Raw genomic sequence first — 54,800 nt, forward strand, 5'->3', positions numbered from 1 at the left:
CATGGGGGAAAAAGCGGCGGTGGTGCGGGGCTGACACCGTTCGGCGAAACCTTGCTGGCTGCCTGCCGGCGGATGGATGGGGAGAGCCGCAAGGCATTGGCGGCGGATCTGGATTGGCTTGAAAGCATGCAATCCACCGATTTCATCGCCGGGGACGGCAAGGCCAAGGACGAAGGCTGAGATTGGGGCGCAGTCCTCAGGCCTGGGCCTGACGAAACAGAGCTTCGGACGCGATCGATACCGTCTTGAACAGCAGATGCACCGGCTTTCCAGGCTGCAGCTCCAACTGGCGCAGGGAGCGCCGGGTGACTTCCGCAACCACTGTGAGACCATTGCAGTCAACGGTGAGCGTGGCGCTCGCGCCAGTTGCTTCCCCCACCTGCCGGATACGACCAGAGAGCCGATTGAGGGCGGAGAGCCCGCTAACCGGCTCTATGGAGACGACGATGTCGGACACCGGCACAAAGAGCCGGACGCGGCTGCCAAACCTCAAAGGGGCGCTGCGCAGGAACAGCGGCCCGGCGGCCGAGAGGGCTTCGGTGAGGCCATCCTCTTCGTGGTGAGCGGCAATCACCGCCTCGATGAAATTCCCTGCAGGAAGCTCGCCGGAGGCTCGCGGCACGGTTGCCAGCGCCTGGTCAGGTCGACCAACGGGCGTTACCCTGCCCTTGTCGAAGGTCACGACCGCTGTCGCGAGCCTTGCCACTTCCTCGACGGAATGACTGACATAAAGGATCGGCACACCGAATTCGTCACGGATGCGTTCGATATAGGGCAGGATCTGCGCCTTCAGGCTTGTGTCCAGCGCTGACAGCGGCTCGTCCATCAGCAGAAGCTTGGGGCTGGCCATCAGCGCACGACCGAGCGCCACGCGCTGTTTTTCGCCGCCGGAAAGGTGGGCCGGTCGACGGGCGAGAAGGTCGGCGATGCCAAGGAGTGCGGCGATGCGATCGAGATCCTCGCGGCGCTCGGCTTGCGGCAGCAGACGTTCGCCGTAACGCAGGTTCTGCAGCACGGTCAGATGCGGGAAGAGCCGGCCTTCCTGGAAAACGTAACCGATGCGGCGGCGATGGGGCGGCAGGAAGATGGACCCGTCGCTCCAGGTTTCGCCATGGAAGACGATGCGTCCCTCCTGCGGGCGGATCAGTCCCGCCACGATATTGATCAGCGTCGTCTTGCCGGAGCCGGAGGCACCGAAGAAGGCCGTCAAGCCCTCGCCCAGTGTCAGATCGGTCTCCAGCCTGAAGTCTCCCTGGCGGTGGCGAATGGCAAGTTCCAGCATCAGGCGGCTCCGACGCGGGCGGCGATGCGGCGCGACAGGAACTCGGACGCGATGAGCGCGCCGAGCGACAGCACGATGGAGATCAGGGTCAGGCGCATGGCCGCGACGTCACCACCGGGCACCTGGGTATAGGTGTAGATGGCCGAGGCGAGTGTCTGGGTTTCGCCGGGAATGTTCGAGACGAAGGTAATCGTCGCGCCGAACTCGCCCATGGATTTGGCAAAGGCGAGAATGGCTCCGGCGGCGATACCGGGCAGGACGAGAGGCAGGGTGACGGTGCAGAAGACGTAAGGCGGCGGCGCGCCAAGCGTTGCGGCGGCCGCTTCCAGCCTTCGGTCGACGGCGTCGAGCGACAGGCGGATCGACCGGACCAGCAGCGGAAAGCCCATGACGGCGGCGGCAAGGGCGGCCCCCGTCCAGCGGAAGGAGAAGACCAAGCCGAAAGCCTGCTCAAGGAAGGCACCGACTGTCCCCTTGCGGCCGAAGGTGATCAGCAGCAGATAACCGGTCACAACCGGCGGCAGGATCAGCGGCAGATGGACGAGGCCGTTGAGCAGCGCCTTGCCGCAGAACTGCTTGCGCGAGAGCAACCAGGCGACGAGCAGCCCCAAGGGCAGAGAGAAGACCACGGCAAAGGCCGCGACCTTCAGGCTCAGGAGCATCGCGGTCCATTCTTCGGCCGTCAGGGTCAAAAGGGGCATCCCGGATGCTGGATCAATTGCGGTCGGTCCGTCTGGCTTCAGTTGGTCTTGGCAAGCACCGTAAAGCCGGCGGCGGTGAAGATGGCATGGGCCTTGGCGCCCTGCAAGTAAGCGAGGAAGGCCGCAGCCTCGGGGTTGCTGCCATCCGTGGTCAGGGCTGCCGGATAGACGATCGCCGGATGGCTCGCTTCCGGGAAACGATCGAGAATTTTCACGCCCGGATCGACCTTGGCATCCGTCTCGTAAACGATGCCGAGCGGGGCTTCGCCGCGCGAAACAAGCAGAAGGGCCGCACGGACATTCTCGGCCTGGGCGACCTTGTCCTTGACACTTTCCCAGACGCCGAGCTTTTCCAGGGCTGCCTTGCCATAGGTGCCGGCGGGCACGGCATCGACATTGGCCATGGCGAGGCGCCCATCGCCCAGAAGCGTTTCCAGCGGGAAATTGTCGCCGATGGTCGTGGTTACCGCCGAATCCTTCGGTGCAACAAGCACGATACGGTTGCCGAGCAGGTTGATGCGGGTGTCGGGTTTGATCTTGCCGGCCTTTTCGAGGTGATCCATCCACTTGAGATCGGCCGAAATGAACACATCAGCCGGCGCGCCCTCCTCGATCTGCTTGGCGAGCGCCGAGCTTCCGGCAAAGGAGAGCCGCACCTCGTTGCCGGTTTCGGCCTTCCAGTCGGCGGCGATCTTCTCGGCGCTTTCCTTGAGGCTCGCGGCGGCAAAGACCGTTACCGGCTCAGCGGCGGTTGCCATGCCCAGATTCGGCCCGGAAAGGCTTGTTGACGCAAAGACCAGGAGGGCGAGAGCGGCGGATTTCAGCAGGGTGCGCATGGCAGGCTCCATTTCGATATATTCCTTCGGATATATCGATAGCCAAAAAGAAACCCGCCTTCAAGATGCGAGGCGGGCTTCTCCGACGCTTCAGGCCTTCAATTGTGCAATGCTGAGCAGCAGGTCTGCGGAGATCGTGCCGTTTCCGCCAGCGAGGACGCTGACAGGCGACGAATCGAAATTCGCGTTTGCCGAGTCGTACATGGCTGTGTAGCGCTCGATCAGGCGCTGCAGTTTCTTCGGGTCCTGCAGATCCGCCAGATCGAGTTTGGATTTGATCACCTTCGCCTGGGATTCGACCTTCATCTTGGTGAATTCTTCCGAGAAGCCGAAGGTCGTGCGGAAGACTTCCGCAAGCGCCGTGTCGGCAACGATGTCGTAGGCACTGGTGATTGTGGGAGCCGTGCGCTGGAAATAGAGGGCGAGACGCACCGCCTCGCTGCTCTGGCCTTCATTCTCTTCCAGCGTCTGGCGCATGAAGAGATTGATGGTTTCAAGCGTTTCGCCGCGCTGCTGGACGGTTCCCAGGGTTTTCCTTGTCAGTTTGCCGTCACCATCGAAGTTGAAGGATCCGACCAGCTCTGCCCATTTCTTGTCCGCCTGCTGATTGACGAAGCTCTTGCGGTCGCCGAGGTCGGAGGCAAAGGCCTTCTTGAGGAAGTCGTCCGTGACCTTCTTCGGATCGAAGCCATAGGCGCCCAGGACGACATCGATGATACGGCGGTCCGCCAGGAGGTCCTGCACGGTCTCCACGCCCTGGATCTTGTCCTGATAGTAAGCCGCTTCCTTGCCGGCAGCCTCCTTGGCAGCCTTCAGCTGGTTGCCTTCCAGGAAACGCGCCTTGTTGACGATATATTCCTTGGAGATCAAAGTGGCTGCAAAGGCGCTGTGGGCCTGCAACGGGTCGTCGACATTTCCCTTGCTGTCGAAATTGAAGAGCTTGGACATTGCGATCAAGCGCTCGTCGCGGGACTTGTTGGCAAAACTTGCGGGATCGGTGAAGTCGCTGGTCAACGCCTTGCGCAGATCCGCATTGCTGAACTCGCCGGCTTCGATGCCGAAGGCCCGCTGCAGGAGCAGCTTCATCGACGCATTGTTCAGCAGCTCATCGACTTTGGTGACCTTGGCCATGCCGGACTTGTAGGCACTGGTCAGAGCGTTCTTCTTCGTCTGATCGACATCATCATAAAAGGTGGCAAAACCAGCATTGGTCGAGGCGAGCTGAGTGCTGCCCTGGGCCGGCTGGCCGGCCTTCACATCACCATTGGTGTCGAAGTTGAACTTCTGCGCGACAGCCACCCACGCGTCGCCGCCTGTGGAGGCGAAGTTGCCGTCTACAGACAGATCGCTGGTGACGATATTCTTGAAGACGGTCGAGGTGACCGTGCCCTCAAGCTGGAAAGCCGTCTTCACATAATTGAACAGGCGGCTGTCTGAGGTGATATCAGCGACCGAGGTGACGCTTGCAATCTTCGAGGTGTAGTAGGCCTTCTCGCGCTCAAGGTAATAATTGCTCACATAGGTCTGCTCTTCGTCGATATAGAGCGCGACCGTGTTTTCTTTCTGCGCGGCGGTCTGGGCCGTCGCGGCCGACAGGCTGCCGTCGGCGTTGAAGTTGAAGGCAGACGCCATTCTGAGGAAGCCGGCGGCGTCCTTGCCCTTGTTGGCCACCAGCTGGTTGACATAGCTGTCCGGGTCGCTGACGTCGCTGGTCAGCACCTTGAGGATGTGCTCCTTGCTGTAATAAGGACCATCGATGCCATAGGCACTCAAGGCATAGTTGAGCAGCCGGGAATTCCCCATCAGGCCCTGCGCGCTCGAAATCGTGTCGATTTGCTTTTCGTAATATTTGGTTTCCGTCTCAAGCTTGTCGCTCTCGGCGGCCAGAGCCTGGTCGTAACGCGCGAGCAGCTTCGTCTGCTGGGCATCCGTCTGACCATCTGCCTTTGGCGCGGTAAACTGGAAGGCGGCGGCAAAATTGCGATAACGGTCGTCGCTCAGCTTGTTGGCAAAACTCTTCTCATCGTTGAGGTCACTCTCGAGAACCTTCTTCATGAAGGCCTTGGCATAGGTCATCTCTTCGAGACCATGGGCCTTCATCGCATAGGAATAAAGCTGATAGTCGTCGAGAAACTCGTCGACCGTTTTGACCTTGCCGATGTTGTCTTTGAAATGCTGGGTCTGACGCGTGACCGTACTGTCTGCGGCAACCCGGTCGAGGCTTCCCTTCAGGTCACGCGTGACCAGATTGTAGCTGAGATAGGTGGATACCATGGGGCATTCCTCGACGGACACATAGAGAGCGCAAATCGCATTATGCGCGCCAATCCTTGCCTGTAGCTTTATAGATTCCTGAAGAAGCGCATCGAAATGCAGAATTCGCAGATCGCGCGCATGGCGGCATCCCGGCCGTCCTCCCCGTCTTCTGTCCCTGGCTGAAACAGCACGGCCGAAAGTTCACTTTTTCGAAACCCTGCCCGATATGACAAAACTAACCATTTGAGACCGCAAGGTTTTTTTTACCGCGATTTTTAAGCTGTCTCTCAGGAGGCGCGGCTATCTTGGCGTCATAGAGGACGCAAAGTCCCGAACAGACGAGCACATGACGCGCTCTCGGGTAAAACAAGGGTAGCATGAAGATGACGAACACCGTTTTGAAGCCTGCATGGGCCGGCGCCACCTTGCGACTGGATCCCTCGCGGTTCCCCCAGCAGGTCACCTACGCTCTGCGCGGAGCCTCTGGAGACGTGACGATCACCATCGACGAACGCGGCGCCGTGCTGCGCAAGATCCTGGCCGGCAGCGGACTTCCACTCTCCTTCGCCCTGCCCGCCCGCGCCTTCAAGGGCGTGGCGGCACGTGCCATCGACCATGGTGACGGCGAAGTCACCGTGACGCTGGAGCTGCATCACGACGATCCGGAACTGTGCATCCCGCTCTTGGTCGCACACGACCTCTGCGACATCGCCGCCGACTGGCGTGGATGGGCAGACGCCTTCCGCATTCCGATGCTGATGGTCGAAGCCGACGGCATTGCCCGGCCGCTGGAAGAACATATTGGTGAAGTGCGCGCCAAGGACACGCAGCCGCGCCGCCGCCATTCCTATTTCGCCGAGCGTCGTCCGCGCTTCCTCGTGCGCCGCACGACCGGCAAGCTGGGTGTAACGATGAAGATTTCCGGAAAGGAAATCATCGCCCGCAACTGATCCTGTCCCGACCTGGGACAAACAGAGGCCCGGATGGCAACATCCGGGCCTCTTGCATTTCAGGGTTTTACCCGATGAAGCGTGCCATCGGGGGACAGATCGGACACCACCGGAAATCCGCCTTCAACTCCCTAAGGCAAAGGGCAGCGCCAGGATGAGGCCGGAAAAGATGATGAGGCCGACGCGGTTGTTGGATTTGAACAGCTTGAGGCACTGCGCGCCGTCATCAATGTTGAGCACCTTGATCTGCCAGCCAAGCAGAGCGCCCGCCGCCAAGAGACCCAGCAGAGCCGGCCAGGCCGCCCCCGCCACGATGAAGGCGATGAGCAGGAGCAGAAGCGTCAGGCCGTAGAGACCGACCAGCCAGATCTTGGTGTCGTCGCCAAACAGGCGCGCGGTGGAACGCACACCGACCAGCGCGTCGTCTTCCTTGTCTTGGTGGGCATAGATGGTGTCGTAGCCGATGGTCCAGGCCACAGCCCCCGCATAGACGAGGATCGCGGCGAGCGACAGATTGCCGTGAAGCCCTGCCCAGCCCATCAGCCCGCCCCACGAAAAGGCAAGCCCGAGGAAGAATTGCGGCCAATCGGTGAAGCGCTTGGCGAAGGGATAGATCGCGACAATGGCGAGCGACAGGATGCCGAGCACGATCGAAAAGGTGTTGAAGCAGAGCAGCACGACGAGGCCGACCAGCGCCTGCAGCACCATGAAGATCTTGGCATTTTTCCGCGAGATCCGACCTGACGGCAGCGGCCGCGAACGGGTGCGGGCCACCTTGTCGTCGATTTCGTGGTCGACGAGGTCGTTATAGGTGCAGCCGGCGCCGCGCATGGCGACCGAACCGACAAAAAAGAGCACCAAGTGGAAGACGAACAGGCCAACGTTCAACCGGCCTTCTGCAGCGAGCGCATTGGCAGCCAGAGCCGAGGACCAGAAACACGGCCACATCAGAAGCTGCCAGCCGATCGGGCGATCCCAGCGCGCAAGCTGGGCATGCGGCCAGAGCCATCGCGGCAACACGCGATAGACGAAATTGTCGGAGGGCGCGTCGACGACGCGGTCGATATCGGGATTGGCTGTGCTCATATCGCTTTTGATAGAGCATGGGCGGGGCCAAGAAAACTCTCCCCTGCCCTCCTCCTCTCAAAATCGACTGCGGCCTTTCGTCAGTCGAAGCTGACGCCGAACTTGTAGCTGGCGGAAACGCCGAACATCAGCTGGTTGCGGCTGCCTTCTTCCTTCACGAGGCTCGAATCGGCAGCGGGGCCGGCAAGGCGCTTATATTCGGTAAAGGCGCTCATCGAGAGCTTGTCGGTGGCATCCCAGGTGATGGCGCCACCCGCGCCGTAAGAGGTGATGCCCCCTTCCGGATTGTACTGACTCAGCCCCGAGGCCGCCGATTCCGTGGCGTCCACGCCGTAATAGGCCTGGGTGTAGCCGCTCGTGGCATAGCTCAGGCGCGGGCCGGCGGAGACGCGCAGGCCCGGTGCGACATCGGTGAAGGCATCCAGCGCGACGTCGGCCACGAGACCATCATGGCTGCGGAAGCCCTGGCGCAGTTCGGCGCGGGCACGCAGGTAGTCGGTGACATAGAGATCGGCAAATCCGCCGAGTTCACCACCCCATTTGATCTCGGAAAGGCCCGTCAGGGCGCTGTCTGTGCCGGCATCGCGACCGGGGAGGAACTTGCCGACCACACCGGCGCGCAGCACATCGGTGTCGTAGATCGCGAAGCTCGGATTGTCGTTGCGGGACGAGAAACGGGGTGCGCCACCGCGTCCGACCGAGATGATCGGCTGAAAGAAGAGCTTGCGATTCTTCGAGCCTTCGAAGGTGGGCGCGGAAATGCCGGCGCCGCCGAGCGTCACATACCAGTTGCCGGAGAAGAAGCCATCGGCCCATGCCGGCGGCGCGACGAGCGCGACAGACGCGGCAAGAAGAGAGGCGAAACGCGCCTTTTGCATGATGACCCCCAGAGTTACGCAGAACAACAGACCGGCAGGGCGCAGGCCTTGCTTTCGTTCAATATCGCGGAAATCCGTTACGACACCTTTAACCACGACGACCAGCACGCCGCACAGACCATCAGCGCTCCCGACATTTCGATCGACCAAGCTGCTGAAGCGCCTCAAAAAAACGACCACGGGCCGAGATGAGTGCACGATGCCGGGATTTCCCGTCACGAGCGCGAGTTTATCCTTGACCTCTCCGATTGCTGCGCCTTTGCTGCAAAGCAACGAAAAGAAGGAGCTCCCGATGGCCGTCGATACATCTGCCCGCACCCCCACCTTCACCTATGTCGATGGCGACTGGTTTTCCGGCAATCCGCCGCTGATCGGGCCGGTTTCGCACGCGATGTGGCTGGGCTCGACGGTGTTTGACGGAGCGCGCTGGTTCGACGGTATCGCCCCCGATCTCGACCTGCATTGCGAGCGGGTCAACCGCTCGGCCGAGAACATGGGCATGAAGGCCACGATGGAGGCGAAGGAGATCGAGCGGCTGGCCTGGGAAGGCGTCCAGAAATTCGACGGCAAGACGGCCATCTACATCAAGCCGATGTATTGGGCCGAGCACGGTCAGATGGGCTCGGTCGTCGCTGCCGATCCGGACTCGACGCGGTTTGCACTCTGCCTGTTCGAAGCGCCGATGCACACGGCGAAGCCCTCCTCGCTCACCGTTTCGCCGTTCCGTCGGCCGACACCGGAATGCGCCATGACGGACGCCAAGACCGGCAGCCTCTATCCCAATTCCGGTCGCATGATCATCGATGCCCGCAAACGCGGCTTCGACAATGCGCTGGTGCGCGACATGAATGGAAACGTCGTGGAGACGGCGTCTTCCAACGTCTTCATGGTCAAGGACGGCGTGGTCTTGACGCCCGCCGCCAACCGCACCTTCCTTGCCGGCATCACCCGCGCCCGCATCATCGGGCTTCTGCGTCAGGCCGGCTTCGACGTGCGCGAGGCGACGCTGTCGGTCGAGGACTTCATGAATGCCGACGAGATCTTCCAGACCGGAAACTACTCGAAGGTGGTGCCGGTGACGCGGCTGGACGATGTGCAGCTGCAGGAGGGGCCGGTGACGCGCAAGGCGCTCGACCTCTATATGGACTGGGCGAAATCCAGCCATGGAACGGATGGCTGATCGGTTCAGAAACTCTTGGTCGAGAGCGGCTCCGTGCGGTCCTTCAGCCGGACGAAGCGGAAGCCGCGCGCCCTGAGATCGAGGATGCCCTTGACCACGCCTTCGCCGGCCTCGTGGGTCGGCTGGTTGATGTGCGAGATGATCACGTCGCCATCCTTGGCACGGTGATACTGGCGCTCAACACCTGAAGCCCCCAGAAGCGAGCCGCTGTCGCCGTTGATGGAATAGCCGGCCACCCGATAGCCGAGCGACTGGATCTGAGCAATCGCGCTCGGCGTATACTTGGCTGTCGCACCGCGAAACCAGACCGGACGCTCGCCACCGGCGGCCACGATCGCCTCAGCCCCGCCCTCGACCTCGGCCGCGACAGCCTCGGGAGAACCGGCCGTCTTGATGCCGAAGACGGTCATCGGCACGTCGATGGCAGGCACATGGTTTTCGCCGTGATCCTCGATCTCGAACAGATCGGGATTGGCGCGCATGACGGCGAAGGCGGCGGCGTTGTGTTTCAGCCAGCGGGCGGTGACGAAGATGGTCGAGGGGATGCGGTTGTCGATCAGCGTGTCGAGGATGCGGTCGTCGACCTTGCCCATGCAGGCATCGAAAGTGAGGGCAACGGCCGGCCCCTCCTCTTTTACCTGGGCGATCGTCAATTTGGGCTCGGTCAGGCGCGGCTTGGATGCAGCGGTCGAAGGCTTGGCCGGGGTCGGGGCTGCCGCACCGATCGATGCCGCGCAGAAGAGAGCGAGGCTCGAAAACCTCAAGGTGGTCACAATCGTCATTCTCGTCTGCCTGTTGTCTGTCCTGCCGTCTGCAGCAAGCTGCACGGAACACTCGGCTTGAAGTCCCGCCGGGGCGGCTTTATCTCTGAACCACACAGGCAGGCAATCTGCCTCGACATGATAAAGCGAGAAAACCTTGTCCGTTTTTAGAAACCTGCCCGCAGCCCCCACCGTCGCCAAGAAGCCCGTCTCCGATACCCGCCACGGGATTGTCAGGACGGACGATTATGCCTGGCTGCGCGCCGACAACTGGCAGCAGATGTTCAAGGACACCTCGATCCTCGACCCGGAGATCCGGACCTATCTGGAAGCCGAGAACGCCTATATGGACGCCGCGATGGGCGATACCAAGGCGCTGCAGGCACAGCTCTTTGCCGAGATGAAGGGACGCATCAAGGAAGACGATTCGTCGATCCCGATGAAGGATGGGCCTTTCGCCTATGGATCGGCCTTCGTCACTGGCGGCGAGCAGCCGCGTTACTTCCGCATCCCCCGCGACGGCGATCCGAAGAACGAGGGTCTGCGCGATTTGCTGCTCGATGGCGACAAGGAAGCGAAGGGCAAGGACTATTTCCGCCTGTCCGGCATCGACCACACCACCGATCATGCCTTCGGTATCTGGGGGTATGACGACAAGGGCTCGGAATATTTCACCCTTCGCGTGCGTGATCTCGCCACCAAGCAGGATCTCGATGACGTGCTCGAAAACACCGCCGGTGGTGGGGTCTGGGCGCCCGACGGCAAGAGCTTCTTCTACACGCTGCAGGACGAAAACCACCGCCCGTCCAAGGTGTTTCACCATATCGTCGGCAAGCCGCAGTCTTCGGATCGACTCGTCTATGAGGAGAAGGATCCGGGCTTCTTCATGGGTGTCGGCGGATCGCTGCTGGACGATGTCATCTATATCGACATCCACGATCACGAGACCTCGGAATACCGCCTGCTCTCGACCAAGGACCTGACCGCCGAGCCAGTCCTGGTCGCCGAGCGCGAAGAGGGCGTCGAATATTCGATGACCGAGGGCGGCGACGTCTTCTTCATCCTGACCAATGCCGATGGTGCCAAGGATTTCAAGATCGTCGAGGCACCGGTTTCGGCTCCGGGCAAGGCGAACTGGAAGGAACTCGTGCCGCACGAGCCGGGCCGGCTGATTCTCAACCACATGGCCTTTGCCCGCCATCTCGTCTGGCTGGAGCGCCGCGAGGGCCTGCCTGTGATCATGATCCGCGATCGCAAGAGCGGCGAGGAGCATTCGATCGCCTTTGCCGAGGAAGCCTATTCGCTGGGACTGCAGGGGGCGGCCGAATACGACACCGACGTCATCCGCTTCTCCTATTCGTCGATGACGACGCCCTCCCAGCTCTTCGACTACAATATGGCGACGCGCGAGCGCACGCTGCTCAAGACCCAGGAAGTGCCGTCGGGCCATAACCCTGAGGACTATGTCACCCGCCGGGTCTTTACCGAAGCGCATGATGGCGAGAAGGTGCCTGTCACCCTGCTCTACCGCCGTGACACGAAACTCGATGGCTCCGCCCCCTGCCTGCTCTACGGCTACGGCGCCTATGGCATCACCATCCCCGCAGGCTTCAACACCAATTGCCTGTCGCTCGCCGATCGCGGCTTCGTCTATGCCATCGCCCATATTCGTGGCGGCAAGGACAAGGGTTTCTCCTGGTACGAAGACGGCAAGATGGAAAAGAAGGTCAACACCTTCAAGGACTTCATCTCGGCCGCCGACCACCTGGTGAAGGAGAAGTTCACCTCATTCGACCGGATCATCGCAGAAGGCGGCTCGGCCGGCGGCATGCTGATGGGCGCGATTGCCAACATGGCACCGGAAAAATTCGCCGGCATCATCGCGGCCGTACCCTTCGTCGACGTGCTCAACACCATGCTCGACGACACCCTGCCCCTCACCCCGCCGGAATGGCCGGAATGGGGCAATCCGATCGAATCGGAAGAGGAATATCGCTGGATCGCGGCCTATAGCCCTTACGACAATGTCGAGACGAAGCCCTACCCGCCGATCATTGCTCTCTCAGGCCTGACCGATCCGCGCGTCACCTATTGGGAACCGACCAAGTGGATCGCAAAGCTGCGGGATACGGCACCGGAGGCTGGCCCCTTCCTGCTCAAGACCAACATGGCGGCCGGCCATGGCGGCAAGTCGGGACGTTTCCAGCGGTTGGAAGAGATCGCGTTTGAATATGCCTATGCGATCAAGGTGGCGGGGAAGATGTAACTCAGGCTTTCGCCTGCCGTAAATATGGGCTCGTTTCCACTGCCTCGTCGGCAGGGAAACGGGCCTTTTTTCATCGTGATTCGGCCCGCGTACTTTCACGGCGTCCGTTTCGCAAGGGCCAAATCTTATAGATCGAGACGTGACGCAAGCTTCGCGCAAGATTGAAAGGTTAACAAAAGGTTAATTCTTCAACCGAGGTCTCCGCCATGAGGATCGAGAGCGGTCTCAGCAGCAACTCCTATCAAAGCCGCTACGTGCCGGGCGCGGCCGTGGCCGACGATGCGTCCAACGAGGCCGCATCCACGACCTCCGGGCGTGCCACCGGTGGCGCGAGCACGTTTTCGAGCACGCTCCTGTCCAACCAGCTCGCGTCGGCACTCTGGACCGTCGAAGGGTCCCGGAAACCGTCCATTCAGCTCAGCGGCTCAAGCAACAATCGGGACGATCTTGGCGAAAGCGCCCGGCTGCAGATGGTCGAGGCTGCTTACCGCGAATACGAAGTGCCGACGGTTTACGACGAATTCTAAGCTTACGATGCGGAGAAAAAGGTCGGCCGGCATGATGCCGCGCCGGCCTTTTTTTGTGCTCCAATGGCAGGTTCAGTGATGGGCATGACCTGGGTGAGGATGCGCATGATGGTCATGCGCATCGCCGCGGTCGGCATGGGAGTGGCCGAGATTTTCTGCCGGCGCGCAGCAGCTCGTCCCCAGCGTGACCGGCTCACCCTCTTTCCACTCTGCATAGCTCTGCGACAGGATCTGGACGGATGAATAGAGGAAGAGGCCGGCCATGACGCCCGCCACGGTGAGGTCCGGCCAGGCGGTCGCCGTGCCCCAGACACCAAGAGCTGCGATCATGACGATGATATTGCCGATCGCATCATTGCGCGAGCAGAGCCAGACCGAGCGGACATTGGCGTCGCCGTCCTTATAATTCATCAGAAGCAGGACACTTGCGAGGTTGGCTGCGAGCGCCATGAAGCCGATGACGCCCATGATCGGCGCTTCCGGCACGCCCTGGTAAAACACGCGGTAGAGCGTCGAGCCGAAGACCCAGAGGCCCATCAGGAAGAGACTTCCGCCCTTCGTGGCCGCCGCGAGGCTGCGGGTCTTTAAGGACGCGCCGATGACGGCGAGCGAGATGCCATAGGTGACGGCATCGGCGAAGAAATCCAGCGCATCGGCCTGCAGCGCCTGGGAGCGGGCGAGCTGGCCGGCGGTCATTTCGACGAAAAACATCGCCGCATTGATGGCGATCACCATCCACAGACGCCGTTTGTAGGTGTCCGACATGCCGTCGAAAGGGGCATGGTCATGGCCGCAGGAAGCACTCATTCGTCAAATTCCTTCACGTCTTGATCTGGTCACCCAGCCGTCTTACGATCTCTAGTGACTAGAGGTTCAAGAGGAAATTTCACGATGTATGCGATCGGTGACCTGTCGCGGCGGACCGGAGTGAAGGTGCCCACCATTCGCTATTACGAGCAGATGGGGCTGATTTCCGCGCCCGACCGGACCGAAGGAAATCAAAGGCGTTACGAAAGGGCGGACCTCGAACGGCTGACCTTCATCCGCCATGCGCGCGACCTCGGCTTTCCGATCGAGGCTATCCGCGAGCTTTTGACACTGAGCCGGCATCCGGAGGAGCCCTGCGGGGCTGCAGACCGGATCGCCCGGGAGCAGCTGGACGAGGTTCGCGAGAAGATCGCCAGGCTCAAGAAGCTGGAGGAGGAATTGTCGCGGATCGTCTCGCATGGCGGAGAGCACACGATCGGCGAATGCTATGTAATCCAGGCCTTGGCTGACCACAGCCTGTGCGGCCACGAACACTGAAGGTAGGGTGCATCATGCCGGTGATCCGACAGAACGAGGCGCCGCTCGAAACCTGGAGCGGCACCGGCATCAATGCCGAACTCGGGCCCTATTCCGCCCGTCTTCTCTCCGAGGCCGGCGGCCTGACGCAGTTCGGCGCCATGGTGGAGACGCTCCCGCCGGGTTCCTTCTCCTCGCACAAGCACTGGCACGAGCAGGAGGACGAGTTCGTCTATGTGTTCTCAGGCCGCGTGACGCTGAACGAGGGCGAGACGCTGACGGAGATGCTGCCAGGCGATGCCGCCACCTTCAAGGCGGGCGTTGCCGTCGGGCACCGGTTGGAGAACCGATCGGATCAGCCGGCCACCTATCTCGTCGTCGGGACGCGCTCGCCGGATGATGTGGTGCATTATACGGACAAGGATCTGCTCTTGACCAAGGTGGGGTTTGAGAAGCGGCTGACGACGAAGGCGGGCGTGAAGGTCGAGCGGTAGCCGTATGATCAGGCTGCCGATTTTATCTCGAATTCGAAGTGAATACGGTCATACGGGAAGATCACTCCCCCCTCCTCCGCCTTGTCGATGACGCCGCTTTTCAACAGGGTTTCGAGATCGGCATGAACGGCTTTGAAATCTCGCCCTACCCGACGTGCCACCTCACGCATCGGCATCGCCCCCTGCCCCGTCATTGCCGTCACGATCTCCAACCGCTTGGGGGTCAACACCTTGTGCATCGTCTCCCACGAGGGAAAGCTGAGGCTAAACTCACCACCCGTGACATCCCCCGCTTTCGCTGCCTTCAGGAGATCAGCGACGGTCGCCATTGTCTGGTCGAGGCTCTCGATCTTCACCTTCAGGGTTGTCATCCAACCATCCTTTCACATCGCTCAGAAAATCTTCGGTCAGAGCGTCTATGCCGGTGAATGCATAGGCCGCCTCAGTTGATCCGAGGTGTCTATGGTCTCCCTTACCGGCCTCGTTATCATAGCGCAGAACGCATTCGCCGTTCGCGATCAATGCCAGGCTGTATTTGAAGGCGTGTTGGCTTCCACGAACCGATGCCGGCACCTGCCAAATCACGATCTCAACGAAGACGTCGGATCGTACAAAGCTGCGCAGCCTGCGGATCAATGTCGCCTTCGCCATCGCCTCCTCACAGCAATTGATGGACTATAGTCCATCAGGAGCAACAGGAAAAGATCACCCGTTGACAATCGATTAAAACGGGCGCATCTAACCCGCCATGATCGATATCCGCGCAACCATCTCCTGCACGTATTTTTGGGCCTACCGGTAACCGGCGGCCTGACAGATCACTTTGTCAACAGGCCGCCGTCAGGCGGCCTTGTTGTTTTCCAGACGACTTTCCCCTGACGGCGCAGAATAAGCAGAAGGGAAAGTAGCATGACCGAAGACACCGACATCACCCTGCCCCGTCCGCCCGTGATCGCCATCCGTCACGCGAAACCGCGCGACCTGCCGGACCTCAATGCCATGATCGCCGCACTGGCCCTGCACCACGGCGATGCATCCGCCATGACGCCGGAAAAGCTGGAACGCGACCTGTTCGGTCCCATGCCTTGGATACAGGCTCTGGTCGCCGATGACGGTCAGGGCCTGATCGGCTATGCCATTCTGGTGCCGCTCTACAGGGCGCAGGAAGGCAAGCGCGGCATGGATCTGCACCACCTCTTCGTGCGCGACGGCCAGCGTGGCAATGGCATCGGCCAGCATCTGGTCGACCGGGCCCGTGAGATTGCCCGCCAGGCTGGATGCGACTTCCTGTCGGTCTCGGCCGCCACCGGCAATGTCGCTGCGCACCGCTTCTACGAAAACATGGATTTCGTACCGCGCCCGGTGACCGGCATGCGCTACCTGCACGCGTTGAACTAATCGCTCTTTCGCACTCGGGACGGAGACTGGACATGACACGCATTGCCATTGCCCTGCAGAACGACTTCGCAGACTGGGAGCCCGCGCTTCTGATGGCTGCGGCCCGCTATTATCTTGATTGCGATGTCGTGACCGCCTCGCCGGACGGCGCACCCGTCGTCTCGATGGGCGGACTGAAGGTCACGCCGGATATCGGCTATGACGCAATCAGTGCAGATGCCTTCGACGCGCTCGTCATTCCCGGCGGCTATGCCTGGGAGAAGGGCGTGGCTTACGACTTCACGGACATGGCAACAGCATTCCGCGACCAGGGCAAGGTGCTGGGCGGCATCTGTGCGGCGGCCAGCGCGCTCGCCGCAACCGGCGTGCTCAATACTGTCGCCCATACCGGCAATGCGCTCGCCTCGCACCAGCGATACCCGACCTATCTGGGTGCGGCTCATTATGTCGACCAGGCGCCTGCCGTTCGTGACGGCGGTATTGTCACGGCTGCAGGATCGTCGCCGGATACGTTTGCCATCGAAGTGCTGAAGGCGCTCGACCTCTACGGGCCCGAGGCCGAAGCCGAGCTTTCCAGCTTTGCGGCCGAGCATCGCGGCTGACCGCGATCCCGCCAACCGTCGCATGACATGTCAGTGGCGGACCGGCGGATTTTCCGACCATTTCTGCAAGGTCGTCTTGATCAGGATGAGCGCTGCCTGCTGGGCATGGTCGCGCTCGCGCGGATCGACGATGGCCGACAACCGCTTTTCGAAGGCGCGGACCGTCTGGTCCACCCATTGATGCAGGGCGGGATCGGGATAATTGTCGAGCAGCGAGCGTAGCGCACTCTCCATCCGCCGGCGTTCAATGCTCATGGCCCCTCCGAAGGCATTTCGAGGTGGGCAGGATGCAGGATGAGCCTTGCGCGATGCTGGCGAAAGTGAAGGCGGTGCTTATTGCACCGCCGGCACGGCCTTCAGATAGGCGGCGATCGCCTCGCGTTCGGAGGCCGGAAGCTGGGCCATGTTCTTCTGCACCTCGACCATGGTGCCGCCGACGCTGTCGAAGTCGGGCGTGAAGCCGGATTCCAGATAGGTCGCGATGTCGCCTGCGCTCCAGGAGCCGATGCTCTTTGAGCCGGGCGTGATGTTCGGGATCGTCCCCTCGCCTTCCGGGTTCGGTCCACCTGCCAACCATTGGCCGGCCTTGAAGCCACCCAGCGCATCGCGCGGGGTGTGGCATTCGCCGCAATGGCCGGGACCTTCGACCAGATACTGGCCGCGCTTCACCATGTCGGAGGCATCGGCCAGTTCGACACGGGGGGCTGCGGTGAAATAGAGGAATTTCCAGCCCCCAAGGGCAATGCGCTGGTTGAACGGGAAGCCGAGTTCATGCGCCGGCGCCACCTTGTCGCTTGCCGGCAAGGTCTTCAAGAATCCGTAGAGGTCGTTGACGTCCTTCGGGGTCATCCGCGCGTAGGAGCCGTAGGGAAACGACGGATAGAGATGTTCGCCGTCCCGGCCGACGCCGCGGGTCATGGCATCGCCGAACTCAGCCAGCGTCCAGGCACCGATGCCGACATTGGGGTCGCTGGAAATGTTCGGTGCATGGAAGGTACCGAAATCGCTTTTGATCGGGGCGCCCCCTGACAGAACCAGACGTTCATCGCCTGTTGCACCGGCCGGCGCGTGACAGCTCGTGCAGCCACCGGCAAAGAAGACGTCGCGGCCATGGGCGATATCGGGATCCCCGAGGTCGGCCCAGATGGACGGATCCTGCCTTTGAGGCGCGGTGATCCAGAGAAATGCGCCGAAGCCGGCAACACCCAGGATGGCGAGCCCGCCCAGACCTTTGAGCCATGTCGATGCCATCAGGCTCTCCTTGCGAATGGATGGGCTTTCGATGAAGCCCTGATGAGAGGCGGGCGCCCGAAAGAGCGCCCGACCAGGAGGGTCAGTTCTTCTTCAGGCGGTAGCTCTGGTGACAGTCACCGCAGGTGGCACCGACGGCTTCAAGTGCTGCCCCGACTGCGGCCTGATCTGCCGGCATCGCGGCAAGCTGTGCTTCGGCCACGGTCGCCAGCTTGGCTGCCTTCGCCTTGAAGTCGTCCATGTTCTCCCAGATCTTCGGGCTCGCTTCCGTATCGAGGCCGGTTTCGCTGCCTGCAGGGAAATGATCGGGGAAGGTCTTGCCGACTTCGACCAGCGTCGTCAGCGCAGCTTTCACGGCTTCGGCGTCATAGGGCTTCTCACCCTTCGCGATGCCGGCCAGCGTGCCGGCCGAACCGCCGGCCTTCTTCATCAGTTCCTGGCGCACCGTCTGGGGTTCCCCCGCCGCAATCGCAGCGGTGGTGCCAAGACAGATCGCCACAATGGCGGACAGGACGGTGTTCATCTTCATGAGGCTGCTCTCCCTGGAGGTCGGCCGGCATACCGGGCGATCATTGGATTGACGTAACGGATGATGTTTGCCGCGTGGGAGGCAGAGACAAAAATCACAATGGAGTGAGCCGGGCATTCCGGCGCAACATTCTGGTAAACCTGACAAATCGCTGACAGAACGATGTCAGAGCGATGACTGAATCGCCGATTTCACCGCAGGTTGTCGAGCGCTTCAAGGTTCACGTCAGAGACAGGATCCGGCTCGGTTCCCGGCCAAATCCCTCAATCTCGATCCGATCGTCAAACAAAGACAATACGGCGAATGCACTCGTCTCCGGCGTATCGACCATGCCGCAGAAATTGACGAAATGGGTATTGCCCAGCCTGGCATAGTTGCCGGCGTGCTGGTGACCGCAGAGATAGGCGACGGAGGCCGGCGATGTGGCGACCAGATCGGCCAGCCGTTCGCCATCCCACAGATTGTGGTCGGATGGCGGATGGATGGGGTAATGGCCGAGCAGCAGGACAGGCTCGCAGGCTTCCTCGGCATCGGTCAGGCGAGCGCGGATCCAATCCTCCTGCGTCTGACTGATGCCCGCATTCCAGGTCTGAGCATTGGCGGCACCTTCAGCCTTCAGCGCGGCAAGGCGCGCTTCCGCCTCGACATGACGCGGATCCCCCTTCGGGCTGGAGAAAAGCGAGATCTCATTGCCTTCCGTCACCAGCAGGCGAACGCCGTTCAGCCTGTGCTGGTAATAGGGGGCCGGCATTCCAAGCGTCGCATGGATGTCATGCAGCCTGTCCGCCGAGACGAGGAAGTCGTGATTGCCCGGCAGCAGAATGCGCGGATGACGGCTGCGCTCCAGAATGCCGAGGACGGTGGAGAAATTCTCGAAGTCCCGGTCAATGAGATCACCGAGCACGATGATGGCGTCGAGCGGCAGAGGCTCGAAATGCGTGATGGCCTGTTCAAGCCTCGCCGGGACCTCTCGAAAATACCGGTTGAGGTCGGTATCCGGATCGCGGTCGGCATATTGCGGATCGGCGATGATGCCGAGACGCAGGCGTGGTTCTTGATGCCGCATGACGTTGCCCCTGATCGCACCGGAGACGTTCCGGCGCATGTCTGAGGCCGTCTAGATCGCGGCCATGACGACCAGATGACGGAAGCCGATCAACAGGCCCCTAGTCGGGCAGATTGGGCTGCGGCCTTGCCTGCGGCAAGATCCCGCCGAAGAGCGTCATGCCGATCAGAGTGAGCGGCACGGCAAGCATGGCACCGACAGCACCCCAGAGCCACGTCCAGAAAACAATCGCCACGAACAGCATGAAGGTATTCATCTCCAGGCGGCGGCCCATGGCCGCGGGAAGGAGAAGGTTTTCCAGCAGACCGTCGACGGCGAAAAAGACGATCGCCGGGAGAAGCCCGATCAGAAGGGACTCGTGCGCCAGTACGCCGCCGACCATCATCGCGATGGTGACGGAGGCGATGCCGAGAAACGGGATAAAGCTCAGCAGGAATGCGCCAACGGCCCAGAGCAACGGACTGCCGAGGCCACCGACCCAGGCAATGATGCCGGCGACCGCGCCGAAGAGGGCATACACCACCACGGCGGTCGCAAAATAATGACCGAGGGCAGCCTCCACCTCGTTCAACAGGTGGATGGCTTTCAGGCGCCGGTCCCGGTGGGAAAAGGCCCGGATCAGCGCCCGGCGCATCGTCAGCCGCGAGGCGAGGAAGAGCAGCAGGGCCACCACGAAGATGAAGATCTGCAACAGGGCCGGCGTCACGCCGGTTGCAAGCGTCGACAGAATTGTCCCGGAATTCTGCAGCATGGCCTCAGGGGAAACAGGGCTGCTGGACAGGGCCTCGATCGGGCGACGCAGCCAGGACACGCCTTCGAGGTAGTCGATGGCCCGTTCCACCATCTTCGGCCCGTTCTCGATCAGCATGTTGATCGGACCGGCAATGGTGAAGACGAGCAGGCCCAAGACCCCGAGAAAGAGCGTCGATAGAATGACCGCCGTCAACATCGGCGGAATGCCCAACTTGCCCATGCGATCTGCCGCAAGACCGAGGATCAGGCCAACCACAATCGCCATCGTGAGCGGGATCAACACGAAGGAGGCGAGATGCAGCGAGATCAGGGCGAAAATGGCGAAGAGCCCGATTACCGACCAGGAGACGGTATAATCGAGACCCGTCTTTTGAAAACGCACACGCCGCTGGGCCGGCCGCTTCGGTTGCACCTGGAGATTCACGGGCCGCTCCTTCTGGCTGGAGCGACTGGCTGTTCTGGTTCTGGCATGGCGATGGACCCCGTCGTGACCTAGAGCATGTCCGGCGAAAACGGAGTCGCCTTCAATGCTCTATGTCTTTGTTTTCACGCAATTCCGGACGCAAAACCGCTTCGCACTTTGCCGAAATTGCTCTCGCACAACGCCGATGGAACAGTTTCCGTTCCGAAAGCGCTTGGCCGCCCGGCGCGGGTGGCGCCAGACCAGATGGATCAGGCGTTGCCGGGCACGAGGGTGATGCCGATGCCCCAGGGATCGAGCAGGCGGTAGCCTTCGTCCAAACGGTCGACCCTAATCTCCTGGGCATCCAGCGTGGCGAGAATGCCCGCCAGCATCTGCTGGTCGTTGAAAACGAGGGCGTAGTCGTTCAGCCCGGTCATGGCGCCGGTGCGGGCGGTCGCATTGCGGCTGTTCCAGACATTGGCGGCGATGTGGTGGTGATAGGCACCGGAGGCGAAGAAGCTGGCGCCCGGATAACTCGCCATCTTCTTCAGGCCGAGAATGCCTTCGTAGAAACGATCCGCCTCTGGCACATTGCCGACCTGGAGATGGATGTGGCCTATCGCGGCATTGGGTGCCAGGCCGGCCCAAGCGGTTTTCGGCGCCGCCTCATAAAGTGCCTGCAGGTCGAGCCGATTCGTTGCCATTTCCACCGTCCCATCCGCATGGTAGCGCCATTCGTCCGGGCTGCGGTCCCGATAGACTTCGATGCCATTGCCTTCGGGGTCGGTGAGATAGATCGCTTCGCTGACCAGATGGTCGCTCGCGCCATCGAATTGCACACCAAGATGGGCGGCATGGGCCAGCCAATGGGCCAGTTCCTCGCGGTTCGGCATCAGGAAGGCATTGTGAAAGAGACCGGCGGCATTGCGCGGTGCGCGGGCGGCATCACCCCTTGTGGTGAGCGTCAGGAGCGGCTTGCCGCCGGCGCCAAGCACGACACCACTGGCGCTGTCTTCCAGCCGCTCAAGACCCAGGACCTGCTGATAATAGCGGGTGAGCAGATCGAGATCGGCGGCAACGAGATGGGCCTGGCCGACATGCACGGGGCGGCTGAGGGCGAAGCTTTCGGCATTGGATTCGATGGCGGCGTTCATGGCAAATCTCCTGACGGCAGTGGTCTGCCTTTCCAGCAATATGGATCAGGGATTTCGTTCACAGTAGATGCCGTTTCGTCGAAAGCTCGTTCGACAATTGTTGACGACAAGCCGGCGTATCCACCTTTGATCCTGATCAATGCACCCGATGCATGGCGGCCGCATGATCTCCCCATAACGAGGAAACACCCCTCCGGGGGGCAAAAACATGGAGAGCCAGATGTACAAGAAGATCGTCGTACCCGTCGATCCCGCCGCGCTCGACAAAGGGGAGAAGATCCTGGCCAAGGCCAGTTCGCTGCTGGATGCCGGCGGCGAAATCATTCTGCTCAGTGTCGTCGAGGACCTTCCCGGCTATCTCGCCATCGACGTGCCGGTGGACATCATCGAGGGTGCAATCCAGGACGCCAAGGGCAAGTTGGTCGGGCTGAAGGAAAAGGCGGCGGTCACGGCACGGGTGGAAATCCGCTCCGGTGCGCCTGCCCGCGAAATCCTCGCCTCGGCCGAGGAGCATGGCGCCGATCTCGTCATCGTCGGTTCGCACGTGCCCGACCTCTCCAACTATTTCATCGGCGCCACTGCGGATCGCGTGGTGCGTCACTCGAAGATTTCGGTTCTGGTCGATCGTTGAGGGAGGATGTCATGGAACAACCGGTACAGGCGATGGACACGGCCCATTTCGAACGCATCCTGACGGCCCGAAAGGCTGAAATCGAAAACCGCCTGGCGAAGATCGATACGGATCTTGGTCGTCTCAAAAGCGCTGATAGCGCGGAGCGGGCCGTCGAACGCGAAAACGACGAGGTGCTGGAGGAATTCGGTCAGGTGGGCGAAGGCGAGCTGCGCGGCATCGACGCCGCGCTCGACCGGATCCATGCCGGAACCTTCGGAACCTGCGTCAAATGCGGCGAGCCGATTGCCATCGAGCGGCTGAACGCGGTGCCGCACACACCCTTCTGCCAGGCCTGCGCGGCGGCGCATTGAAGCCTTTGCCTACGAGGGGCAATGGGACGGGTCGGAGCGCAGGCGCCGGCCCGTCTTTTTTCGTGAGGCCTTAAGCGACCGAGCTGCGCTCACTTCTTGCGCATGGCTTCGGCCAATGCCGCGCCGAGGCCGCCCATGGCGGGCTGTTCCGGCTTTGGCGGACGGGCGTTCGAATGTTTCATCGCGCTCGCATTTCCACGTGCATCGCCGCGCATGGAGGGCTGCTGCGCCTCACCGCCATCCTTGCGCATGGTGAGCGCGATGCGCTTGCGCTTGACGTCGACCTCGACGACGCGAACCTTCACGACATCGCCGGCTTTCACCACCTCATGCGGATCCTTGACGAAACGATCGGCGAGCTGGGAGACGTGGACGAGGCCATCCTGGTGCACGCCGATATCGACGAAGGCGCCGAAGGCGGCGACATTGGTCACGGTCCCTTCCAGCGTCATGCCGATCTTGAGGTCGGTGATCTCGTCAACACCTTCGGCAAAGGTCGCCGTCTTGAAGGACGGGCGCGGGTCGCGGCCGGGCTTTTCCAGCTCCGACAGAATGTCCTTGACCGTCGGCAGGCCGAATTGCTCGTCGATGAAGCGCTTCGGATCGAGGCTTTTCAGCGTCGCACTGTCGCCCATCAGGGAGCGCAGGTCGCGGCCACAGGCGGCGACGATCTTCTTCGCCACGCCGTAAGCTTCCGGGTGCACCGAGGAGGCGTCGAGCGGCTCCTTGCCGTTGGGGATGCGCAGGAAGCCGGCGCATTGTTCAAAGGTGCGGGCACCGAGGCGCGGAACTTTCAGCAAGTCCTTGCGGCTGCCGAAGGGACCGGTTTCGTCGCGATGGGCGACGATCGCTTCCGCCGTCGTCTTGCCGAGGCCGGAGACGCGGGCGAGCAGCGGGGCAGAGGCCGTGTTCACATCGACGCCGACGGCATTCACCGCGTCCTCGACGACGGCATCCAGCGAGCGTCCGAGACGGCCCTGATCGACGTCATGCTGATACTGGCCAACGCCGATCGACTTCGGCTCGATCTTGACGAGTTCGGCGAGAGGATCCTGCAGACGCCGCGCAATCGAGACGGCACCGCGCAAGGAGACGTCGAGATTGGGGAATTCCTTGGCGGCGGTTTCAGACGCCGAATAGACGGAGGCGCCTGCTTCAGACACGATGACCTTGGTCGGCTTCGGTGCGGTCGACGGGAACTGGGCGAGCATGTCGGCCACCAGCTTTTCCGTCTCACGGCTGCCGGTGCCATTGCCGATAGAGATCAGCTCGACATTGTGCTTGCGGATCAGCGAGGCGAGTTCGGCCTGGGTGCCACGGATGTCGTTCTTCGGCGGGAAGGGATAGACGGTCGTCGTTTCCACCACCTTGCCGGTGCCATCGACCACCGCAACCTTGACGCCGGTGCGGATGCCCGGGTCGAGGCCCATCGTCGGACGGGAACCGGCGGGGGCTGCGAGCAGCAGGTCCTTGAGGTTGCGGGCGAAGACATGGATGGCTTCTTCCTCGGCCCGCTCGCGCAGTTCGCGCATCAGGTCGAGCGAGAGCGACACGGAGAGCTTGACGCGCCAGGTCCAGCCGGCGACCTCCAACAGCCACTGGTCGGCGGGGCCCTTGGCCGCGACCTGATAGGCTGACGCGATCATGCGCTGGCTGGTCTTGACCGGGGCCGTGTCGTCGCGGTCGACTTCGATGGAGAGCGACAGGAACTCCTCGTTCCAGCCGCGCAGCATGGCGAGTGCGCGGTGGCCGGGGACAGTTGCCCAGCGTTCGAAATGGTCGAAATAGTCGGCAAATTTGGCGCCGGCCTCGGCCTTGCCGTCGACGAGCTTCGAATAGAGGATCGCGCGATCCTTCATGTCGTTGCGCAGGCGGCCGATGAGATCGGCATTTTCGGAGATCTGCTCGGCGATGATGTCACGCGCGCCTTCGAGCGCTGCCTTCACGTCGAGGACTTCCTCGGTGATGTAGGCTGCAGCCAGCTTCTGCGGATCGCTGGTGCGGTCAGCAAGGATGGCGTCGGCCAGCGGCTGAAGCCCCTTTTCGCGAGCGATCTCGGCGCGGGTGCGGCGCTTCGGCTTGTAGGGCAGATAGAGGTCTTCGAGCTCGGCCTTCGTCGTGACCTGGGCTATCTTGCGGGCGAGATCGTCGGTCATCTTGCCCTGACCGTCGATGCTTTCGAAGATCGACTTGCGGCGGGCGGCAAGCTCACGCAGATAAATCAGCCGTTCGGCGAGATTGCGCAGCTGCGTATCGTCGAGGCCGCCGGTCACTTCCTTGCGGTAGCGGGCGATGAAGGGGACGGTCGCGCCTTCATCGAGGAGACCGACGGCCGATATGACCTGGTCGGGCCTTGCATTGATCTCGGTGGCGATAAGGGCGGCAATGCTCTTGATGTCGTCGGCCATGGGTCATCCGTCTTGTCGTTTGGACGCGGACCATAGCGGGCGATTGCGGCAAGGCAACGTTTACCGAGGGCGACTCACAGGAAAGCAGCCTAGCTCGCATTCGGAGCAATGCCGACAGCCCGAAAACGCCCAGTGCTTTCTTGAAGTGCGACGAGCCGCATGATCAGGTTTTTCTGCGGGTAGCATCCGACAATTTTCCGGGGGCGGCTGCTCACATCCTTGGCTACGGTAATGACAACACGGAAGAGACCATCACAGTTGTCTCGCGCGATCTTCAGATGTGCAAGCCGCTCCTTATTGCTGTGAGAGGACTGCCAAGTCTCCGGCGGCCAGTCGAGGGTGTCATAAATCGGTGGATCCGATGAACGATCAAGGCGATCTTCCCATATCGTGAGTACAACGGTCTTTCCGTCGGCACTTACCGCAGACCAACTCCATCGCGGATTCTTCCTGACGACGCCAAATTCCGCAAACGCCTCCGTCAAAGTCCATTTCTTCATCTTGCCCTCCAAGAGAACACGCGATGGGCGCATGATGACATCATACAACCATATAAACCGCAGCGTAAGAGGCCTCTGCACCTTGACCTTTCTCCCCTTCCCCCTTAACCGCCGGGCATTCCCTTGTGGCACTGGAGGCTGGTGATGAAGGTTTTGTTGATCGGGTCGGGTGGACGCGAACATGCGCTGGCCTGGAAGATCGCCCAGTCGCCTGATCTCACCAAGCTCTATGCAGCCCCCGGCAATCCAGGCATTGCGGAGGAAGCGGAACTCGTCTCGCTCGATACAGACGATCATTCGGCCGTGATTGCCTTCTGCAAGCACAAGGACATCGACTTCGTCGTGGTCGGCCCGGAAGCGCCGCTGGTGGCCGGCATCGCCGACAAGCTGCGCGAGGCCGGCATTGCCGTCTTCGGGCCGTCGGCGGCGGCCGCCCAGCTTGAAGGCTCCAAGGGCTTCACCAAGGATGTCTGCGCCCGGTTCAACATTCCGACCGGTGCCTATCAGCGCTTCAACAATGCGCCGAAGGCCAAAGCCTATGTGCGTGAACAGGGCGCGCCGATTGTCATCAAGGCCGATGGCCTTGCCGCCGGCAAGGGCGTCACGGTCGCGATGACACTGGACGAGGCGCTGGCTGCGATCGATGACTGCTTCGAGGGTGCGTTTGGCGCGGCCGGTGCGGAAGTCGTGGTCGAGGCTTTCCTTGATGGCGAAGAAGCGAGCTTCTTCTGCCTTTCCGACGGCAAATCGCTTCTGCCGCTTGCGACGGCGCAGGATCACAAGCGCGTCGGCGACGGCGATACAGGGCCGAACACCGGCGGCATGGGCGCCTATTCGCCGGCACCTGTCATGACCCCCGATATGGTCGAGCGGACGATGAAGGAGATCATCGAGCCGACCATGCGCGGCATGGCCGAGATGGGCCATCCCTTCCAGGGCGTGTTCTTCGCCGGGCTGATGATCACGGCCAAGGGGCCGGAACTGATCGAATACAATGTCCGCTTCGGCGATCCGGAATGCCAGGTGCTGATGATGCGGCTGAAGAGCGATCTCCTGGCCATCCTCTACGCCTCTGCCACCGGCACGCTGGATCAGGTGACGGCGGAGTGGAGCGAGGACCCGGCATTGACCGTGGTGCTGGCCTCCAAGGGGTATCCCGGCGCCTATGACAAGGCGACGCCGATCGCTGCCCTGCCGAATGCAGGCGATGGCGCAAAGGTCTTTCATGCGGGCACGGCGCTGAAGGACGGGCAGCTGGTCGCGACCGGTGGGCGCGTGCTGAACGCGACGGCGCGCGGGGCGACCGTCGTGGAAGCGCAGGCCGAAGCCTACCGCCTCGTCGATGCGGTGCATTGGGAGAATGGCTTTTGCCGACGTGACATCGGCTGGCGGGCGATTGCGCGCGAAAAGCGCTAAAAATCAGGGCATCTCGGGCGAAAACCCGCCTTTTCGTTCAAATTTTACCAAAGCTCCTGACCGGATCGAAAGAAAGCTGCGCTACCGTCTTCCCAACAATCGGGGATAAGACATCATGCGCCGCTTCGTTCTGACATCCATGATCCTTGCTGCATCCGCCGCTCAATCGCCGGCCTTTGCTTCCTCCATCGATTTCGCCAGCAAATTTACGGCTGACGGATCGAGCGTGGTGCAGATGACCTGCGCGCACTGCCCGCCTCTGGGTCCGCAGATATCAAAAAGACAGTATGTCGTTCCAAACGTCGCGCCAGGGGCCCAGTCCGCCGAGATCGTGGACGTGGACGGCCAGAAGAAGCTGAAGCGCGTCGAAAGCTGGCTGGGCGGCTCGCCCGTCGTGTTCATGACCTCGGCCGAGGGCTGGGCCACCAAGGGTTCGACCATCGTCGCCAGTGCACCTGTATCCGACGGGGTCGATCTGGACGCCACGACGGCCGCCGTTGCCCAGGTGTCCGTTCCGGCCGGCCCCGCGCCGATCAACCAGGCCAGCTTCGAGCTTCGGTTGAAGTGATCCCCTTCCCGCAGCGCCTTACGATCCGGGCTCTGCGGCACATCGTGGTGACACACGGATGTAGCGCCCGGCCCAGTCCCGGGCGTTATGTCGTTTACCCTCATTTTTCACGGGTAACTTATCAAGGCCGAATATTCGCAGCTACTTAAAGCGATATCAACTTTTGGAACAGAGGTTAGGGCGGAGATATTCCGACGGCCATGATGGCTGATGCGCTCTCCATTCCCGCCATCACCCGACCAGTTCGGTTCGACGAAAGCTTGTCCGGCCATGAAAAATTTCCGCATCTCCCTCCAACTTTTCGTGCTGATTGGCGGTCTGATGGCGGCCTTCGCCACCGCCACCTATTTCGAAGTGCGCTCGGCGACGGCAACCATCTATCAACAGCGCTACGAACTGCTGCGGACCCAGGTGGAATCGGCCCTGTCGATCCTCAAGGATTTCAACGATCGTGCCGTCGCAGGCGAATTTTCGGTCGATGAAGCGAAGACGCGGGCCTATGCGCTGCTCAACAAGATGAAGTTCGAGCCGGACGGCTATTTCTTCGGCTATGACTATGACGTGGTCATGGTCTTCCACCCGACCTCGAAGGATGTGGGCAAGAGCAACAAGGGCAAGCCGGATGCAAACGGCTTTGCCTATCGCGACGAGCTGGTGCGCCTCGGCCAGACCGGCGGCGGTTTCGTCGAGTTCATCGGCCCGAAGCCGGGCAAGGATCCGGAAGACCGCAGCTACCCCAAGGCTTCCTACGGCAAGGCCTTCGAGCCCTGGAAGATCGTGATCATCACCGGTCTCTACACCGACGACCTGAAGGCTGAAGTCCGCGCCGGCATCATCAAGACCGTCAGCCTCTCGGCCGGCATCTTCCTCCTGGCGCTTCTGGCCGCCTATCTGGTGGTGCGCGGCATCACGCGCCCGCTCAATGCCATCCATGATGCGCTGGAAGCGGTTGCCGACGAGAATGTCACCATTGCCATTCCGCATACCGACATGGGCAACGAAGTGGGCATGATGGCCAAGGCGACGCAGAGCCTGCAGGAGAAGATCCGCGAACGCCATGCACTGGCTGCCCGCCAGGAAGAGCAGAAGCGCGAATTGGACAACGAACGCAGCCAGAATGCCGAAGCACAGGTCGCCGAAGCACGCCAACAGGCGCATGTGGTTTCCACCATCGGTCAGTCGCTGGAAAAGCTGGCCGATGGCGACCTGACCGTCCGCTGCGCCGATCTCGGACCGAAATATGCAGCCCTGCGTGACAATTTCAACGATGCGCTGGCCCGTCTCGAAGAAGCCATGGCCCGCGTCAACCTCAAGGGCAACGACATCGCCGTTTCCAAGGAAGAGATCCGCCGCGCCTCCGGCGAGCTTGCCACCCGCACGGAACGCCAGGCCGCCAATCTCGAAGAGACATCCGCCGCGCTCGACGAGCTCACGGTTGCCGTGCGCCAGACGGCCGACGGTGCACGTGAGGCGGCAAACCGCGTGGGTTCGGTCAGCGCCGAAGCCCGCCAGAGCGACGAGATCGTGACCCGCGCCATCAATGCGATGAGCGGTATCGAGCAGTCGTCGGCAGAGATCACCAAGATCATCGGCGTGATCGACGAAATCGCCTTCCAGACGAACCTTCTGGCGCTGAACGCGGGCGTCGAAGCGGCGCGTGCCGGCGAAAGCGGCAAGGGCTTTGCCGTCGTCGCCCAGGAAGTGCGCGAACTCGCCCAGCGATCGGCAGCGGCCGCCAAGGAAATCAAGGACCAGATCGCCCGTTCGTCTGCCCAGGTCGAACAAGGCGTGCAGCTGGTCGGTCAGACGGGCGAGGCGCTGAAGCGTATCTCGGACCAGATCGCCAGCGCCAACGACATCGTGTCGAAAATCTCGCACAGCGCCCAGGAACAGGACACGACGCTGCGTTCTATCTCTTCCGCGGTCAACCAGCTGGATACGGCAACTCAGCAGAATGCCGCCATGGCGGAGGAAACCACGGCTTCGGCCGAGGTTCTCGCCAATGATACCGGCGACCTCCTGAACCTGATCCGCAGCTTCAAAACCAGCCAGGCCGGAGCCGGCCAGCAGGCCTATCGCATGGCAAGCTGAGCCAGATCTCGGACGACAAAACGTAAGGCCGTCGGAGCGATCCGGCGGCCTTTTCATTTCAGCCTGTCTGGTCGATGTGGGCCGAAAGCCGATCAAGCTCGCGATCGGAGAAGACCTCGATGCCTGCCTGACGCATCAGGGCTGCCGTGACACCGAAGCCCGGATGGCGGCTCCCGGAAAACGAACCGTCATAGATGAAACCGGAACCGCAGGAGGGGCTGCCGTCGATGAGGAGCGCCACCTTGCAGCCCTGCTCCTGCGCAAAAGCCACCGCCCTCTTGCCGCCTTCGATGAATTCCCCCGTCACGTCGCCGCCTGTGACCTCCAGCACGCGGGCACGGCCGGCCAGCACATCGTCGCCGTTCATGCCGCTCTCGATCTCGGCGGGCGGACGCGGCGTCGGCAGGCCACCAGCCTGTTCGGGACAGTAGCCGACGAGGCGACCTTCGGATTTCCAGCGCTCGATGAGCGGATCATGCAGCGGCTTGCCCTTGCCGTCGTAACGGACGGGACGACCAAGCAGGCAGGCGCTGATGAAGATTTTAGCAGGCATGGAAGTCATTCGTCCAATTTACCCGCATGGTCGGCTCGCTCGTGAATAATACGGACGACCTCGATGCCATTGTCTTCCGTCCTGCGATAGAAGATCAGGTGATGGTTGACGCGGAGACGCCGGTAGCCAGCTGCGATCAAGAACGCTTTCTGACCCAGTTCCGGTGTCTGAACCAGACGCTCGAAGGCGTCGAAGAGGTCGTCAATGTATCGATCTGCCCGCGCTGCGGACCGTGAACGGCAGGTGTAGTCCCAGATCGCGTCCATGTCCTCTTCCGCAATAGGACGCAGACGGTAACCGCTCATCGCATGTATTTCTCGCGCATGCGGGCCTTGAACTCCTCGCGATCCAGCGGTACCGCCGGCCCGCTGTTCTCACCCTCGATCAGCGCATTGCGCAGCCACTCGATCCTGGCCTGCTCTTCCTTCAGAAGCTTGAGCCCCGCCTCGACCACTTCTTCGGCCGAGTTGAACTGGCCACTTTCGAGCTGGGCGTCGATGAAGCGGTCATAGGGCTCGGCAATTGTCACCTGGACTGGCTTGTTCATGCTGGCGGCTCCGGGTCTCTTCGTGTCCACGATAACACACGAAACCAAGGTCGGAAAACGGGCGGTGAAAACGAAAAACCCCGCCGAAGCGGGGTCTCACATCATCAGCCCGTGATCTTGGAGAAGTCCGCGACCGTGCCGGTCGCTTCGCGGATCGCCTTCAGGAGCGCCAGGCGGTTGGCGCGGATGGCTGCGTCCTCGTCGTTGACCAGGACGGCCTCGAAGAATGTGTCGACCGGGCCGCGCAGGGTCGAGAGCGCCTGCATGGCTGAGCGGAAGTCTTCGGATGCCACGGCCTCGGCTGCCGATTTCGAGGCCGACTGGATGGCGGCGAAGAGGGACTTTTCGGCGTCGAGCTTCAGCAGCGCTTCCGAGACGCCATCGGCGACGACGGTGCCCTTCTTTTCTTCGGCAGCCAAAAGCTGCGTGGCGCGCTTCGTGCCGGCCAAGAGGTTCAGGCCGTCTTCCGAGGTAATGAAGGCGGTGAGCGCCTCGGCCTTGCGGGCGACCATCAGGAGATCGTCGGCATCAGGCGTCAGCACGGCATCGATGATGTCGTGGCGGGCGCCCTGGTCGCGCAGGTAGACTTTCAGGCGGTCGTGGAAGAAGGAGAGGAGGTCGGCCGTACGAGCCAATTCCCAATCCTGCGGAGCTACTTCATTCGCTCCACCAGACATAAGCGCAGCAGTGGTCTGAGATAGATTGACCAGCTTGCTGAGTTGTCCATCACCAGAGAGCTCACCCATTTGACGCATCGGCGCGATCATACCAGCGTCAATCTTGCTAGCCTGAGCTTCTAGAAGTTGCGCCATTATCATCCGCCCAGAGCGAATAAGCGCGGCGGAGAACGGAAGCCTGATACCCTTCTCCAAAATCATCCGCACAACACCCAGCGCTGCACGGCGCAGCGCATAAGGGTCCTTCGAACCCGTCGGTTTTTCATCAATCGCCCAGAAACCGACGAGCGTATCCAGCTTGTCGGCAAGTGCGACCGTCAGCCCCACCCTGTCTTCCGGCAGACGGTCCGAGGGGCCGTTCGGCTTCCAGTGGTCCTCGATCGCGGCGGCGACGGAGGCGTTCTCACCCTGCAGGAGCGCATATTTGCGGCCCATCGCGCCCTGGAGTTCCGGGAATTCGCCGACGGCTTCGGTGCGCAGGTCGGCCTTGGCCAGCACCACGGCGCGATCGACGTCGGCGGCATCGGCCCCCACAATCGGAGCCAGCTCTTTGGCCAGTGCGCGGATGCGCGCGACGCGCTCACCCTGCATGCCCAGCTTGGCATGGAAGGTGACGTTGAGCGCGTCGAGCTTGGCCATGCGCTGGTCGAGGGGCTTCTTCAGGTCGAGGTCGAACTTGGCGGCAGAGGCCTTCAGCGTGTCGAGGTCCGGCAGGTCGCCCTGGTCGCGCTTCCAGAAATGCAGCGCATCCGACAGGCGGGCGCGCACGACCTTGCCATTGCCATGCATGATTTCCTTGCCGCCATCGGTGGCCTGGATATTGGAGATCAGGATGAAGTGGTTGGAGAGCTTGTCGGCCTCGCCTTGCGGGCGGACGACGAAGCACTTCTGATTGGTCTTGATCGTCAGGCGGATGATCTCGGCGGGGATCGAGAGGTAATCCTCCTCGAACGTGCCAAGCAGGACCTGGGGCCATTCGACGAGGCCGGAGACTTCTTCCAGCAGGCCCTCGTCCTCGACCAGTTCCAGGCCATTGGCGAAGGCGATGTCGCGGGCGTCGTGCAGGATCATGTCCTTGCGACGCTCGGCATCGAGGATGACCTTGGCGCGCTCCAGATTGGTGACGTAATCGTCGAAGCGCTTGACGGTGATGGCATCCGGCGCGTGAAAACGGTGGCCATAGGTGACGTTGGACGCGACGATGCCGTCGATCTCGAAGGGGATGACCTGGACTTCGTCATGCTCGGGGCCGAAGGTGCAGACGATCGACTGCAGCGGGCGCACCCAGCGCAGGCTTTCCATGCCCTTGCCCTCGATGCCGCCATAGCCCGAGCCCTTGGGCATGGAAGCAAAGCCTGATCGCATCGATTTGGGCCAGGGGAAGGCCCTGATGATGCCGGGCATGACATCGGCGATGATCTCTTCCGCCGCACGGCCAGGCTTTTCCATGTAGGCGACGTAGAAATCGCCCTTCTTCGGATCGGTCTTGATGATGGCCTGATCGATGGAGGAGAGGCCGGCGCCGCGCAGGAAGCCGTCGATGGCTCCTTGGGGGGCGGAGACGCTCGGACCCTTCTTCTCTTCCTTGATATCGGCCGACCGTGCGGTAAGGCCACGGATATCCAGCGTCAGGCGCCGCGGCGTCCAGTATTCACGCGCACCCTCATAAGTGAGACCGGCATCCACCAGCGCATCGGTGACCATCTTCTTCAGATCGCCAGCCGCTTTCCGTTGCATGCGGGCGGGGATTTCTTCGGAGCGGAGTTCGAGCAGGAGATCGGGCATCGGGTCTGACTTTTTGAGCTGTTGCAAAGGGCTGCGGCGGACTTAGCAAGCCGCGCGGCAAAAGTCATCCATGGATGCGTGCAAAATGGCGGAGGGTCAGGCGGCGGACAGATCGGCGCGCACTGGAATAGCGGCGAGTTCATCGGCCTTCGCTGCTGCTTCGGTCTTCAGGTCATAGCTGGTCTGAAGGTTCATCCAGAATTGCGGAGACATGTCGAAATAGCGAGCGAGGCGAAGGGCGGTATCGGGCGTCAACGAGGTTTGCTCTGCAACCAGACGCTCGATCCGGGTGCGGGGCACGTTCAACAGGCGCGCAAGGCCACCGGCGCTCAAACCCATGGGCTCCAGAAACTCGTCCCGCAGGATTTCACCGGGATGGACGGGCGGCAGGACGATGGTCATGGCATGTCTCCTTCTCAGTGGTAGTCGACGATCTCGACGTGATCTGCGCCGTTGTCGGACCAGACGAAGCAAATACGCCATTGGTCGTTGATCCGGATCGAATGCTGTCCGTGCCGATCTGCCTTGAGAGGTTCCAACCGATTGCCGGGAGGTCGCATGAGGTCGTTCAGCGACGTGGCATTGTCGATCAGCGTCAGCTTCACGATCGCACGCCTCAACAGATCTGCAGGGAAGCCCTTCGGTGCTTTCCCAGATGCGACGGCCTCCGTCATTGCATTGACATAGGACCGGATCATCAGACGCCTCCGCCATCACAAGCGTATCATCACATGATACATTTGTCGAGGCCTACCACCCTCCCCCGCCACCGCCGCCACCGCCTCCGCCGGACGAACCTCCGGAAAAGCCTGACGAAGAGGACGAGGAGCTGGAGGGCGGCGGGGTCGGGATCGTGGAGGCGATCGTTGAGGCCATGGACGACGAGAAGCCGCCGATGCGGCCTCCAAAGCAGCCAGGGTTGCTGCCGTGGTACCAGCCGGGGCTATAATTGGCGGCAGCGGCACCGGCTGCCGCTGTGGCAAGCCAGGTTTCGAAGGTTTGCGACCAGGGCTTTTCGAGACCCAGCGCCACCGCATAGGGTAAGAGTTTTTCGAAGTGGCTCGGCGACATCTTTGGTGCGCCGGCCATGTTCATCCGGTCCTGTTCGGCAAGGGTCAGATAGATCTTCAGACCCTCGATGCCGTCCATCAGCTTGCGGCCGAGCGGGGTCGGTGCGCCCATCAGGAAAAGAAACAGGAAGTTGACCAGCAGGATGCCGCCGAAGGCGAGGAGCAGCGGGATCTGGTGGGTCTGCTCCAGATCCATCCACATGGAGAGCAGCATCAGGCCCATGGTCGACAGGGCGATGAAACCGATGAAGGCCAAAGCGATGATCGAGAAGATCTTGGTGAACAGCGAGCGGCCGCGCTGGAACATCTTGACCAGACCGACGGTGAAGCTGCCGAAGAAGAGCGAGAAGAAGGCGGGCACCAGCATCAGGGCATAGACGTCTTCATCCAGCGTGCCGAAGATGAACAGAGCGAGGATGATGACGACGGACATGGCGATGCCGAAGCTGATATAGCCGGCATTGCTCTTGTAATACTTGTCGCGGTGTTCCTTCTCGATTGCCGAGCGGAAGGCAGAGCCGACCGTCTGGACGCGCTTGCCGTTTTCCTTGTCGATGACGAGTTCGTTGCCGGCAGAGGGAATTTCCTTGAGGAGACGGGCCTGGCCGGCTTCCAGCGTTCCTTCGATCGGCTTCTTCGTGCGGCGGATGGTGATGCCGGTGTCGAGATCATCGAGTTCGACATAACCCTTCACGGCGAGATCGAGGGCGGAGGCCGAGAGCGCGGTCCAGCCGCCGCCGGAGAACCCCTTGTTGTCGATATAGTTGACGAGTGCCGGCGAGATCCCGTCTGGGGCATCCCAGCGCGGCACGATCACGCCTTTCGCCGGGTCCCGACCGACGGCGAACCAGGAGCGCAGGTAGTAGAGCGAGACGAGGACGAGGCCGCCAAAGGCGATGATGAAATTCAGGTTGTCGCGCAGGAACCACCAGAAACCCTCCTGCGCGGATGGGGGCGCAACGAGGCCCTTAGCGAAACCGAGGACGATGGTCAGGCCTTCCTGGGGGCCGAGCGGCCGTGTGGTTTCGAACTCCCGGCCGTTCGAGCCTGGCCGTGTGCGGGCGTTGGTGTCGGTCGCCCCCATGGCGCCGGTGTAGACCGCCGTCCTGGTCGGGATCGCATCGTCAGGCAGGGTGACGCGCGCGCCGGCATGTTCGATCGGGAACATCCAGCCATTGCCGGTGACGTTCCAGTAGAGTTCATCGTGATCGTGGAAATAGCGGATCTGCCGGCCGGTGCGGTAGGTGATCGCGTAGGTGTATTCGCCGGGCTCAAGGAAAACGTCGGCCGAGCCGGTATAGATGCGGATGCCGCCGGTGACGCTCTCTGTGTGATGGTCTTCCGGCTGCCCGTCCCGCTCGACGGACAAGAGCTCGAAATCAACCTGGCGGCGAAAACCCTTCTCATCGACGGCATAGAGCGGGAAATCGCGGAAGATGCCGCGCTTGATGTCATTGCCCTCGGCCTTGACGGTGATCGTCTCCGTCACCTCCATACTGCCATCGGCCGACACCACGATATCCGCCTGGTAATCGCGGATGACCTCTTCGGCCTGCGCGCCGCATGCCATCCAGATGAGGAGAAGGAAAGCGGAGCACAGGCGGAAGAGCGTGGTCATTTCTTGTCGTTCCTGACGAGGTCGACGCCGAGCGAGGCGAGCGCATCCCAGTAGCCGGGATAGGTCTTTCCGACGCAGGCGGGGTCGAGGATGGTGATGTCGCGGATCTTCAGGCCCGCGAGCGCAAAGCTCATGGCGATGCGGTGATCGGCATAGGTGTCGATCTCGGCCGGCAGCGACTGGCCTGAGAGCGCGGGATCGGAGAAGACGAGCAGATCGTCGCCCTCTTCCTTGGCGAGACCTTCGCGGATGTTGTTGAGGCCGGTCGAGACGGCGCGGATGCGGTCGCATTCCTTGACGCGCAGGTTCTCGATGCCGACGAAGCGCACCGGCGTTTCGTTGAAGGCGGCGAGCACGGCGATGGTCGGGATCGCATCCTGCATCTGGCTGCCGTCGATCACGGCGGGCATGTTGGGGAACTGCGCGATCACGTCATAGGCCTTGGCGTCCGGCTGGGTGAAAGCGTCCGAGGGCGTGCCGATGTCGATCCGGCCCTTGGTCAGGACTTCCGCGCCCCAGAGATAGGTGGCGGCAGAGGCATCCGGCTCGATGTGGAAATCGGTCGCGGTGTAACCGGTCGGCTGGATGACCCAGGAGGATGGCGTCGGCTGCTCGACCTTGGCGCCGAAGGCACGCATGGCCGACATCGTCAGGTCGATGTAACCGCGGGCGCCGATATCGGCACCGGCAAGCTCGATCGTAAACGGCTCGGAGCCGCAGGCGGCTGCCATCTGAAGGGCCGAGACATACTGGCTCGACAGGCCGGCATCGATCACGACGTGGTTCTTCTCGAAGCGGCCGGTAGCATCGATCGTGACAGGCGGGCAGCCGGTGGGAGATTCGATTGCGACACCGAGCGACTTCAACGCTTCGACCAGCGGCTTGATCGGGCGCTTGCGCATGTGCTCGTCGCCATCGACGACGTAGCGTCCGTGTCCCAGCGCCAGCGCTGCCGTCAGGAAGCGGGTGGCGGTGCCGGCATTGCCGAGGAAGAGCGGGGCGGAAGGCGCCTTGAGTTCGCCCGAGCTGGTGACGACGAAGGTGGTGGCATCCGGCTCATCGACGGTCACGCCCATCTGGCGCAGCGCTTCGGCCATGTAGCGGGTGTCGTCGCTTTTCAGCGCGCCGGTCAGGCGGCTGGTGCCCTTCGCCAGACCTGCCAGGAGAAGCGCGCGGTTGGTGATGGACTTCGAACCCGGAGGGCTCACCTTGCCGGTCAGGGCATGGGTGGGCGGAAGGATGGTCACACTGTCAGTCGTCATTGATCTCGGTCTCTCAAGCGCGTCCTTGTTTGGACGTCAGAACTTGACCGTCGGTACCGCACGGTCGGCCTCGTTGGCAATCTCGAAATAGGGTTTCTTCGAGAAGCCGAACTGGCCGGCAACGAGGTTCGAGGGGAAGCTCTCGACCTTGACGTTCAGATCACGGGCAGCGCCATTGTAATAGCGGCGAGACATCTGGATCTCGCCCTCGATGGTTTCGAGCGAACGCTGCAGTTCGACGAAATTTTCGTTGGCCTTCAAGTCCGGATAGGCTTCGGCGAGCGCGATGATCTTGCCCAGTGCAGCCCCCAGCAGACCTTCCGCCTGGGCGCGACCGGCGACATCGCCTGCCGGCACGGCCTGGGCCTTGTTGCGCAGCTCGACGACGCTTTCCAGCGTGCCTTTTTCGTGGCCGGCATAGCCCTTCACCGTTTCGATCAGGTTGGGGATCAGGTCGGCGCGTCGCTTCAGCTGAACGTCGATACCCGACCAGGCTTCCTCGGCCATCTGCCGCGACTTCACGAGGCCATTGTAGACGAAGACAAGATAGGCGCCGATGGCGACCAGGATGGCAAGTATCGTGAACATGATGCGAAAGGCTCCCAGCTGAAGTGGCTGCAAGTTAGCCTTTCATCACGGGAAAGTCATGAGCGAAGACGCCATGAACCGAACTTGGCCGATTTTTCCGCGATTGGATCCGCGATGGCTCAAATTGCGCGGAAGTTCTACGGCAGCGGTTAATTCGCAGAGCCTAATATAGATCTCCGAGCAGCTTTCGATTGGGACCTGCGCATGCAGACGATGACCTGGAACGACCTGCCTGTCTGGGCCCTGCTGGCCGATCGCGACATCCTGCGCGCGGCGACACCCGAACGTCGCCTGACGGATGTGCTGACCGATGTCAGCGCCGTGATCACCACGGTTACCGCCTTCGACCTTATGCCCGCCTTTGCCGTCTATCTCGCCGACAGCCAGCACGACCGCGATCGTCTGTTTCACCAAAACGCTGCGGATGAGCTTTCCCTGCCGCTGGACATCTGCCCGGACCAGGGCTTGCCGCCGGGGGCAAGCAGCCGATCGAAAGCCGCGACCTATCCGCTAACGCTTCACCATCCGTCAGGCGGGCGCATGGGAACAGTCCTGTTCTTCGGGCGAACAGGCAAACGCATGAGCCAGGAAAAGCTGGCGATCCTGCGCATGCTGTCGGAAGAAATCGGCACGATCATTGCGCATCGAAACGGCTGTACCGGCACACTGCTCGACATGGTGGAGCTTTCCACCGACGAGATCTATGTCTTCGATCCGCAAAGTCTGCAGATCACGCGTGCCAATGCAACGGCCAGTGTCCGGACCGGTTATTCCGCCCAGGCGCTGTCAGCCATGACGCCGGCTGAGCTGAAGGCCGGTGTTTCCGAGGCCGATTACCGGGCGCGGCTGGTGCCGCTGATGCTGGGACGGGCCCAGAAGATTTCCTTCGACACCATCCAGCGGCGACGCAACGGCACCGTTTATCCCGTGAAGGTGCATGTGTGGCGGATCAAGGGCCAAGAATCCGATCTTTTTGCCGAAGTGGCGATCGCCACTGCCGACCAGCGCAAGGCCTTTGGCCTCCTGGAACAGGTGTTCGATGCCATTCCGGGCGGCATCGGCGTGTTCGACAACCGGTCGCGGCTGTTGATGGCGAACCGCAGGCTCTACGACCTGATGAACATTCCGCCGGAGCTGTTCCCGCCCGGCTCCGCCTTCGAGGACATCCTGCGCTACAATGCCTGCCGTGGCGAATGGGGCGATGGCGACCACGAGGCCATGGTGCGCGAACGCGTCGAGCAGGCGGAACTCGGGCTGCCTTACAGCTTCGAGCGGGAGCGGACGAGTGGCAAGGTGTTGGCCGTGCGCTCAGAGCCGCTGTCCAACGGCGGTTATGTGCTGAGTTATACCGATATCACGGTGCGCAAGCGGGCGGAGAAGGACCTGATCCGCAACCGCGACGAGCTGGAAAAGACCGTTCGCCAACGCACCGCGGAGATCGCAGCCCAGGCGGCGGCGCTCGAAGAGGCGCTGCAGCAGGAAAAGAACATCAACGCCATGCAGCGGCAGTTCGTCGCCATGACCAGTCACGAATTTCGCACGCCGCTTGCCATCATCGACGGTGCAGCCCAGCGGCTGCTGCGCAAGAAGGGCGGCATCGATGCGGCCTTCCTCGGCGAGAAGACGCAGCAGATCCGCTCGGCGGTGGCGCGCATGGTCGAACTGATGGAGAGTTTTCTGTCGGCCGGGCGCATGGAAACCGGCAAGGCTGAGCTTTCGCTGGTCGACTGCGCGCTGCACAAGCTCGTGGAACAGGCGATCAAGCGGCAGAAGCTGTCTTCGCCGCATCACCGCTTCGAAACAGATATCGACGCCTTGCCACCGATGATCCGCTGCGATGCCTTGGGCATTTCGCAAGTGATCACCAATCTCCTGTCGAATGCGATCAAATATGCGCCCCGCGCGCCCGACATCCTGATCCGAGGCTGGGAAGAGGAAGGCTTCGTTTTCCTGTCGGTCAGGGACGAGGGTGTCGGGATCGATGCCGAGGACATCGACAAGCTCTTCCAACCCTATTTCCGCGCTCGCACCTCGACCGGCATTGCCGGCACCGGCATCGGGCTGTCGCTCGTCAAGCAGATCGTCACGCTGCATGACGGCGATATCTTCGTGGAGAGCCAACGGGGCAAGGGAACAACATTTACGCTGGTTCTGCCGGTCAAAGGACCGGCGCGGGCAAGCGAAACCGAGGCGGCAGCGGAGACCCATGCCGCGTGATCCCCGACGGGGAGAAGAGGAGGACAGCATGATCACGGTACTTTGCGTCGAAGACGAAAGAGACGTTCGTGAACTGATCGTCGAAGAACTGGAGGATGCGGGCATCCGCGTGCTGCAGGCGGAAAACGGCAAGGAAGGGCTCGACAAGATCCTGCAGAACCGGCCCGATATCGTCATCTCCGACATCACCATGCCGGAGATGGACGGCATCTCCATGCTCGGCGAATTGCAGATCAACCATCCGCAATTCTCCAACATGCCCTTCGTCTTCCTGACGGCACTCGCCGACCGGGAAAAACTGATCGAAGGGCTTGGCGCCGGCGCCGAAAGCTATCTGACGAAGCCGATCGACTTCGACGTGCTGATGGCGAAGATCCACGGACTGGTGGTCAGGATCGAAAACCGGGTGGCGGCGGGGCTGGAGTTTTAGGGGGAACTCCACCGGCTGCGCCGTCCTCTGATCTCTTTACCACATGGAGGCCATGTATGGCTTCACCGGTTCGATCGAACTTGAGCTTTATGAGATCGAGGAACTGGTGGTCCTCGTGCTCGTAGGCACGCCAGAGCGCATAGGCGACCATGTCTGCATATTGGACAAGACGGGTCGCCTTGGAGTCGACGAAAAATGGCACGTCCACGAGGTTGCGCAACTTGCCCCAACGGTGGCCGTGGGTACGAAAATTTAACGCCAGTTCCTGAAGGCGGGTTTCCTTGGTGGAGTCATCCATGATGATGATCCCGCGCTGCGTATTGCTTCGGCGGCGCATTCGCCCAAGGAAGTGATCGAAGCGGCTACTGAGCTGCTCGAAGCAATACTCCATGACGTCTTCGTCCGGCATCACAGCCTTTTCCACGACGATCCCGAAGAGTGCCCAGTCACCTTTGAGACCTTCCGAAGTTCTCAAAGCGTCACATAAATAGGAGCGCCGAACCTCTCTGGACCCAAGGCGGCGCCAGCGGTTACGGCCAGACTGCATTTCGTTGGCGTGAAATTCCAACTGACGCGGCTCTTCGGGCAAGATGGAAGCTGCCAACTCACTAAGGCGAAGATCAAGGTGACAAACCTGCCGTTCGAACACGGCTATTCCAGCGAGAACGAAGTGCCTCTCGCTCTTGTTCGGTATAGAACCCGCGTCATCAACATACAGAAGATACATGAGGCGGCCGAGTGAAACAGAGTTTCAGTGAACTGCAAAGGCAGCTCTCTCGACCGCACTCCACATATAGTAGAGAATTGCAGAAAAGTCAATTTCGCGCAATGCGTGTTCTATTTACGCCGCCCGACCGTAATTCGCCCCACCCGCATCGGTCAGCAGAAACGCCTCGCCGCAGCTCTTGGCCAAGGCGCGGACGCGGCCGATATAGGCCTGGCGTTCGGTGACCGAAATGACGCCGCGGGCGTCGAGCAGGTTGAAGATGTGGGAGGCCTTGATGCACTGGTCATAGGCCGGGAAGACGCATTTGTGCAGGCGCTGGTTTTCTGTGTCCGAGGGGGCGCCGGCGGCGAGCAGGGCCTGGCATTCCTTTTCGGCATCGATGAAGTGGCGATGCAGCATTTCGGTGTTGGCGAATTCGAAGTTGTGGCGGGAATATTCCTGCTCGGCCTGCAGGAAGACGTCGCCATAGGAGATCTTCTCTTCGCCTTCGCGGCCGTTGAAGTTCAGCTCGTAGACGTTGTCGACGCCCTGGACATACATGGCGAGGCGCTCGAGGCCATAGGTCAATTCGCCCGCGACCGGCGAGCAGTCGATGCCGCAAACGGCCTGGAAGTAGGTGAACTGCGAGACTTCCATGCCGTCGCACCAGCATTCCCAGCCGAGACCCCAGGCACCCAGCGTCGGGCTTTCCCAATCGTCCTCGACGAAGCGGATGTCATGCAACAGCGGATCGAGCCCGATCGCCTTCAGCGAGCCGAGATAGAGTTCCTGCAGGTTGGACGGGTTGGGCTTCAGGATGACCTGATACTGGTAATAATGCTGCAGGCGGTTGGGGTTTTCGCCGTAGCGACCGTCGGAGGGACGGCGCGAGGGCTGCACGTAAGCGGCACGCCAGGGCTTTGGCCCAAGCGCGCGCAGCGTGGTCGCCGGATGGAAGGTGCCGGCGCCGACTTCCATGTCGTAGGGCTGGAGCACCGCGCAACCCTTGTCGGCCCAATAGGCATGCAGCGTCAGGATCAGCGCCTGAAAGGAGCGCTTGGGGTCCATGTGCGGGGCAAGGGGCGTGGTCATCGGGCTATCCATCGGGTTGGCTCAAGTTGCGGCCCGTCTGGTGCCATGAGCGGACGGAAGGGTCAAGCGTCTCGGCAAGTCGGCCAATGACGCCTGGAGGTTTCAATGCTCGAGGTCGCCCTCGCTGTGCAGCTTGCCGTTCAGCGAGAAGGCAACACCTGTCGGCTCGAAACGAAGGCCGGCCTGTCCCTGGAAAAGATCGGAGACGATCCGTTCGGTCAGTCTCGATCCGAAGCCGCGGCGGGTCGGTTCGGTCACCAGGGGACCACCGGTTTCCTGCCAGTCGAAGGTGAAACGGTCGTCCGCCTGTTTGTCCCAACGGATCGACACACGTCCCTCGGGACGGGAGAGCGCGCCATATTTGGTGGCATTGGTTGCGAGTTCGTGGATCGCGAGCGACAGGCCGAGGGCTTGTTGAGCCGAAAGGAATACCCGGGGACCGTTGATTTCGATGCGACGCGCATCATCCACATGCGGAGCGACGGCAACCTTGGCAATGGTGGTGATTTCCGCAGCCGTCACGCTCATGCCGGTCAGCACATCCTGTGCCTTGGCCAGGGTCTGAATGCGGGCGCCAATGGTGGCGGCAGCATCGGGGATCGACGTTGCCGTGCGCAGGCTCTGGGTGACGATGGATTGCACCATTGCCAGCGTATTCTTCATCCGGTGCGCAAGCTCGCGGTTGAGAAGCTTCAACTCCTCCTCGTGCTGCTCACGCTCAGTGAGATGCCTCTGCGCCTCCTGATACGCTTCCTGCAGCGCCCTGCGATCCAGCACGGCGTTGGTGGTCTCGGTCACCACGTTCAAGATGCCGGCGATGACGCCCTGATCGTCGTAGAGAGGGCTATAGGAAAAACTCCAATAGCTCTCCTGGATCTCGCCGTTGCGCAGAATGCGCAGCGGCAGGTTTTCCATCCAGGTTCCCTCGCCCGCCATGGCACGCGTTACGAAGGGCTCCACGCCGACCCAGACATCCGACCAGTATTCGCGAAAAGGCTGCCCCAGCGCGCTGCTGACACGCTCGGCCAGGATCGGCAGATAGGCGTCGTTGTGAAACTGGAGAAGGTCATCGCCCCACCAGAAGCACATGGGCTGCCGTGTTGCCAGGACCTGCCGCAACGTCGTCAGCAATGCCGGCGGCCAGCCCTCAATCGGACCGAGTGAGGTGGCGCTCCAGTCAAAGGCACGAATTTCGTCCGCCACTTGCCCCGGCGAGCCGAGAAAATGCATCTGATGGTTCATGGCTCTCCGGGATGACGACTGGCATGACGTTCAAGAAGGCACGTCAATTGCCGTTAGATTGTCCTTTGGTACCGTCTCGCCGCTTCGAACTCAAGTCGAAGCAACATAGAGAGAACGAATTCGCCATTTCGGCCGATCTGTCAGACATCATCCTCGCGACGCAGACGATATTCGCCCGTTTCAGGATCCTGGACCAGAGTGCCGATCGCATCCGTCTCCCGCTCCTTTTCGCGCGCCCGCGAGCGAGCCGCGAGCTTTTCGGCATCGCTGACGAATTTCCGATAAAGCAGCCAGCTGCCACCCACCAGGATCAGAAGAAAAATCAGCTGCGCCATGTCCCCTCGCCCGTCAGCCCTTGTCTGTCGCTTCGATCACAGACCGTAGCGGCCCCATAGTGCCTTTTCTTCGAGCGTCTCCGCAAGACCGGCGACGGCTTGGGCTGCGATCTGATCGGTCGACCCGAAGGCACCAATGCCCGGTACCCGGCGACCGAAGAGGCCCTTCTGGGCCCCGACGAGTTCGAGGCGGGCATCCTTGCCGTAACGCGTCTTGATTTCTTCGCGCAGGCCGCCAAGGCGGTCGACGAGGCCGAGTGCCAGCCCCTTGCGGCCGGTCCAGAACAGGCCGGAGAAAAGGGCCGGATCGTCAGCGAGCAAACTGCCGCGCCGCGCCTTGACCATGTCGATGAAGATCTCGTGGATCTCGGCCTGCAGGGTCTTCAGATATTCGATGTCACTTTCCTTCTCGGGCTGGAAGGGATCGAGGATCACCTTGTTTTCGCCCGATGTGTAGACGCGGCGCTCGACGCCGATCTTCTTCAGGAGTTCGGGAAAGCCGAAACCGCCCGAGACGACGCCGATCGAACCGACGATCGAGGTGGCATCGGCAATGATCTCGTCACCTGATATCGCGAGCATGTAGCCGCCCGACGCCGCGACATCCTCGACGAAGACCAGAACACGCTTGTTCTTTTCCTCGGCGAGCGCGCGGATACGGTCGTAGATCATGCGTGACTGCACGGGGGAGCCGCCCGGCGAATTGATCGAGAGCGCCACGGCGGGGCTGTCCTTCATGGCGAAGGCCTTTTCCAGCTGGCCGGCGACCGAGGCGAGATTGAGTGCGGGACGGAAACGGGACCCGCCGCTCATGATCGGCCCGTGCAGCCTGACGACCGGAATGACGACGCCCTTCTTGCGGAAGCGCTTGGGAACCAGCCGTTTCAGAAAATCTGCCATGGTCGTGTCTCAACTCCTCACGATCTTCACTCTGACGGGAGATGTAAGAAGCGTCGGCACAAACACAATGGTTCCGCTAAAGAATCAGCGATTTCAACGCAGGCGGCGATAGCCGGTGCGGCCGTTGTTGAGATCGTCGACGAAGGGGGCGAAGGCATGGCTGTCGGGGTTGTCATGCATCAAAAGCGGCGCACGCAGCTGCAGCCGGGCGCGCGACCCCTTGATGGCCGTCACGAGGATGCGGGTCGCGTTCTCACCCTGACGCGGATGGATGGCGGTGATTTCCAGCCCGCCAAGGCGTTTGCCGCAGGCTGCGATGATCTCGGCAATCGACTGGGGTCTGGCAATCAGCGAGAGCTGGCCACCGGGGATCAGGATCGCACCCGCCGTGCGGATCCAGCTTTCGAAGAGGTTTTCGGTCATCGCATGGGCCTCCGCCTTCAGGGCATCCGGCGTTTTGCGATCGCCGGGATCGTTGAAGGGCGGGTTCATGATGACGTGGTGAAAGCTGTCGTCGAGAAGGCCGGCTGCGACACGGGCGCGGCCGGTCAGGGTGACATCGGCTTCCAGCACGCCGGCGCGGCTGGCGAACCGGGCGTTCTCCGGCAAAGCCAGGCTCTTGCGGGCGAAACCGGCCATGTCTTTCGAACGTTCGACCAGGACGACAGATGCATTGGGCAACCGCGTGGCGACGGCGAGGCCGGCAGCGCCGGCACCGGCGCCGAGATCGGCGATGCGGACGGGCCTGTCATCCACCACCAGAGCTGCGAGCAACATGGCATCCATGCCGGCGCGATGTCCACGGCCGACGGGCTGGACCAGATGGAAAGCGCCGCGATGAAAGGCGTCGATCGTTTGCTCGGCCATCGGAGAGTGCACAGGCTCCATGGGCAGGCTCAGGCGTCGTGGTCACGCAGTTCGGCGCCGAGACCGGCATCGGTCAGAATGCGACGCGCCTGATCGACGCAATCGCCATCCACCATCAGGCGGCGCTGCAGCATGCCGAGCGAACCTTCGAGAATGCTCATCGACTGATCGGCGATCATTGTCGCGATCCCGGCGTCGCGCATCAGGCTTTCGGCAAAGGAGAGCAGGACGACGTCGTTGCTGCGAATGATCTCATGCATCGATTTCAGAACTCACTGTTAACAGGTAAAACCGGCGTTCCGGCGCCGACCGAGGCAATTCGCCCCTTGCCGTGGGCTTCCGGCCTTTTTATGGTCGGCGACCAAACTGAACAGGAGTCCGGTGCGTTGGGCGTAGTCATACCGCTTGAGGAAAGCAAAAACAAACAGGCATCTGTCAAGCCTCTGGTGGACCTGACGAAAAGCGGGATGGAGCGTGTCAACCAGCTGATCCTGTCGAAGGCCGGCTCCGATGTGCAGATGATTCCGGAGGTGGCGAACCACCTGATCTCCTCCGGCGGAAAGCGTCTGCGGCCCATGCTGACGCTCGCGACGGCTGCCATGTTCGGCTACGAGGGCGACCATCATATCAAGCTCGCGACCTCGGTCGAGTTCATGCACACCGCAACGCTTCTGCATGACGATGTGGTCGATGAAAGCGACCTGCGCCGGGGCAAATCGACGGCGCGCACCATCTGGGGCAATCAAGCGAGCGTTCTCGTCGGCGACTTCCTGCTCGGCCAGGCCTTCCGCATGATGGTCGAGGTGGGATCGCTCGATGCGCTCGACGTCTTGTCGACGGCAGCCTGTGTGATTGCCGAGGGGGAAGTGCTGCAGCTCTCGGTCGCCAAGAACATGGAGACGACCGAAGACGACTATCTTGCGGTCATTCGCGCCAAGACCGCAGCGCTCTTTGCGGCGGCGGCTGAAGTCGGCCCGATCGTCGCCGGCACGGACAAGGCGACGCGCAGCGCGCTCAAATCCTATGGCATGAATCTGGGTCTCGCCTTCCAGCTGGTCGATGACGTGCTGGATTACGGCGGCAAGGCTGCCGAGACCGGCAAAAATGTCGGCGACGATTTCCGCGAGGGCAAGATCACCCTTCCGGTGATCCTCTCCTACCGCCGCGGCACGGCCCCGGAGCGCGAGTTCTGGAAGGCCTCGATCGAAGGCGGCGAGAACGACGACGTCAGGCTGGAGAAGGCACTTGGCCTGATCAGCAAGTATGGCGCGCTCAGCGACACCATCCAGCGGGCCCAGCATTACGGCAAGATCGCGCGTGATGCATTGGCGCCACTGCCGAACTCGCCGTGGAAGGACGCTCTCAACGACGTGATCGATTTCTGCATTTCCCGCGTCAATTGACGCAGAGCTGTGGATCGCCTTGCGAGGCTGCTTCAAAAAAGCCATTCTGTGCGTGAATCATCGCGTGTCGTCCGTGTGGGCGAGACTGCTTGTCATCGGTTCCTGAAAGGCTCGTTCATGCGGCAAAGCCCCGCCCTTCGCATCCTCGCCGGCACTGCGCTGGCGCTGCTCCTCGGCGTTTCGTTCACGCAAGCGGCCTCGTCTTCGAAGGCCGCAGCGCCTGAGAGCACGGAAAGCTTCGATTACGGCACCGTTGACTCCTTTGCGGGCGCGTTTCTCGCGGCACGCACGGCAGAGGCCGATCGCGACTATCCGAACGCCATCCAGTTCTACAAGAAGGCGCTGGACTTCTCGCCCAATGAGCTTGAACTGCAGCAGCGCCTGATGATCGCGCTGTTCATGAACGGCGATTTCGATGAAGGCGCCAAGCTTGCCAAGCTCCTGGAAAAGGATCCGGCCGTCGAGCGGGTCACATCGGTTGCGCTGAGCTTCCAGGCGATCCGTGACGGCAGTTATGCAAAGGCGATGAAATCGCTGAAATACGAAGGCCCCAATGACCTTGACCGGCTGATGAACGAATTGCTGACCGCCTGGACCAAGGTCGGCGAAGGCAAAGGCAAGGAGGCCCTGAAGCAGTTGCAGGATCTGAAGGGTCCGAGCTGGTACAGCATCTTCACGAACTACAATATCGGCGCCATTGCCAGCGTCGTCGGTGACGAGGATGGCGCCCGCAAGGCCTTTACCGAGACCGTGACCGACAAGAATGGCGGCGCGACGGCCCCCGACACCTATGCGCGGGCGGTGATGGCGCTTGCCACGCTGGAGGCCAATGCCGGCAACAAGCAGAAGGCACTCGATGCGCTTTCCGCCGGTGACGAATTGATCACGAATTTCGCGCCTTTCAAGGCGCTGCGCGACGAGATCGAGGCCGGCCGCAAACCGAAGCCGGTCATAGAGACGGCAGCCCAGGGGGCCGCCGGCGTGTTGTTTTCCATTGGCGGCGCGCTGAACCGCGACGGCGCGGAAGACACGGTCATGCTGTACCTGCAGTTCTCGCGCGCGCTGGACAAGGAAGCGGCCGATACGCTGATCCTGCTCGGCGGGATCGCGGAAAAGGCCGGGCAGCCGAACAAGGCGATCGAATTCTACCGCCAGGTGCCGGAAACCTCGCCGATGCGGCGGATTTCCGAACTGCAGCTTGGCCTGACGCTGGCCGAGACCGGCAAGGTCGACGAAGCGCGCGCGCATCTGCAGAAGCTGATCGCGTCCGACCCGAAGGACGTGCGCAGTTATCTCGCCTATGGCAGCGTGCTGTCCGATGCCAAGGATTACGCGGCGATGGCGGCGAACTACGACAAGGCGGTGGAGGCGATCGGTCCTGCACCGACGCGCAATCACTGGTCGGTCTTCTTCCAGCGCGGCATTGCCTATGAGCGCCTGAAGAAGTGGGACAAGGCAGAGCCGGACTTCAACAAGGCGCTTGAGCTCAACCCCGACCAGCCGCAGGTTCTCAACTATCTCGGCTATTCCTGGGTCGACATGAACCGGAACCTTCAACAAGGGCTGGACATGATCAAGAAGGCCGTGGAACTGCGTCCGGACGACGGTTACATCGTCGACTCGCTCGGCTGGGCCTATTACCGCATGGGCCGCTTCGACGAGGCGGTGACCGAGCTGGAGCGGGCAATCGAGCTGAAGGCCGGCGACGCGACGATCAACGACCACCTGGGCGACGCCTATTGGCGCGTGGGACGCAAGCTCGAGGCCACCTTCCAGTGGAAGCGGGCCCTGGCTTCCGAGCCGGAAGAGGCACAGGTCCCGGCCATCCAGGCGAAGATCGAAAAGGGTCTGCCGCCGATCGAGGCCGATGCCGCCAAGGTGAATGCCGAACCGGCGGCAGAACCGAAGAAAGACGACAAGAAGACCTGAGCCCGATGTCTTCCGTCGCCCTGACATCGCCGGAGAAGGTCGAAGAGACGGCTCCAGCCAAAATCAATCTTGCCCTGCATGTCACCGGCCAGCGCAGCGATGGCTATCACCTGCTCGACAGTCTGGTGACCTTTGCCGAAGACGGGGACGAACTGACCTTTGCCCCTGCCGAGGTGGACAGCCTGACGCTCAGCGGCCGGTTCGGCTCGGTGCTTGCGCTCGACCCCGCCGGTCAGGACGGCAATCTCGTTTTGCGCGCGCGCGACCTCCTGAGGTCTGTGCTCGATGAGACCGGGCAGAGCCATGGCCCCGTTGCGATCACGCTCGACAAGAACCTGCCGATTGCCTCGGGGATCGGTGGCGGCTCGGCCGATGCTGCGGCAACATTGCGCGGATTGATGCGCCTTTGGCGGGCCACGCTTGCCGAAGATGCCCTGCAGGCGATCGCCCTGAAGCTCGGCGCGGACGTGCCGATGTGTCTTGCATCGCGACCGCTTCGGGCACGCGGGATCGGGGAGGCGCTGGAGCGCATTGCCCTGCCCTCCTTTCCGATCGTGCTCGTCAATCCAATGCTGCCTGTCTCGACGCCGGAGATATTCCGCCAGTTGCCGCGCAAGGATAATCCGGCGATTGGCAGGCTTCCGGACACTGCCGGAGCGGACGACTGGTTTGCCGCTCTGTCTGCGCTGCGCAACGATCTGCAACCTCCTGCCGAAGCGCTTGTGCCCGAAATTGCCGAGGCCTGCGATTACCTTCGCCAGAGCCTGGCAGGGTTCGTGCGCATGTCGGGCTCGGGCGCGACCTGCTTCGGGCTTTACGACAGCGAGCCGGCCGCACTGAGGGCAGCCCTTGCACTGTCCAGCTTCCGGCCCGACTGGTATGTCTTGCTCACTCACACGATTGCGGGAGAGCCTTTATGAGCCGCATTGACGAAAGCCGCCCCTTTATTCCTGTCGGCATTGCCGTCTTGACCGTTTCCGATACCCGCACGGTGGCAGACGACCGGTCCGGCGATACGCTGGCGGCGCGGATTGCGGAGGCCGGGCACCGGCTGGTGGCGCGGGCCATCGTCAAGGACGACAAGGCCGCGATCTTCGAGCAGGTGCAGGGCTGGACGACGGACCCCGAGATCGACGTTGTGATCACCACCGGCGGCACGGGCTTTACCGGGCGGGACGTGACGCCGGAGGCGCTGGAGCCGCTGTTCGAGAAGAAGATGGACGGGTTTTCCGAAGTCTTCCATCGGATCTCCTATGACAAGATCGGCACCTCGACCATCCAGTCGCGGGCGACCGGCGGAGTGGCGAACGCGACCTTCGTCTTCGTGCTGCCCGGCTCGCCCGGCGCCTGCAAGGACGCCTGGGACGGGATCATCAAGCTGCAGCTCGATTACCGCCACATGCCCTGCAATTTCGTGGAAATCATGCCGAGGCTGGACGAGCACCTGAAGCGCGGCGGCTGAGACGGCTTTCGTTCAGCGGCGGGCCTCGCGGGCGACCCAGGAGGGGATGATCTCGGAGGCCAGGCGCCGTGCCTTGTGGCCACGGGCCAGTTGCAACAGATCCGTCTGCGAATCGACAATCGCCAAGGCCTGGCGCTTGGGAAGCAACAGGCCGGTTTCCAGCGGCGGGCGGCTGCGCGTCAGGCGGCGATAGAAGGGAAGCCGATAGGTTCTCGATTCCGAGAAGCGGGCGGGAACGCCATTCAGCGCCACATATTCCGCGACCTCATCGACCCAGCCCTGCCCAAGACGAGCACCCGGCTCGACCAGAAGCAGCCATTCGCCGCGGGCCTTGGCGAGCACGTCTTTCATGTCCCATTGTTGATAAAAGCGGCAGCCTGCGGCGTCCGCAACCATGGAGGACCCGTCCTGCGAGCCGTGATCCAGCACGATCACATCACTCACCAGCCCCTCGACAGCACCAGCAACCAGCACCGACAGCGTCTGTGCGAGTTCGGGCTCCTGATCGCGGCATTCCATGATGACTGTCAGCATTGCCTATATCTATCGCATTGCACAAAGTTTTGCCACCGAGAGATTCATGAAGTTTGTTCTTGCATTGTTCTCATTTCTGGCTTAGGAATAAAGTCATTGAGTGGGTCACCGAAGCCCGCGAGGAGCAAACATGAACGAGCTGTCTCTTGTGAGCCAGGCTGCCTTTCAGCCCGGCAATACGGCAGATATTGCCGATGCAGTCATGGGCGCCTCCGGCCTGCGGATCGAGATCGATCGGCGGCGCGGACGGGCAGCGGGCATCAATCCTGCCGGACGGTTCGAAAAGCTCGAACGGGTGGCCTTCGACGATGGCTGGCAGATGCTCGAGGAGATGCCGCCGTTCAAGACCGAGGTGCAGGTGGAAAAGCCGCGCACGGTGATCACCCGCAACGATTCTCCCGACATTCCCTTCGATCGCTCGATCAATCCCTATCGCGGTTGCGAGCATGGCTGCATCTACTGCTTTGCCCGGCCGACGCACAGCTATATGGGCCTGTCCGCCGGTCTCGATTTCGAAGCGAAGCTGTTTGCCAAGCCGGATGCGCCGCGTCTTCTGGAGCGCGAACTGTCGAAGCCCGGCTACAAGGTGAAGCCGATCGCGATCGGCACCAATACCGACCCTTACCAGCCGATCGAGCGGGAATGGCGGATCATGCGCCAGATCCTGGAGATCCTCGACAAGGCGAACCATCCGGTGGTGATCGTGACCAAGTCGGCGCTGATCCTGCGCGACATCGATATCCTGAGATCGATGGCGGAGCGTGGCCTGGTGAAGGTCGGGATTTCCGTGACCACACTGGACCGCAAACTGGCCCGGACCATGGAGCCGCGCGCCTCGACGCCGGCCAAGCGGCTGGAGGCGATCAAGGCGCTGTCCGAGGCCGGTATTCCGGTGGCGATCATGATGGCCCCCGTCATCCCGGCGCTGAACGACCACGAGATCGAGCGCATCCTCGACAGCGGCAAGGCTGCCGGCGCCTCCGAGGCGAGTTATGTGCTGCTGCGCCTGCCGCTGGAGGTGAGCCCGTTGTTTCGCGACTGGCTGCTGCAGCACTATCCGGACCGCTACCGCCACGTGATGTCGCTGGTGCGCTCGATGCGCGACGGCAAGGATTACGATGCCGAATTCGGCAAGCGGATGAAGGGCGCCGGTCCCTATGCCTGGCAGATCAGCCGGCGCTTCGAAATGGCAACGAAACGGCTCGGCCTGATGCGCCGCAGCCTGCATCTGCGCGAGGATCTCTTCCTGTCGCCGAACAGCGATGGGGTCCAGCTTTCGCTGCTCTGACAGCGGATGTGTTTTGACATTCCGGTGCTGTTGTCCGCCGCCTCGCACCGGATGTGGTCCCTGGTAAGCCGCCCCCAAGGTCGTCAAAGGCCGAGGGGACCGGGGACTTGCAGGAGGTCGGGTGCGCGTGCGATTTCTGCCGCATGAAAACGCGCACGCCACCCGATTCTCCTGGCCTTTTTCCAGACCTGCCGCTTGTTCCGGATTTCTCGCTGGAGAGCCGGGCGAAGCGGAGGGGCACGTGGCCGGTTGCCGGCACCGACGAGGCGGGACGCGGGCCTCTGGCAGGGCCTGTGGTGGCAGCCGCCGTCATTCTCGATCCGAAGCGTATCCCTCAAGGGTTGAACGATTCCAAGAAGCTCTCCGCCCGCCAGCGGGAGGCCCTCTACGAGGAGATTATCGCGACAGCGACCGTGTCGATTGCGTCCTCTTCGCCGAAACGGATCGACCTCATCGACATCCGCAAAGCGAGCCTCGATGCCATGCGCCGGGCCGTTGCAGGACTCTCTATCGAAGCGCGCCATGTGCTCACGGACGGACGCGATGTGCCGCCCGGCCTTGGATGCTCGGGCGAGGCCGTGGTGAAGGGTGACGGGCGATCCGCGTCGATCGCCGCAGCCTCGATCCTCGCAAAAGTCATGCGGGACCGGATGATGGTGCGGGCGGGTCTCGTCTATCCCGATTACGGTTTTGACCTGCATGCCGGATATGGCACCGACCGGCATCGCAGCGCCATCGTGGCCCATGGCCCCTGCCCTTTGCACCGGATGAGCTTCCGACCGCTCAAGCCAAGTATCGAAACCGATTCTTTCGCCTGACTGGCGGCCGGCAATCGACCAGCTCAGCGACCGCAGATTTCAAACAGCGCCGAGCCTGCCACCGCCGCATCCTTCAGCGGCAATTCCGTCACATCCTTGCCCACGGAGACGACCAGCGTCTTGCCGCCGGTCAGAAGTCCGACGAGATCCGCGCCTTTCGGCAATTCACCTTCCAGAATGAAAAGATCGTCCATCTCCAGCCTTGTGCCTGTGGTCTTCAGACGCATGATCTGTTTGCCCGCCTTCAGCGTCACGTCATAGGCAGCGCCATCGCGCGCCGGCTTGGGTTCGTGGGGATAGACGACCCTGATGGGTGAGCCTGACTGCTCACAGGCAAAGGACAGGAGCACATGGTCGCTTTCCGCAACGCCATAAACCAACTGGGCGGCGCCTTCCGCGCTCCAGCCATGCCATGCGAGATTTTCCTCTGCCGCGGCAAAGGTGACCGTCGCGAGAGCGCCTGCAAGGGCCAGAAGAGCGGATGCGCCATGGAAACGTGGTGTCATGTCGATGCCTCCAAATGAAAAACGCCCCGACCGGTGACCGATCGGGGCGTTTGAAATCTTCGGCGCTGATGACGCCGCCCGAACTCAGTTCAGGCGCGACTTTACCTCACCGAGCGAGGCCTTGAACAGCGTCTGTTGAACGCTTTCATCGGCCTTCTTCGCCAGCACCTTCTCGGCGGCGGCGATGGCAAGATCAACGGCTGCGGAACGCACGGCATTGACGGCTTCCGTTTCGGCCTGCTTGATCTTCTGCTCGGAGAGCGCATTGCGGCGCGCGATGAACTCTTCCGTCTTCTGCTTGGCTTCGGCAGCAAGCGCGGATGCCTCGCGCTCGGCAGCAGCCACGATGCTGGCAGCTTCCGCTTCGGCTTCCTTGCGCTTGCGCTGGTATTCGGCCAGCAGATGCTGGGCTTCTTCGCGCAGGCGCTTGGCTTCCGCCAGTTCGGCCGTGATCTTGTCAGCGCGCTCGTCAAGCGCCTTCGCCATCATGCCCGGCACCTTGAGATAGGCGATCAGGGCCAGAAAGATGAGAAGGCCGACGAGGGCGTAGAAAGTTGCGTCGAGATGCATGGTCGTCACGCTCCCTGCTTGGCGACGCCGGAGACGGCGGCCTTGATGTCGGCGGCAGTCGCCTTGGAACCGATCAGTTCCTCAACGATCGAACCCACGGTGTCGATGGCGATCGTGTCGACTTCGGCGAAAGCCTTGGCCTTGATCTCGGCGATCCGCGTTTCGGCGGCGGCGATCTTGGCATTCAGGTCGGATTCGACCTTGGCGCGTTCGGCATCAGCCTTGGCCTTGGCTTCGTCGCGGGCTGCGGAAGCGATCTGGCCGGCTTTCGCCTTGGCTGCGCTCAGTTCGCGCTCGTATGTTTCGATGGCGGCATCAGCCTCGGACTTGAGGCGGGCAGCCTCGTCGAGGTCCTGCGCGATCCGGTCGTGGCGATTCTCGAGAATGCTGCCAACGCGCGGGACGATGACCTTCTGCATGAGCATGTAGAAGAGGCCGAACGTAATGACCAGCCACAGAAGCTGCGATGCAAAGGTGCTGGTATCGAACGGTCCGAATACTGCCTTGCCGTGACCTTCGTCATGGGCAACGCCGGTCTCGGTGTGAAGCTGGCCTTCTGCCGGGACTTCCTCAGCATAGGCGGGGGTCACAAACATGCTCACCTCCAGGTGTAGGCTCAAATGCACGAGATCACGGCTGCCGACTTGGCGCGCCGTGATCCCAGACTGTGGTCGTTATTAGACGACGAACAGGAGAAGGAGAGCAACGAGCAGCGAGAAGATGCCCAGAGCTTCCGTAACGGCGAAGCCGAATACCAGACGGCCGAACTGGCTGTCA

General features: G+C 61.9%; 61 protein-coding genes (2 of these 61 only partly in view). 22 read left to right on the forward strand and 39 right to left on the reverse strand.

The window, feature by feature from the left end; genetic code table 11:
• A protein-coding gene (locus tag DFO46_RS13370; RefSeq protein WP_120277632.1) for a LysR family transcriptional regulator crosses the window boundary here: on the forward strand, positions 1-180 show its final stretch. Its footprint begins 207 nt before the window's first position; the window shows 180 of its 387 coding nt (coding positions 208-387); its start codon lies beyond the left edge, outside the window; it ends in the stop codon at positions 178-180.
• Positions 181-196: 16 nt separating this feature from the next.
• Here DFO46_RS13370 and modC read toward each other — a convergent pair whose 3' ends face one another.
• The 4 genes from modC to DFO46_RS13390 form a co-directional block, all read right to left on the reverse strand.
• Positions 197-1,282 (reverse strand): molybdenum ABC transporter ATP-binding protein, encoded by a 1,086-nt coding sequence (modC, locus tag DFO46_RS13375; RefSeq protein ID WP_120277633.1) that lies wholly within the window; start codon positions 1,280-1,282, stop codon positions 197-199.
• A complete protein-coding gene (gene modB, locus DFO46_RS13380) occupies positions 1,282-1,983 on the reverse strand; it encodes a molybdate ABC transporter permease subunit (protein ID WP_120277634.1) in 702 nt (233 codons plus the stop codon). Before modB ends, modC begins: the two co-directional genes overlap by 1 nt.
• A gap of 38 nt (positions 1,984-2,021) precedes the next feature.
• Positions 2,022-2,819, reverse strand: coding sequence for a molybdate ABC transporter substrate-binding protein (modA, locus tag DFO46_RS13385; RefSeq protein ID WP_120278253.1), 798 nt, complete (start codon positions 2,817-2,819; stop codon positions 2,022-2,024).
• A gap of 90 nt (positions 2,820-2,909) precedes the next feature.
• Positions 2,910-5,093 carry a DUF1217 domain-containing protein gene (locus DFO46_RS13390; protein WP_120277635.1) on the reverse strand — a complete coding sequence of 728 codons (2,184 nt, stop codon included), beginning with the start codon at positions 5,091-5,093 and terminating at the stop codon, positions 2,910-2,912.
• A gap of 365 nt (positions 5,094-5,458) precedes the next feature.
• On the opposite strand from DFO46_RS13390, the gene DFO46_RS13395 reads away from it, so the two are divergent.
• Positions 5,459-6,025 (forward strand): DUF6101 family protein, encoded by a 567-nt coding sequence (locus DFO46_RS13395; protein WP_110790346.1) that lies wholly within the window; start codon positions 5,459-5,461, stop codon positions 6,023-6,025.
• A gap of 123 nt (positions 6,026-6,148) precedes the next feature.
• On the opposite strand, the gene ubiA is transcribed toward DFO46_RS13395, so the two are convergent.
• Both ubiA and DFO46_RS13405 read right to left on the reverse strand, forming a co-directional pair.
• Positions 6,149-7,111, reverse strand: coding sequence for a 4-hydroxybenzoate octaprenyltransferase (ubiA, locus tag DFO46_RS13400; RefSeq protein ID WP_120277636.1), 963 nt, complete (start codon positions 7,109-7,111; stop codon positions 6,149-6,151).
• A gap of 80 nt (positions 7,112-7,191) precedes the next feature.
• On the reverse strand, positions 7,192-7,989 hold the full coding sequence (locus tag DFO46_RS13405; protein ID WP_120277637.1) for a MipA/OmpV family protein: 798 nt from the start codon (positions 7,987-7,989) through the stop codon (positions 7,192-7,194).
• A 292-nt stretch (positions 7,990-8,281) separates the two neighbouring features.
• Here DFO46_RS13405 and DFO46_RS13415 point away from each other — a divergent pair, with 292 nt between their 5' ends.
• Positions 8,282-9,169 carry a branched-chain amino acid aminotransferase gene (locus tag DFO46_RS13415; RefSeq protein WP_120277639.1) on the forward strand — a complete coding sequence of 296 codons (888 nt, stop codon included), beginning with the start codon at positions 8,282-8,284 and terminating at the stop codon, positions 9,167-9,169.
• A 5-nt stretch (positions 9,170-9,174) separates the two neighbouring features.
• On the opposite strand, the gene DFO46_RS13420 is transcribed toward DFO46_RS13415, so the two are convergent.
• A complete protein-coding gene (locus DFO46_RS13420; protein ID WP_120277640.1) occupies positions 9,175-9,951 on the reverse strand; it encodes a polysaccharide deacetylase family protein in 777 nt (258 codons plus the stop codon).
• A gap of 136 nt (positions 9,952-10,087) precedes the next feature.
• Here DFO46_RS13420 and DFO46_RS13425 point away from each other — a divergent pair, with 136 nt between their 5' ends.
• Together DFO46_RS13425 and DFO46_RS13430 are read left to right on the forward strand one after the other, a co-directional pair.
• Entirely contained in the window at positions 10,088-12,196 is a 2,109-nt protein-coding gene (locus DFO46_RS13425; RefSeq protein ID WP_120277641.1) for a S9 family peptidase, read from the forward strand.
• Between the two features lie 206 nt (positions 12,197-12,402).
• Positions 12,403-12,723 carry a hypothetical protein gene (locus tag DFO46_RS13430; RefSeq protein ID WP_110789693.1) on the forward strand — a complete coding sequence of 107 codons (321 nt, stop codon included), beginning with the start codon at positions 12,403-12,405 and terminating at the stop codon, positions 12,721-12,723.
• 72 nt (positions 12,724-12,795) lie between these two features.
• Here the strand turns inward: DFO46_RS13430 and DFO46_RS13435 are convergent, their stop codons facing one another.
• Positions 12,796-13,530: a cation diffusion facilitator family transporter gene (locus DFO46_RS13435; protein ID WP_120277642.1), complete on the reverse strand. Its 735-nt coding sequence runs from the start codon at positions 13,528-13,530 to the stop codon at positions 12,796-12,798.
• An 84-nt stretch (positions 13,531-13,614) separates the two neighbouring features.
• Here DFO46_RS13435 and DFO46_RS13440 point away from each other — a divergent pair, with 84 nt between their 5' ends.
• Together DFO46_RS13440 and DFO46_RS13445 are read left to right on the forward strand one after the other, a co-directional pair.
• Entirely contained in the window at positions 13,615-14,028 is a 414-nt protein-coding gene (locus tag DFO46_RS13440; protein WP_110789695.1) for a helix-turn-helix domain-containing protein, read from the forward strand.
• 14 nt (positions 14,029-14,042) lie between these two features.
• On the forward strand, positions 14,043-14,501 hold the full coding sequence (locus DFO46_RS13445) for a cupin domain-containing protein (protein ID WP_120277643.1): 459 nt from the start codon (positions 14,043-14,045) through the stop codon (positions 14,499-14,501).
• Positions 14,502-14,509: 8 nt separating this feature from the next.
• Here DFO46_RS13445 and DFO46_RS13450 read toward each other — a convergent pair whose 3' ends face one another.
• On the reverse strand, positions 14,510-14,872 hold the full coding sequence (locus DFO46_RS13450) for a transcriptional regulator (RefSeq protein ID WP_120277644.1): 363 nt from the start codon (positions 14,870-14,872) through the stop codon (positions 14,510-14,512).
• On the reverse strand, positions 14,814-15,152 hold the full coding sequence (locus tag DFO46_RS13455; protein WP_120277645.1) for a DUF6516 family protein: 339 nt from the start codon (positions 15,150-15,152) through the stop codon (positions 14,814-14,816). Before DFO46_RS13455 ends, DFO46_RS13450 begins: the two co-directional genes overlap by 59 nt.
• A 258-nt stretch (positions 15,153-15,410) precedes the next feature.
• Here DFO46_RS13455 and DFO46_RS13460 point away from each other — a divergent pair, with 258 nt between their 5' ends.
• On the forward strand, positions 15,411-15,899 hold the full coding sequence (locus DFO46_RS13460) for a GNAT family N-acetyltransferase (RefSeq protein ID WP_120277646.1): 489 nt from the start codon (positions 15,411-15,413) through the stop codon (positions 15,897-15,899).
• 32 nt (positions 15,900-15,931) lie between these two features.
• Positions 15,932-16,501, forward strand: coding sequence for a DJ-1/PfpI family protein (locus DFO46_RS13465; protein WP_120277647.1), 570 nt, complete (start codon positions 15,932-15,934; stop codon positions 16,499-16,501).
• A gap of 30 nt (positions 16,502-16,531) precedes the next feature.
• On the opposite strand, the gene DFO46_RS13470 is transcribed toward DFO46_RS13465, so the two are convergent.
• The 6 genes from DFO46_RS13470 to DFO46_RS13495 form a co-directional block, all read right to left on the reverse strand.
• Positions 16,532-16,756 (reverse strand): hypothetical protein, encoded by a 225-nt coding sequence (locus tag DFO46_RS13470; RefSeq protein ID WP_062275898.1) that lies wholly within the window; start codon positions 16,754-16,756, stop codon positions 16,532-16,534.
• A gap of 78 nt (positions 16,757-16,834) precedes the next feature.
• Positions 16,835-17,752 carry a cytochrome c gene (locus DFO46_RS13475; protein WP_120277648.1) on the reverse strand — a complete coding sequence of 306 codons (918 nt, stop codon included), beginning with the start codon at positions 17,750-17,752 and terminating at the stop codon, positions 16,835-16,837.
• Between the two features lie 82 nt (positions 17,753-17,834).
• Positions 17,835-18,281, reverse strand: coding sequence for a cytochrome c (locus DFO46_RS13480; protein ID WP_110789702.1), 447 nt, complete (start codon positions 18,279-18,281; stop codon positions 17,835-17,837).
• A gap of 220 nt (positions 18,282-18,501) precedes the next feature.
• Positions 18,502-19,347: a metallophosphoesterase gene (locus DFO46_RS13485; RefSeq protein ID WP_120278254.1), complete on the reverse strand. Its 846-nt coding sequence runs from the start codon at positions 19,345-19,347 to the stop codon at positions 18,502-18,504.
• A gap of 100 nt (positions 19,348-19,447) precedes the next feature.
• On the reverse strand, positions 19,448-20,524 hold the full coding sequence (locus DFO46_RS13490) for an AI-2E family transporter (RefSeq protein WP_110789703.1): 1,077 nt from the start codon (positions 20,522-20,524) through the stop codon (positions 19,448-19,450).
• 248 nt (positions 20,525-20,772) lie between these two features.
• Complete coding sequence (locus tag DFO46_RS13495) at positions 20,773-21,657, reverse strand: VOC family protein (protein ID WP_120277649.1); 885 nt, start codon at positions 21,655-21,657, stop codon at positions 20,773-20,775.
• Between the two features lie 220 nt (positions 21,658-21,877).
• On the opposite strand from DFO46_RS13495, the gene DFO46_RS13500 reads away from it, so the two are divergent.
• Together DFO46_RS13500 and DFO46_RS13505 are read left to right on the forward strand one after the other, a co-directional pair.
• Positions 21,878-22,288 (forward strand): universal stress protein, encoded by a 411-nt coding sequence (locus DFO46_RS13500; protein WP_110789706.1) that lies wholly within the window; start codon positions 21,878-21,880, stop codon positions 22,286-22,288.
• Between the two features lie 32 nt (positions 22,289-22,320).
• Positions 22,321-22,641: a TraR/DksA C4-type zinc finger protein gene (locus DFO46_RS13505; protein WP_110789707.1), complete on the forward strand. Its 321-nt coding sequence runs from the start codon at positions 22,321-22,323 to the stop codon at positions 22,639-22,641.
• An 89-nt stretch (positions 22,642-22,730) separates the two neighbouring features.
• Here the strand turns inward: DFO46_RS13505 and DFO46_RS13510 are convergent, their stop codons facing one another.
• Positions 22,731-25,049 (reverse strand): Tex family protein, encoded by a 2,319-nt coding sequence (locus tag DFO46_RS13510; RefSeq protein WP_120277650.1) that lies wholly within the window; start codon positions 25,047-25,049, stop codon positions 22,731-22,733.
• Positions 25,050-25,138: 89 nt separating this feature from the next.
• Entirely contained in the window at positions 25,139-25,549 is a 411-nt protein-coding gene (locus DFO46_RS13515; protein WP_110789709.1) for a hypothetical protein, read from the reverse strand.
• A gap of 144 nt (positions 25,550-25,693) precedes the next feature.
• Between DFO46_RS13515 and purD the strand changes: the two genes are divergently transcribed.
• The 3 genes from purD (at position 25,694) to DFO46_RS13530 (ending at position 29,624) form a co-directional block, all read left to right on the forward strand.
• A complete protein-coding gene (gene purD / locus DFO46_RS13520) occupies positions 25,694-26,965 on the forward strand; it encodes a phosphoribosylamine--glycine ligase (protein WP_120277652.1) in 1,272 nt (423 codons plus the stop codon).
• A 115-nt stretch (positions 26,966-27,080) separates the two neighbouring features.
• Complete coding sequence (locus DFO46_RS13525; protein ID WP_120277653.1) at positions 27,081-27,533, forward strand: plant virulence effector HPE1-like domain-containing protein; 453 nt, start codon at positions 27,081-27,083, stop codon at positions 27,531-27,533.
• A 270-nt stretch (positions 27,534-27,803) separates the two neighbouring features.
• Positions 27,804-29,624, forward strand: coding sequence for a methyl-accepting chemotaxis protein (locus DFO46_RS13530; protein ID WP_110789712.1), 1,821 nt, complete (start codon positions 27,804-27,806; stop codon positions 29,622-29,624).
• A gap of 58 nt (positions 29,625-29,682) precedes the next feature.
• Here the strand turns inward: DFO46_RS13530 and DFO46_RS13535 are convergent, their stop codons facing one another.
• The 9 genes from DFO46_RS13535 to DFO46_RS13575 form a co-directional block, all read right to left on the reverse strand.
• The gene (locus DFO46_RS13535) at positions 29,683-30,186 is read right to left on the reverse strand and encodes a DUF523 domain-containing protein (RefSeq protein ID WP_120277654.1); all 504 of its coding nucleotides are present in this window, start codon (positions 30,184-30,186) and stop codon (positions 29,683-29,685) included.
• Positions 30,183-30,482, reverse strand: coding sequence for a type II toxin-antitoxin system RelE/ParE family toxin (locus tag DFO46_RS13540; RefSeq protein ID WP_120277655.1), 300 nt, complete (start codon positions 30,480-30,482; stop codon positions 30,183-30,185). The genes DFO46_RS13535 and DFO46_RS13540 overlap by 4 nt, the downstream gene beginning before the upstream one ends.
• Positions 30,479-30,724, reverse strand: a complete 246-nt coding sequence (locus DFO46_RS13545; protein WP_120277656.1) for a type II toxin-antitoxin system ParD family antitoxin — start codon at positions 30,722-30,724, stop codon at positions 30,479-30,481. The genes DFO46_RS13540 and DFO46_RS13545 overlap by 4 nt, the downstream gene beginning before the upstream one ends.
• A 104-nt stretch (positions 30,725-30,828) precedes the next feature.
• A complete protein-coding gene (gene glyS / locus DFO46_RS13550) occupies positions 30,829-33,186 on the reverse strand; it encodes a glycine--tRNA ligase subunit beta (protein WP_120277657.1) in 2,358 nt (785 codons plus the stop codon).
• Between the two features lie 96 nt (positions 33,187-33,282).
• Positions 33,283-33,588, reverse strand: a complete 306-nt coding sequence (locus DFO46_RS13555) for a HigA family addiction module antitoxin (protein WP_120277658.1) — start codon at positions 33,586-33,588, stop codon at positions 33,283-33,285.
• 14 nt (positions 33,589-33,602) lie between these two features.
• Complete coding sequence (locus DFO46_RS13560) at positions 33,603-33,884, reverse strand: type II toxin-antitoxin system RelE/ParE family toxin (protein WP_120277659.1); 282 nt, start codon at positions 33,882-33,884, stop codon at positions 33,603-33,605.
• A gap of 52 nt (positions 33,885-33,936) precedes the next feature.
• Complete coding sequence (locus DFO46_RS13565) at positions 33,937-35,874, reverse strand: DUF2207 domain-containing protein (protein WP_120277660.1); 1,938 nt, start codon at positions 35,872-35,874, stop codon at positions 33,937-33,939.
• Entirely contained in the window at positions 35,871-37,136 is a 1,266-nt protein-coding gene (locus DFO46_RS13570) for a 3-phosphoshikimate 1-carboxyvinyltransferase (RefSeq protein WP_120277661.1), read from the reverse strand. The genes DFO46_RS13565 and DFO46_RS13570 overlap by 4 nt, the downstream gene beginning before the upstream one ends.
• Positions 37,137-37,172: 36 nt before the next feature.
• A complete protein-coding gene (locus DFO46_RS13575) occupies positions 37,173-37,724 on the reverse strand; it encodes a LemA family protein (RefSeq protein ID WP_110789720.1) in 552 nt (183 codons plus the stop codon).
• 204 nt (positions 37,725-37,928) lie between these two features.
• Here DFO46_RS13575 and DFO46_RS13580 point away from each other — a divergent pair, with 204 nt between their 5' ends.
• Both DFO46_RS13580 and DFO46_RS13585 read left to right on the forward strand, forming a co-directional pair.
• Positions 37,929-39,941: a PAS-domain containing protein gene (locus DFO46_RS13580; RefSeq protein WP_120277662.1), complete on the forward strand. Its 2,013-nt coding sequence runs from the start codon at positions 37,929-37,931 to the stop codon at positions 39,939-39,941.
• 28 nt (positions 39,942-39,969) lie between these two features.
• The gene (locus DFO46_RS13585; RefSeq protein WP_120277663.1) at positions 39,970-40,371 is read left to right on the forward strand and encodes a response regulator; all 402 of its coding nucleotides are present in this window, start codon (positions 39,970-39,972) and stop codon (positions 40,369-40,371) included.
• Here the strand turns inward: DFO46_RS13585 and DFO46_RS13590 are convergent.
• The 7 genes from DFO46_RS13590 to DFO46_RS13620 form a co-directional block, all read right to left on the reverse strand.
• Positions 40,331-41,098: a DUF3800 domain-containing protein gene (locus tag DFO46_RS13590; RefSeq protein ID WP_120277664.1), complete on the reverse strand. Its 768-nt coding sequence runs from the start codon at positions 41,096-41,098 to the stop codon at positions 40,331-40,333. The genes DFO46_RS13585 and DFO46_RS13590 overlap by 41 nt on opposite strands.
• A 114-nt stretch (positions 41,099-41,212) precedes the next feature.
• On the reverse strand, positions 41,213-42,145 hold the full coding sequence (locus DFO46_RS13595) for a glycine--tRNA ligase subunit alpha (RefSeq protein WP_120278255.1): 933 nt from the start codon (positions 42,143-42,145) through the stop codon (positions 41,213-41,215).
• Between the two features lie 126 nt (positions 42,146-42,271).
• The gene (locus DFO46_RS13600; RefSeq protein WP_120277665.1) at positions 42,272-43,411 is read right to left on the reverse strand and encodes a PAS domain-containing sensor histidine kinase; all 1,140 of its coding nucleotides are present in this window, start codon (positions 43,409-43,411) and stop codon (positions 42,272-42,274) included.
• Between the two features lie 140 nt (positions 43,412-43,551).
• Positions 43,552-43,746, reverse strand: a complete 195-nt coding sequence (locus DFO46_RS13605; RefSeq protein ID WP_110789724.1) for a hypothetical protein — start codon at positions 43,744-43,746, stop codon at positions 43,552-43,554.
• Between the two features lie 36 nt (positions 43,747-43,782).
• Positions 43,783-44,646: a S49 family peptidase gene (locus DFO46_RS13610; RefSeq protein ID WP_110789725.1), complete on the reverse strand. Its 864-nt coding sequence runs from the start codon at positions 44,644-44,646 to the stop codon at positions 43,783-43,785.
• A gap of 93 nt (positions 44,647-44,739) precedes the next feature.
• A complete protein-coding gene (locus DFO46_RS13615; RefSeq protein ID WP_120277666.1) occupies positions 44,740-45,513 on the reverse strand; it encodes a methyltransferase in 774 nt (257 codons plus the stop codon).
• A gap of 29 nt (positions 45,514-45,542) precedes the next feature.
• The gene (locus DFO46_RS13620) at positions 45,543-45,773 is read right to left on the reverse strand and encodes a DUF2007 domain-containing protein (protein ID WP_110789727.1); all 231 of its coding nucleotides are present in this window, start codon (positions 45,771-45,773) and stop codon (positions 45,543-45,545) included.
• Positions 45,774-45,899: 126 nt separating this feature from the next.
• Here DFO46_RS13620 and DFO46_RS13625 point away from each other — a divergent pair, with 126 nt between their 5' ends.
• The 4 genes from DFO46_RS13625 (at position 45,900) to moaB (ending at position 50,307) form a co-directional block, all read left to right on the forward strand.
• Positions 45,900-46,916 (forward strand): polyprenyl synthetase family protein, encoded by a 1,017-nt coding sequence (locus tag DFO46_RS13625; RefSeq protein WP_110789728.1) that lies wholly within the window; start codon positions 45,900-45,902, stop codon positions 46,914-46,916.
• A gap of 117 nt (positions 46,917-47,033) precedes the next feature.
• Positions 47,034-48,845: a tetratricopeptide repeat protein gene (locus tag DFO46_RS13630; protein WP_120277667.1), complete on the forward strand. Its 1,812-nt coding sequence runs from the start codon at positions 47,034-47,036 to the stop codon at positions 48,843-48,845.
• 5 nt (positions 48,846-48,850) lie between these two features.
• A complete protein-coding gene (locus DFO46_RS13635) occupies positions 48,851-49,765 on the forward strand; it encodes a 4-(cytidine 5'-diphospho)-2-C-methyl-D-erythritol kinase (protein ID WP_120277668.1) in 915 nt (304 codons plus the stop codon).
• Complete coding sequence (moaB, locus tag DFO46_RS13640) at positions 49,762-50,307, forward strand: molybdenum cofactor biosynthesis protein B (RefSeq protein WP_120277669.1); 546 nt, start codon at positions 49,762-49,764, stop codon at positions 50,305-50,307. Before DFO46_RS13635 ends, moaB begins: the two co-directional genes overlap by 4 nt.
• A 12-nt stretch (positions 50,308-50,319) precedes the next feature.
• On the opposite strand, the gene DFO46_RS13645 is transcribed toward moaB, so the two are convergent.
• Positions 50,320-50,841, reverse strand: coding sequence for a glycosyl transferase (locus tag DFO46_RS13645; RefSeq protein WP_120277670.1), 522 nt, complete (start codon positions 50,839-50,841; stop codon positions 50,320-50,322).
• A gap of 130 nt (positions 50,842-50,971) precedes the next feature.
• On the opposite strand from DFO46_RS13645, the gene DFO46_RS13650 reads away from it, so the two are divergent.
• Together DFO46_RS13650 and DFO46_RS13655 are read left to right on the forward strand one after the other, a co-directional pair.
• Positions 50,972-52,129, forward strand: a complete 1,158-nt coding sequence (locus tag DFO46_RS13650) for a PA0069 family radical SAM protein (RefSeq protein ID WP_120277671.1) — start codon at positions 50,972-50,974, stop codon at positions 52,127-52,129.
• A 143-nt stretch (positions 52,130-52,272) separates the two neighbouring features.
• The gene (locus tag DFO46_RS13655; RefSeq protein ID WP_120277672.1) at positions 52,273-52,947 is read left to right on the forward strand and encodes a ribonuclease HII; all 675 of its coding nucleotides are present in this window, start codon (positions 52,273-52,275) and stop codon (positions 52,945-52,947) included.
• Positions 52,948-52,970: 23 nt separating this feature from the next.
• Here the strand turns inward: DFO46_RS13655 and DFO46_RS13660 are convergent, their stop codons facing one another.
• The 4 genes from DFO46_RS13660 to DFO46_RS13675 all read right to left on the reverse strand — a co-directional run.
• Entirely contained in the window at positions 52,971-53,453 is a 483-nt protein-coding gene (locus tag DFO46_RS13660; RefSeq protein ID WP_120277673.1) for a hypothetical protein, read from the reverse strand.
• Positions 53,454-53,537: 84 nt separating this feature from the next.
• Entirely contained in the window at positions 53,538-54,023 is a 486-nt protein-coding gene (locus DFO46_RS13665; RefSeq protein WP_110789736.1) for a F0F1 ATP synthase subunit B, read from the reverse strand.
• 5 nt (positions 54,024-54,028) lie between these two features.
• Positions 54,029-54,619: a F0F1 ATP synthase subunit B gene (locus DFO46_RS13670; RefSeq protein WP_110789737.1), complete on the reverse strand. Its 591-nt coding sequence runs from the start codon at positions 54,617-54,619 to the stop codon at positions 54,029-54,031.
• Between the two features lie 81 nt (positions 54,620-54,700).
• Positions 54,701-54,800: the 3' end of a F0F1 ATP synthase subunit C gene (locus DFO46_RS13675; protein WP_110789738.1), read on the reverse strand. Its footprint extends 128 nt past the window's final position; 100 of the gene's 228 nt are visible here — the last part of the coding sequence; its start codon lies beyond the right edge, outside the window; the stop codon is at positions 54,701-54,703.

The sequence above is a fragment of the Rhizobium sp. AG855 genome (assembly GCF_003610655.1).
In the GTDB taxonomy this organism is placed as follows: domain Bacteria; phylum Pseudomonadota; class Alphaproteobacteria; order Rhizobiales; family Rhizobiaceae; genus Allorhizobium; species Allorhizobium wuzhouense.

Coding starts and splice junctions, on each gene's coding strand:
- DFO46_RS13465 (WP_120277647.1), top strand. CDS start 15,932: ATGACACGCATTGCCATTGCCCTGCAGAACGACTTCGCAGACTGGGAG.
- DFO46_RS13570 (WP_120277661.1), bottom strand. CDS start 37,136: ATGACGACTGACAGTGTGACCATCCTTCCGCCCACCCATGCCCTGACC.
- DFO46_RS13605 (WP_110789724.1), bottom strand. CDS start 43,746: ATGGCGCAGCTGATTTTTCTTCTGATCCTGGTGGGTGGCAGCTGGCTG.
- DFO46_RS13470 (WP_062275898.1), bottom strand. CDS start 16,756: ATGAGCATTGAACGCCGGCGGATGGAGAGTGCGCTACGCTCGCTGCTC.
- DFO46_RS13665 (WP_110789736.1), bottom strand. CDS start 54,023: ATGCATCTCGACGCAACTTTCTACGCCCTCGTCGGCCTTCTCATCTTT.
- DFO46_RS13405 (WP_120277637.1), bottom strand. CDS start 7,989: ATGCAAAAGGCGCGTTTCGCCTCTCTTCTTGCCGCGTCTGTCGCGCTC.
- DFO46_RS13540 (WP_120277655.1), bottom strand. CDS start 30,482: ATGAGCGGTTACCGTCTGCGTCCTATTGCGGAAGAGGACATGGACGCG.
- DFO46_RS13440 (WP_110789695.1), top strand. CDS start 13,615: ATGTATGCGATCGGTGACCTGTCGCGGCGGACCGGAGTGAAGGTGCCC.
- DFO46_RS13600 (WP_120277665.1), bottom strand. CDS start 43,411: ATGAACCATCAGATGCATTTTCTCGGCTCGCCGGGGCAAGTGGCGGAC.
- DFO46_RS13505 (WP_110789707.1), top strand. CDS start 22,321: ATGGACACGGCCCATTTCGAACGCATCCTGACGGCCCGAAAGGCTGAA.
- purD (WP_120277652.1), top strand. CDS start 25,694: ATGAAGGTTTTGTTGATCGGGTCGGGTGGACGCGAACATGCGCTGGCC.
- DFO46_RS13525 (WP_120277653.1), top strand. CDS start 27,081: ATGCGCCGCTTCGTTCTGACATCCATGATCCTTGCTGCATCCGCCGCT.
- modB (WP_120277634.1), bottom strand. CDS start 1,983: ATGCCCCTTTTGACCCTGACGGCCGAAGAATGGACCGCGATGCTCCTG.
- DFO46_RS13610 (WP_110789725.1), bottom strand. CDS start 44,646: ATGGCAGATTTTCTGAAACGGCTGGTTCCCAAGCGCTTCCGCAAGAAG.
- DFO46_RS13415 (WP_120277639.1), top strand. CDS start 8,282: ATGGCCGTCGATACATCTGCCCGCACCCCCACCTTCACCTATGTCGAT.
- moaB (WP_120277669.1), top strand. CDS start 49,762: ATGAGCCGCATTGACGAAAGCCGCCCCTTTATTCCTGTCGGCATTGCC.
- DFO46_RS13635 (WP_120277668.1), top strand. CDS start 48,851: ATGTCTTCCGTCGCCCTGACATCGCCGGAGAAGGTCGAAGAGACGGCT.
- DFO46_RS13660 (WP_120277673.1), bottom strand. CDS start 53,453: ATGACACCACGTTTCCATGGCGCATCCGCTCTTCTGGCCCTTGCAGGC.
- DFO46_RS13435 (WP_120277642.1), bottom strand. CDS start 13,530: ATGAGTGCTTCCTGCGGCCATGACCATGCCCCTTTCGACGGCATGTCG.
- DFO46_RS13460 (WP_120277646.1), top strand. CDS start 15,411: ATGACCGAAGACACCGACATCACCCTGCCCCGTCCGCCCGTGATCGCC.
- modC (WP_120277633.1), bottom strand. CDS start 1,282: ATGCTGGAACTTGCCATTCGCCACCGCCAGGGAGACTTCAGGCTGGAG.
- DFO46_RS13645 (WP_120277670.1), bottom strand. CDS start 50,841: ATGCTGACAGTCATCATGGAATGCCGCGATCAGGAGCCCGAACTCGCA.
- DFO46_RS13655 (WP_120277672.1), top strand. CDS start 52,273: ATGAAAACGCGCACGCCACCCGATTCTCCTGGCCTTTTTCCAGACCTG.
- DFO46_RS13455 (WP_120277645.1), bottom strand. CDS start 15,152: ATGGCGAAGGCGACATTGATCCGCAGGCTGCGCAGCTTTGTACGATCC.
- DFO46_RS13395 (WP_110790346.1), top strand. CDS start 5,459: ATGACGAACACCGTTTTGAAGCCTGCATGGGCCGGCGCCACCTTGCGA.
- DFO46_RS13475 (WP_120277648.1), bottom strand. CDS start 17,752: ATGGCATCGACATGGCTCAAAGGTCTGGGCGGGCTCGCCATCCTGGGT.
- DFO46_RS13585 (WP_120277663.1), top strand. CDS start 39,970: ATGATCACGGTACTTTGCGTCGAAGACGAAAGAGACGTTCGTGAACTG.
- DFO46_RS13595 (WP_120278255.1), bottom strand. CDS start 42,145: ATGGACCCCAAGCGCTCCTTTCAGGCGCTGATCCTGACGCTGCATGCC.
- DFO46_RS13530 (WP_110789712.1), top strand. CDS start 27,804: ATGAAAAATTTCCGCATCTCCCTCCAACTTTTCGTGCTGATTGGCGGT.
- DFO46_RS13630 (WP_120277667.1), top strand. CDS start 47,034: ATGCGGCAAAGCCCCGCCCTTCGCATCCTCGCCGGCACTGCGCTGGCG.
- DFO46_RS13590 (WP_120277664.1), bottom strand. CDS start 41,098: ATGTATCTTCTGTATGTTGATGACGCGGGTTCTATACCGAACAAGAGC.
- DFO46_RS13480 (WP_110789702.1), bottom strand. CDS start 18,281: ATGAAGATGAACACCGTCCTGTCCGCCATTGTGGCGATCTGTCTTGGC.
- DFO46_RS13515 (WP_110789709.1), bottom strand. CDS start 25,549: ATGAAGAAATGGACTTTGACGGAGGCGTTTGCGGAATTTGGCGTCGTC.
- DFO46_RS13430 (WP_110789693.1), top strand. CDS start 12,403: ATGAGGATCGAGAGCGGTCTCAGCAGCAACTCCTATCAAAGCCGCTAC.
- DFO46_RS13620 (WP_110789727.1), bottom strand. CDS start 45,773: ATGCATGAGATCATTCGCAGCAACGACGTCGTCCTGCTCTCCTTTGCC.
- DFO46_RS13445 (WP_120277643.1), top strand. CDS start 14,043: ATGCCGGTGATCCGACAGAACGAGGCGCCGCTCGAAACCTGGAGCGGC.
- DFO46_RS13565 (WP_120277660.1), bottom strand. CDS start 35,874: ATGACCACGCTCTTCCGCCTGTGCTCCGCTTTCCTTCTCCTCATCTGG.
- DFO46_RS13450 (WP_120277644.1), bottom strand. CDS start 14,872: ATGACAACCCTGAAGGTGAAGATCGAGAGCCTCGACCAGACAATGGCG.
- DFO46_RS13545 (WP_120277656.1), bottom strand. CDS start 30,724: ATGAACAAGCCAGTCCAGGTGACAATTGCCGAGCCCTATGACCGCTTC.
- DFO46_RS13575 (WP_110789720.1), bottom strand. CDS start 37,724: ATGTTCACGATACTTGCCATCCTGGTCGCCATCGGCGCCTATCTTGTC.
- ubiA (WP_120277636.1), bottom strand. CDS start 7,111: ATGAGCACAGCCAATCCCGATATCGACCGCGTCGTCGACGCGCCCTCC.
- DFO46_RS13670 (WP_110789737.1), bottom strand. CDS start 54,619: ATGTTTGTGACCCCCGCCTATGCTGAGGAAGTCCCGGCAGAAGGCCAG.
- DFO46_RS13615 (WP_120277666.1), bottom strand. CDS start 45,513: ATGGCCGAGCAAACGATCGACGCCTTTCATCGCGGCGCTTTCCATCTG.
- glyS (WP_120277657.1), bottom strand. CDS start 33,186: ATGCCCGATCTCCTGCTCGAACTCCGCTCCGAAGAAATCCCCGCCCGC.
- DFO46_RS13500 (WP_110789706.1), top strand. CDS start 21,878: ATGTACAAGAAGATCGTCGTACCCGTCGATCCCGCCGCGCTCGACAAA.
- DFO46_RS13495 (WP_120277649.1), bottom strand. CDS start 21,657: ATGAACGCCGCCATCGAATCCAATGCCGAAAGCTTCGCCCTCAGCCGC.
- DFO46_RS13535 (WP_120277654.1), bottom strand. CDS start 30,186: ATGACTTCCATGCCTGCTAAAATCTTCATCAGCGCCTGCCTGCTTGGT.
- modA (WP_120278253.1), bottom strand. CDS start 2,819: ATGCGCACCCTGCTGAAATCCGCCGCTCTCGCCCTCCTGGTCTTTGCG.
- DFO46_RS13510 (WP_120277650.1), bottom strand. CDS start 25,049: ATGGCCGACGACATCAAGAGCATTGCCGCCCTTATCGCCACCGAGATC.
- DFO46_RS13580 (WP_120277662.1), top strand. CDS start 37,929: ATGCAGACGATGACCTGGAACGACCTGCCTGTCTGGGCCCTGCTGGCC.
- DFO46_RS13390 (WP_120277635.1), bottom strand. CDS start 5,093: ATGGTATCCACCTATCTCAGCTACAATCTGGTCACGCGTGACCTGAAG.
- DFO46_RS13485 (WP_120278254.1), bottom strand. CDS start 19,347: ATGCGGCATCAAGAACCACGCCTGCGTCTCGGCATCATCGCCGATCCG.
- DFO46_RS13650 (WP_120277671.1), top strand. CDS start 50,972: ATGAACGAGCTGTCTCTTGTGAGCCAGGCTGCCTTTCAGCCCGGCAAT.
- DFO46_RS13420 (WP_120277640.1), bottom strand. CDS start 9,951: ATGACGATTGTGACCACCTTGAGGTTTTCGAGCCTCGCTCTCTTCTGC.
- DFO46_RS13560 (WP_120277659.1), bottom strand. CDS start 33,884: ATGATCCGGTCCTATGTCAATGCAATGACGGAGGCCGTCGCATCTGGG.
- DFO46_RS13555 (WP_120277658.1), bottom strand. CDS start 33,588: ATGACCATCGTCCTGCCGCCCGTCCATCCCGGTGAAATCCTGCGGGAC.